This window comes from Lentibacillus populi (assembly GCA_014642895.1).
Lineage (GTDB): Bacteria > Bacillota > Bacilli > Bacillales > Amphibacillaceae > Lentibacillus_C > Lentibacillus_C populi.
In genome coordinates this window covers 67103-124773 of the sequence record BMJD01000006.1, presented here as the reverse complement: position 1 = coordinate 124773, position 57671 = coordinate 67103, and the positions used below count along the sequence as shown (strand labels likewise).

The 57671-nt window shown below is 40.4% G+C and carries 57 protein-coding genes, 1 pseudogene and 2 riboswitches (1 of these 60 cut by a window edge); of the genes and pseudogenes, 21 read left to right on the top strand and 37 right to left on the bottom strand.

Annotated features, from left to right (window positions below):
• Positions 1–177: 177 nt before the first annotated feature.
• Genes menH through IEX12_RS06475 form a run of 3 tightly spaced genes read right to left on the bottom strand, consistent with a single transcriptional unit; the run spans position 178 to position 4143 of the window.
• Positions 178–1005, bottom strand: a complete 828-nt coding sequence (gene menH, locus IEX12_RS06485; RefSeq protein ID WP_088053141.1) for a 2-succinyl-6-hydroxy-2,4-cyclohexadiene-1-carboxylate synthase — start codon at positions 1003–1005, stop codon at positions 178–180.
• Between the two features lies 1 nt (position 1006).
• Positions 1007–2755, bottom strand: a complete 1749-nt coding sequence (gene menD / locus IEX12_RS06480; protein WP_088053140.1) for a 2-succinyl-5-enolpyruvyl-6-hydroxy-3-cyclohexene-1-carboxylic-acid synthase — start codon at positions 2753–2755, stop codon at positions 1007–1009.
• Positions 2756–2757: 2 nt separating this feature from the next.
• Complete coding sequence (locus tag IEX12_RS06475; RefSeq protein ID WP_088053139.1) at positions 2758–4143, bottom strand: isochorismate synthase; 1386 nt, start codon at positions 4141–4143, stop codon at positions 2758–2760.
• Between the two features lie 228 nt (positions 4144–4371).
• On the opposite strand from IEX12_RS06475, the gene IEX12_RS06470 reads away from it, so the two are divergent.
• The 4 genes from IEX12_RS06470 (at position 4372) to IEX12_RS06455 (ending at position 7234) form a co-directional block, all read left to right on the top strand.
• On the top strand, positions 4372–5307 hold the full coding sequence (locus tag IEX12_RS06470) for a 1,4-dihydroxy-2-naphthoate polyprenyltransferase (protein WP_088053138.1): 936 nt from the start codon (positions 4372–4374) through the stop codon (positions 5305–5307).
• Positions 5308–5325: 18 nt separating this feature from the next.
• Positions 5326–5712: a hotdog fold thioesterase gene (locus IEX12_RS06465; protein WP_088053137.1), complete on the top strand. Its 387-nt coding sequence runs from the start codon at positions 5326–5328 to the stop codon at positions 5710–5712.
• 17 nt (positions 5713–5729) lie between these two features.
• Positions 5730–6077 (top strand): TraR/DksA C4-type zinc finger protein, encoded by a 348-nt coding sequence (locus IEX12_RS06460; RefSeq protein WP_230856007.1) that lies wholly within the window; start codon positions 5730–5732, stop codon positions 6075–6077.
• 258 nt (positions 6078–6335) lie between these two features.
• Positions 6336–6482, top strand: a riboswitch (FMN riboswitch).
• Between the two features lie 164 nt (positions 6483–6646).
• The gene (locus tag IEX12_RS06455) at positions 6647–7234 is read left to right on the top strand and encodes an ECF transporter S component (protein WP_188724803.1); all 588 of its coding nucleotides are present in this window, start codon (positions 6647–6649) and stop codon (positions 7232–7234) included.
• Between the two features lie 341 nt (positions 7235–7575).
• Here IEX12_RS06455 and IEX12_RS06450 read toward each other — a convergent pair whose 3' ends face one another.
• Complete coding sequence (locus IEX12_RS06450; protein ID WP_371871278.1) at positions 7576–11943, bottom strand: S8 family serine peptidase; 4368 nt, start codon at positions 11941–11943, stop codon at positions 7576–7578.
• A gap of 833 nt (positions 11944–12776) precedes the next feature.
• Positions 12777–13865 (bottom strand): M20/M25/M40 family metallo-hydrolase, encoded by a 1089-nt coding sequence (locus IEX12_RS06445; RefSeq protein WP_371871277.1) that lies wholly within the window; start codon positions 13863–13865, stop codon positions 12777–12779.
• Between the two features lie 102 nt (positions 13866–13967).
• On the opposite strand from IEX12_RS06445, the gene IEX12_RS06440 reads away from it, so the two are divergent.
• The 5 genes from IEX12_RS06440 to IEX12_RS06420 all read left to right on the top strand — a co-directional run bounded on the left by IEX12_RS06440 (position 13968) and on the right by IEX12_RS06420 (position 19122).
• A complete protein-coding gene (locus IEX12_RS06440; protein ID WP_088053131.1) occupies positions 13968–14534 on the top strand; it encodes a thioredoxin family protein in 567 nt (188 codons plus the stop codon).
• A gap of 205 nt (positions 14535–14739) precedes the next feature.
• Positions 14740–15741: a potassium channel family protein gene (locus IEX12_RS06435; RefSeq protein WP_088053130.1), complete on the top strand. Its 1002-nt coding sequence runs from the start codon at positions 14740–14742 to the stop codon at positions 15739–15741.
• Positions 15742–15833: 92 nt separating this feature from the next.
• On the top strand, positions 15834–16220 hold the full coding sequence (yugI, locus tag IEX12_RS06430; RefSeq protein ID WP_088053129.1) for a S1 domain-containing post-transcriptional regulator GSP13: 387 nt from the start codon (positions 15834–15836) through the stop codon (positions 16218–16220).
• 173 nt (positions 16221–16393) lie between these two features.
• Positions 16394–17740, top strand: coding sequence for a glucose-6-phosphate isomerase (locus tag IEX12_RS06425; protein WP_088053128.1), 1347 nt, complete (start codon positions 16394–16396; stop codon positions 17738–17740).
• A gap of 212 nt (positions 17741–17952) precedes the next feature.
• On the top strand, positions 17953–19122 hold the full coding sequence (locus IEX12_RS06420; protein ID WP_088053127.1) for a MalY/PatB family protein: 1170 nt from the start codon (positions 17953–17955) through the stop codon (positions 19120–19122).
• Between the two features lie 71 nt (positions 19123–19193).
• On the opposite strand, the gene IEX12_RS06415 is transcribed toward IEX12_RS06420, so the two are convergent.
• Complete coding sequence (locus tag IEX12_RS06415; protein ID WP_088053126.1) at positions 19194–19379, bottom strand: hypothetical protein; 186 nt, start codon at positions 19377–19379, stop codon at positions 19194–19196.
• A 224-nt stretch (positions 19380–19603) separates the two neighbouring features.
• Between IEX12_RS06415 and kapB the strand changes: the two genes are divergently transcribed.
• Positions 19604–19999: a kinase-associated lipoprotein KapB gene (kapB, locus tag IEX12_RS06410; RefSeq protein WP_235000484.1), complete on the top strand. Its 396-nt coding sequence runs from the start codon at positions 19604–19606 to the stop codon at positions 19997–19999.
• A 134-nt stretch (positions 20000–20133) separates the two neighbouring features.
• On the opposite strand, the gene IEX12_RS06405 is transcribed toward kapB, so the two are convergent.
• The 3 genes from IEX12_RS06405 to IEX12_RS06395 all read right to left on the bottom strand — a co-directional run bounded on the left by IEX12_RS06405 (position 20134) and on the right by IEX12_RS06395 (position 22186).
• Positions 20134–21309: a cation:proton antiporter gene (locus IEX12_RS06405; RefSeq protein ID WP_088053124.1), complete on the bottom strand. Its 1176-nt coding sequence runs from the start codon at positions 21307–21309 to the stop codon at positions 20134–20136.
• Between the two features lie 6 nt (positions 21310–21315).
• Positions 21316–21804, bottom strand: a complete 489-nt coding sequence (locus IEX12_RS06400; RefSeq protein ID WP_088053576.1) for a cation:proton antiporter regulatory subunit — start codon at positions 21802–21804, stop codon at positions 21316–21318.
• A gap of 118 nt (positions 21805–21922) precedes the next feature.
• Positions 21923–22186: a phosphocarrier protein HPr gene (locus tag IEX12_RS06395; RefSeq protein ID WP_088053123.1), complete on the bottom strand. Its 264-nt coding sequence runs from the start codon at positions 22184–22186 to the stop codon at positions 21923–21925.
• A gap of 545 nt (positions 22187–22731) precedes the next feature.
• On the opposite strand from IEX12_RS06395, the gene deoD reads away from it, so the two are divergent.
• The 3 genes from deoD (at position 22732) to IEX12_RS06380 (ending at position 24809) form a co-directional block, all read left to right on the top strand.
• Positions 22732–23439: a purine-nucleoside phosphorylase gene (gene deoD, locus IEX12_RS06390; RefSeq protein ID WP_088053122.1), complete on the top strand. Its 708-nt coding sequence runs from the start codon at positions 22732–22734 to the stop codon at positions 23437–23439.
• Positions 23440–23567: 128 nt separating this feature from the next.
• Entirely contained in the window at positions 23568–24164 is a 597-nt protein-coding gene (locus IEX12_RS06385) for a biotin transporter BioY (protein WP_102415010.1), read from the top strand.
• A 171-nt stretch (positions 24165–24335) separates the two neighbouring features.
• Positions 24336–24809 carry a divergent PAP2 family protein gene (locus IEX12_RS06380; RefSeq protein WP_088053120.1) on the top strand — a complete coding sequence of 158 codons (474 nt, stop codon included), beginning with the start codon at positions 24336–24338 and terminating at the stop codon, positions 24807–24809.
• A 154-nt stretch (positions 24810–24963) separates the two neighbouring features.
• On the opposite strand, the gene spsC is transcribed toward IEX12_RS06380, so the two are convergent.
• From spsC to IEX12_RS06365, 3 genes are all read right to left on the bottom strand, one after another.
• Positions 24964–25620, bottom strand: a complete 657-nt coding sequence (spsC, locus tag IEX12_RS06375) for a stationary phase survival protein SpsC (RefSeq protein WP_155554328.1) — start codon at positions 25618–25620, stop codon at positions 24964–24966.
• 164 nt (positions 25621–25784) lie between these two features.
• On the bottom strand, positions 25785–26096 hold the full coding sequence (locus IEX12_RS06370) for a YuiB family protein (protein WP_088053119.1): 312 nt from the start codon (positions 26094–26096) through the stop codon (positions 25785–25787).
• Positions 26097–26201: 105 nt separating this feature from the next.
• Positions 26202–27422, bottom strand: a complete 1221-nt coding sequence (locus tag IEX12_RS06365; RefSeq protein WP_088053118.1) for an NAD(P)/FAD-dependent oxidoreductase — start codon at positions 27420–27422, stop codon at positions 26202–26204.
• A 552-nt stretch (positions 27423–27974) separates the two neighbouring features.
• Between IEX12_RS06365 and IEX12_RS06360 the strand changes: the two genes are divergently transcribed.
• Positions 27975–28967 (top strand): NAD(P)/FAD-dependent oxidoreductase, encoded by a 993-nt coding sequence (locus tag IEX12_RS06360; RefSeq protein WP_088053117.1) that lies wholly within the window; start codon positions 27975–27977, stop codon positions 28965–28967.
• Between the two features lie 134 nt (positions 28968–29101).
• On the opposite strand, the gene IEX12_RS06355 is transcribed toward IEX12_RS06360, so the two are convergent.
• The 7 genes from IEX12_RS06355 to IEX12_RS06325 form a co-directional block, all read right to left on the bottom strand.
• A complete protein-coding gene (locus tag IEX12_RS06355) occupies positions 29102–30544 on the bottom strand; it encodes a glycoside hydrolase family 1 protein (RefSeq protein ID WP_088053116.1) in 1443 nt (480 codons plus the stop codon).
• A gap of 41 nt (positions 30545–30585) precedes the next feature.
• On the bottom strand, positions 30586–31500 hold the full coding sequence (locus IEX12_RS06350) for an ROK family protein (protein WP_088053115.1): 915 nt from the start codon (positions 31498–31500) through the stop codon (positions 30586–30588).
• Positions 31501–31643: 143 nt separating this feature from the next.
• Positions 31644–32666 carry a LacI family DNA-binding transcriptional regulator gene (locus IEX12_RS06345; protein ID WP_088053114.1) on the bottom strand — a complete coding sequence of 341 codons (1023 nt, stop codon included), beginning with the start codon at positions 32664–32666 and terminating at the stop codon, positions 31644–31646.
• A 34-nt stretch (positions 32667–32700) separates the two neighbouring features.
• Positions 32701–33528, bottom strand: a complete 828-nt coding sequence (locus IEX12_RS06340; RefSeq protein ID WP_102415006.1) for a carbohydrate ABC transporter permease — start codon at positions 33526–33528, stop codon at positions 32701–32703.
• Positions 33525–34454 carry a carbohydrate ABC transporter permease gene (locus IEX12_RS06335; RefSeq protein ID WP_188724802.1) on the bottom strand — a complete coding sequence of 310 codons (930 nt, stop codon included), beginning with the start codon at positions 34452–34454 and terminating at the stop codon, positions 33525–33527. The genes IEX12_RS06340 and IEX12_RS06335 overlap by 4 nt, the downstream gene beginning before the upstream one ends.
• Positions 34455–34612: 158 nt before the next feature.
• Positions 34613–35896 (bottom strand): ABC transporter substrate-binding protein, encoded by a 1284-nt coding sequence (locus IEX12_RS06330; protein WP_188724801.1) that lies wholly within the window; start codon positions 35894–35896, stop codon positions 34613–34615.
• Positions 35897–36440: 544 nt separating this feature from the next.
• A complete protein-coding gene (locus IEX12_RS06325) occupies positions 36441–37127 on the bottom strand; it encodes a Crp/Fnr family transcriptional regulator (protein WP_286170956.1) in 687 nt (228 codons plus the stop codon).
• Positions 37128–37458: 331 nt separating this feature from the next.
• Here IEX12_RS06325 and IEX12_RS06320 point away from each other — a divergent pair, with 331 nt between their 5' ends.
• Positions 37459–38445, top strand: coding sequence for a nuclease-related domain-containing protein (locus IEX12_RS06320; RefSeq protein WP_188724799.1), 987 nt, complete (start codon positions 37459–37461; stop codon positions 38443–38445).
• 188 nt (positions 38446–38633) lie between these two features.
• Here the strand turns inward: IEX12_RS06320 and IEX12_RS06315 are convergent, their stop codons facing one another.
• From IEX12_RS06315 to IEX12_RS06305, 3 genes are all read right to left on the bottom strand, one after another.
• Positions 38634–38990, bottom strand: a complete 357-nt coding sequence (locus IEX12_RS06315; protein ID WP_102415002.1) for a HesB/IscA family protein — start codon at positions 38988–38990, stop codon at positions 38634–38636.
• An 87-nt stretch (positions 38991–39077) separates the two neighbouring features.
• Positions 39078–39938: a diaminopimelate epimerase gene (gene dapF / locus IEX12_RS06310; RefSeq protein ID WP_371871276.1), complete on the bottom strand. Its 861-nt coding sequence runs from the start codon at positions 39936–39938 to the stop codon at positions 39078–39080.
• 14 nt (positions 39939–39952) lie between these two features.
• Positions 39953–40282: a YuzD family protein gene (locus IEX12_RS06305; protein ID WP_102415000.1), complete on the bottom strand. Its 330-nt coding sequence runs from the start codon at positions 40280–40282 to the stop codon at positions 39953–39955.
• Positions 40283–40435: 153 nt separating this feature from the next.
• Here IEX12_RS06305 and IEX12_RS06300 point away from each other — a divergent pair, with 153 nt between their 5' ends.
• Positions 40436–40660, top strand: coding sequence for a NifU family protein (locus IEX12_RS06300; protein ID WP_088053104.1), 225 nt, complete (start codon positions 40436–40438; stop codon positions 40658–40660).
• A gap of 46 nt (positions 40661–40706) precedes the next feature.
• Here IEX12_RS06300 and IEX12_RS06295 read toward each other — a convergent pair whose 3' ends face one another.
• Together IEX12_RS06295 and IEX12_RS06290 are read right to left on the bottom strand one after the other, a co-directional pair.
• On the bottom strand, positions 40707–41669 hold the full coding sequence (locus IEX12_RS06295) for a 2-hydroxyacid dehydrogenase (RefSeq protein WP_102414999.1): 963 nt from the start codon (positions 41667–41669) through the stop codon (positions 40707–40709).
• 27 nt (positions 41670–41696) lie between these two features.
• On the bottom strand, positions 41697–42668 hold the full coding sequence (locus IEX12_RS06290) for a YutH/CotS family kinase-like spore coat protein (protein WP_102414998.1): 972 nt from the start codon (positions 42666–42668) through the stop codon (positions 41697–41699).
• A gap of 99 nt (positions 42669–42767) precedes the next feature.
• Here IEX12_RS06290 and IEX12_RS06285 point away from each other — a divergent pair, with 99 nt between their 5' ends.
• Entirely contained in the window at positions 42768–43280 is a 513-nt protein-coding gene (locus tag IEX12_RS06285) for a phosphatidylglycerophosphatase A family protein (protein ID WP_088053101.1), read from the top strand.
• Between the two features lie 33 nt (positions 43281–43313).
• Here the strand turns inward: IEX12_RS06285 and nucF are convergent, their stop codons facing one another.
• Entirely contained in the window at positions 43314–44084 is a 771-nt protein-coding gene (gene nucF, locus IEX12_RS06280; protein ID WP_088053100.1) for a 5' nucleotidase NucF, read from the bottom strand.
• A gap of 23 nt (positions 44085–44107) precedes the next feature.
• On the bottom strand, positions 44108–44545 hold the full coding sequence (locus IEX12_RS06275) for a DUF86 domain-containing protein (RefSeq protein WP_088053099.1): 438 nt from the start codon (positions 44543–44545) through the stop codon (positions 44108–44110).
• 111 nt (positions 44546–44656) lie between these two features.
• On the opposite strand from IEX12_RS06275, the gene IEX12_RS06270 reads away from it, so the two are divergent.
• Complete coding sequence (locus IEX12_RS06270) at positions 44657–44932, top strand: SAV0927 family protein (protein WP_088053098.1); 276 nt, start codon at positions 44657–44659, stop codon at positions 44930–44932.
• 119 nt (positions 44933–45051) lie between these two features.
• A complete protein-coding gene (locus IEX12_RS06265; RefSeq protein WP_088053097.1) occupies positions 45052–45336 on the top strand; it encodes a hypothetical protein in 285 nt (94 codons plus the stop codon).
• A 50-nt stretch (positions 45337–45386) separates the two neighbouring features.
• Here the strand turns inward: IEX12_RS06265 and IEX12_RS06260 are convergent, their stop codons facing one another.
• Complete coding sequence (locus tag IEX12_RS06260; RefSeq protein ID WP_088053096.1) at positions 45387–45662, bottom strand: YutD family protein; 276 nt, start codon at positions 45660–45662, stop codon at positions 45387–45389.
• A 301-nt stretch (positions 45663–45963) separates the two neighbouring features.
• Between IEX12_RS06260 and IEX12_RS06255 the strand changes: the two are divergent.
• Positions 45964–46389: pseudogene (locus IEX12_RS06255) on the top strand (YhcN/YlaJ family sporulation lipoprotein); the annotation flags it as partial.
• A 110-nt stretch (positions 46390–46499) separates the two neighbouring features.
• Positions 46500–47465 (top strand): M23 family metallopeptidase, encoded by a 966-nt coding sequence (locus IEX12_RS06250; RefSeq protein WP_088053094.1) that lies wholly within the window; start codon positions 46500–46502, stop codon positions 47463–47465.
• A gap of 142 nt (positions 47466–47607) precedes the next feature.
• On the opposite strand, the gene IEX12_RS06245 is transcribed toward IEX12_RS06250, so the two are convergent.
• The 10 genes from IEX12_RS06245 to sufB form a co-directional block, all read right to left on the bottom strand.
• Positions 47608–47721, bottom strand: a complete 114-nt coding sequence (locus IEX12_RS06245; protein ID WP_088053093.1) for a methionine/alanine import family NSS transporter small subunit — start codon at positions 47719–47721, stop codon at positions 47608–47610.
• Positions 47721–49250 carry a sodium-dependent transporter gene (locus tag IEX12_RS06240; protein WP_188724797.1) on the bottom strand — a complete coding sequence of 510 codons (1530 nt, stop codon included), beginning with the start codon at positions 49248–49250 and terminating at the stop codon, positions 47721–47723. Before IEX12_RS06240 ends, IEX12_RS06245 begins: the two co-directional genes overlap by 1 nt.
• A 179-nt stretch (positions 49251–49429) precedes the next feature.
• Entirely contained in the window at positions 49430–50980 is a 1551-nt protein-coding gene (locus IEX12_RS06235) for a Na+/H+ antiporter NhaC family protein (RefSeq protein WP_088053091.1), read from the bottom strand.
• 154 nt (positions 50981–51134) lie between these two features.
• Positions 51135–51311, bottom strand: a riboswitch (Lysine riboswitch).
• Positions 51312–51355: 44 nt separating this feature from the next.
• Positions 51356–52144, bottom strand: a complete 789-nt coding sequence (gene yunB, locus IEX12_RS06225) for a sporulation protein YunB (protein ID WP_230856010.1) — start codon at positions 52142–52144, stop codon at positions 51356–51358.
• A 445-nt stretch (positions 52145–52589) separates the two neighbouring features.
• Positions 52590–52892 carry a YunC family protein gene (locus IEX12_RS06220; protein WP_088053089.1) on the bottom strand — a complete coding sequence of 101 codons (303 nt, stop codon included), beginning with the start codon at positions 52890–52892 and terminating at the stop codon, positions 52590–52592.
• 63 nt (positions 52893–52955) lie between these two features.
• Positions 52956–53150, bottom strand: coding sequence for a hypothetical protein (locus IEX12_RS06215; protein WP_140392760.1), 195 nt, complete (start codon positions 53148–53150; stop codon positions 52956–52958).
• Between the two features lie 71 nt (positions 53151–53221).
• Complete coding sequence (locus tag IEX12_RS06210) at positions 53222–54628, bottom strand: bifunctional metallophosphatase/5'-nucleotidase (protein WP_088053088.1); 1407 nt, start codon at positions 54626–54628, stop codon at positions 53222–53224.
• A gap of 13 nt (positions 54629–54641) precedes the next feature.
• Positions 54642–55454 (bottom strand): sulfite exporter TauE/SafE family protein, encoded by an 813-nt coding sequence (locus IEX12_RS06205; RefSeq protein WP_088053087.1) that lies wholly within the window; start codon positions 55452–55454, stop codon positions 54642–54644.
• A 199-nt stretch (positions 55455–55653) separates the two neighbouring features.
• Entirely contained in the window at positions 55654–56655 is a 1002-nt protein-coding gene (locus tag IEX12_RS06200) for a DUF3231 family protein (RefSeq protein ID WP_188724796.1), read from the bottom strand.
• A 575-nt stretch (positions 56656–57230) separates the two neighbouring features.
• A protein-coding gene (sufB, locus tag IEX12_RS06195) for a Fe-S cluster assembly protein SufB (RefSeq protein ID WP_088053085.1) crosses the window boundary here: on the bottom strand, positions 57231–57671 show its 3' end. The gene runs 960 nt beyond the window's last position; only the last 441 of its 1401 coding nucleotides appear in the window; its start codon lies beyond the right edge, outside the window; the stop codon is at positions 57231–57233.

The window sequence follows — 57671 nt, the reverse complement described above, 5'->3', positions numbered from 1 at the left end:
AAAACCACCCATCTCAATAGCCAACTGCGGAAGTCAGCTCGTCCTCCGAAAGCCGACTTCTTGGTAACTATTAATACTTCCCAAGGTGTAATGGAAACTTTCCTCGGTACGCTCCACGCTGTCTCGAACCGGGTGCCCGGGATGTACAAGTTTCAGCGATGCAACAGGATTGCGGTGTCAGCCTACCCCTGATCCTCCTTTTGAACACACTTTTAAAATGAACTCCGTTACTATTTTACCAAAAAAAGTTGGCTGTTCCACGTGAATTGCATGACCGACATCTTCAACAATGATTAAATCACCTGATTGCAAGCGATTTTTCAGCCTTTGATTAAGCTTCACAAATTTTTCATCCAATGCACCAGCAACCAGTAATACGGGCACAGATAATTCCCGAACCTGCTCCCACCATGATGGCTGTTTTCCCGTCCCCATATACCTTAAAGACTGTACTAAACCTGGTGCAGATTGCGAAAGCCGTTCATCCCGAATTTCCCGCCTTTTTTTAGGAGGCAGTTTTCTTTGCGTTTGAAAAAGCGGAATATCTTCCCAGAAATTCACAAAAGCGCTTATCCCCTCTTGCTCTATTTTTTGTGCAAGATTTTCATCGTGAGCCATTCTTGCTCTCCGTTCATTCTCTGTTTCCAGCCCTGGAGATGCACTTTCCAATATTAGTGAGGCAACCATTTCCGGGTACATCATGGCAAATGATAACCCCGTTCGCCCGCCCATCGAATAGCCAAGAAGATGTACCTTGTCAAACTCTAAATAGGTTAACAATTGCATTAAATCGTCACAGCATGTCTGCATCGTCCTTGGTGTCTGCGTTCGTGTTTTACCATGGCCAGGCAAATCAATCCTAATAAACCGAAATTCCTTATACCATGTGTCAACAACTGTGTTCCACGTTGCTGAACTTCCGGTAAAACCATGCAGTAGTACAACAGGGGGCCCTTGTCCGGTAACTTCATACCAATAAGAAGCATCGTTGATCGTTACATACATGTTAGTCTTCCTCACCATTCAATAACTCATGTTCAATTGCTTGCCATTTTGCACGATGCCACTGCATGTTTTGCTCGCGATCTGTTTTCACCTCAATTACCGATAAGCCCCCTTTTTTGTAGCTAGTTTCAAAGGCATGTTGTAATTCGGGTTGGCTGTTTGCCTGATAGTAATCACCGCCATACATCTGTACCGCATGTTGAAATTCGATATCAATTGGCGTACCGAATAATGCTTCAAAATGATCCTCCTTGTCATTTGCTTGCGGTAAAAAGGAAAAAATCCCGCCTCCATTGTTGTTGATTAAGAGAATTGTTAGGTTAAGCTTATAGTGTTTGGCCGCAAGCAATCCATTCAAATCATGGAAAAAAGACAAATCACCAAGCAATAAAGTAATATGTGACCCGCCAGCGGCAGCACCAAGACCGCTTGATACCATTCCGTCGATCCCGTTTGCCCCACGATTGGCAAGAACCGTCATATCTTTCGAGGTTGTCATAAAGAACGTATCCACATCCCTGATTGCCATACTATTTCCGACATACAGACTGCTTTTCTCCGGTAAACAATCAAGCATACACCGAACAGCATCACCCTCGGTAAGCAACTGAGCCTCACTTTGTGCAAGTAAATGTTTTTTTGCAATTGAATTTATTCGCTGCCACATTTCAAGCCATGTTGATTTAGCGTTTACCTCCGCAGCAGACCGGGTGAGATCCTCACAGAGCAGCTTTGCATCTGCATATACAAACTCAGTTTTATTTCCTGCCGGTTCCCTATAACCAGCGTGTTCCTCAACAATAAATTGTGGCACATTTTTATGTTCTTTTACATAAAATAAATAAGGTTTTGAGACAGGCATTGCACCAAATCGGATAATGTAATCCGGTTTTAACTGTGTACGGATTGTTACATCACGGAAAAAAGCGTCATACCCTTCGATCACATGATCTTTATTATGTTCTCCTGCCCGCATCCCTGACAATGGATCTGCCAGCACCGGTAATTGCAGTGCAGCTGCTAGATTAGTTAAAGCTTCAGGAAGGTCATCGCGATATTGCGGACCGCAGACGATGACTCCTTTTTCATTGCGCTGAAGCTTGCTGATTAGAGTTTTTAGCTGGCTCGGGTGTAATCGTTTGACACCGTCAATTGTTGGATGAAAGTGTTGAGCTTTCTTCTCCCCCCATAAGTTTACTATGGTGAAGTCCGGGATAAGAGGTTCCCGTAATGGAAAATTCAAATGAACCGGTCCACTGTTGCCTTCCATCGCCATATGAACGGCCCGCGCAGCTTTGCTTCTTACATAGTCGAGCATCACATCATTTGCTTCTGGCAGTGCCATCTCATTAAACCATTTTACATAATCACCGTACAATTTAATTTGCTCAATTGCCTGCGGGGCGCCTACATCGCGTAGTTCATGCGGGCGGTCAGCCGTTAACACAACTAACGGTACCCTGCTGTAGTTCGCTTCGACAAGCGCCGGAAAATAATTTGCTGCAGCCGTTCCTGAAGTACAAACGAGCGCAACCGGCCGCTTAATTTTTTTGGCCATCCCTAATGCAAAAAAAGCGGCAGATCGTTCATCAATAATAACCCACTGCTTTAGCTTTGGATGCGCCCGGATTGTCATCGCTAGTGGTGTTGATCGTGAACCGGGTGAAATCACAGCTTCTGTTAGGCCACTTTTAACTAATTCATCAACAAAATTGGCAATATATCGTGTTAATGTTTCCGTATGTTCCATGTTTATCCTCCTAAAACGGACAGCATTGGCGCAAATTTAATTAACGTTTCTTCATATTCCGCTTCTGGATCGGAATCTTTTACGACTCCGCACCCTGCGAATAATGACGCTTCATCTCCCTGAATAAGCCCGGATCTGATCGCGACCGCAAACTCGCCGTTTTGGTTACTGTCGAGCCAGCCGACCGGTGCCCCATACCAGCCTCTATCCAATAATTCATATTCCCGGATAAAGGTAAGAGACGCTTCTCTCGGAACACCACCGAGTGCTGGTGTCGGGTGTAATTCCTTAATGATATCAAAAATACTATACCCGTTTTTGAGTGTAGCCCGAACAGGTGTATATAAATGCTGTAAATTTTTTAATGGATAAATAACGGGTTTATCGGGAATTTGGATATCCAAGCAATAGTGCTTAATTGCATTTTTTATCATCTGCACAACATAATCATGTTCCCCCCGATTTTTCGGATCGTGTAATAACGTTTTACTGATTTCTTTATCCTCAGCAGTTGTTTTTCCTCTAGGGGCAGTTCCTGCTAAACAGGTAGAAAGCAGTTGATTTTGCTCCAATTTCACCAGTCTTTCCGGTGTTGCTCCAACAAAACAATCGTCATCATGCTCAAAGGCAAAAATATAGCTATTCGTTTGAGAAGTTAAAAGTTTTTTTAAGACAGTAGTGATCGCTGGTTGTTTTGAGAGCTTTAAACGCATTTCACGTGCAAGTACTATTTTTTCAGCCTTGTTTTGGTTAATTTTATCCGTTGCCTGTTTAACTAATCCTTTCCATTGTTCCGGTGCAATTTCTTCCTTTTGCTTCAGCCTTACAGCAACTGGATGACTATTTGTATATCCCAAAAAGCAGCCAGCTGTTTTTCTTAATTGATGTGCAAGCTGGCCAGTATGGTCATCCTTGGTTACCTCTGTATTAATCGTCAAATAAAAGGCAGATTTCTGTTTGGTTAACGTCAAACGCGGCACCCGGAATTCACTGTTTTTAAATTTCTTCCACAGATCCGTATTGTCCTTTTTCGGATCAAACCTCATTCCACCAAGCGCAACCAATCCAGTGCCAGGTGTTTGATAGGGATTATGAATCAACGCATTGCTGACGAGATTTTCCCATTGTTTTTCTGTTTCCTGAAAACGATTTTCGTCCGCTATGAGATGGCAAACTGTACCAGCCCCAACTAAACAGAATTCATCTGCTGTACTTGTCCAAAAAGTACGATTCATCCCCTGATCTTTGGCCGCTTCAAAAAATTGGAGCGGATCTATTTCATCTATTTTTTTTGTAAAACTAACCAGTTGTGCAGAATCCGTGTTATTCGCAAGCACAATTGCTTGATCGAGCAACGATTCCAGCAATGCCTTCTTTGTTTCAATCATTCATGCTACCTCCGTTATACACTAACAGTCATAAAACTTCCTTCTCTATTTTATGCTCTTTTACATGGTTTCTCAAGGAATGGGGCATATTCCCCCTATTAAATACTATATTAGGTTCTTTTCCCACTCATTGTCTATTGGTTACGAATTTATCTCATCTGCTTATTGACACCCTATAACGAATTGCCTAAACTTAATATGATATTGATGTTCAGGGGGAACACATTTATGCATTCAACAGATAAAACAAATATAAAACATGTCTTAAATGAAAAAGAAGGCTTTCAAATATGGTGGCGTCTACTGCGGCCACATACATTAACCGCGTCATTTGTTCCCGTTTTTGTCGGAACGATGCTTGCTTATATCGATGGTTCCATAAACATCCCATTATTTTTAGCAATGCTTGTTGCATCCATGTTAATTCAGTCGGCAACAAATATGTTTAATGAATATTACGATTTTGTACGTGGACTAGACAATGAGCAATCTGTTGGGATCGGTGGCACAATCGTCCGTGATGGAATTCCGGCAAAAACGGTACTAAATTTAGCCATCGCCTTTTTCGGTATCGCGATGCTGCTCGGTATTTATATTTGCGCCGTATCCAGCTGGTGGATTGCAGTCATTGGTTTAGTTTGTATGCTTTTCGGCTATTTATATACAGGCGGGCCATTACCGATTGCCTATACACCACTTGGCGAATTGTTTTCCGGTTTTCTCATGGGAACCGTAATCATTGGGATCAGTTATTACATTCAGACCTTGGCGATTACAGCCACTGTCGTTTTAGTATCCATTCCGGTTGCGATCTTTATTGGAAGTATTATGATGTCCAATAATATTCGTGATCTGGACGGTGATAAAGAAAACGGACGAAAAACAATTGCAATTCTGCTCGGCAGGAAAAATGCCGTCCGCTTTTTAGGGATATTGTTTTTCATTGCATTCGGGCTGACTGCTTATTACATTATTGATGGATTATTACCAGTTTGGTCGATCATTGTGTTTATCAGTGCAGTTAAAGCAGTGGACGTAGTAAAAAAATTCCAGGGAAAAACCAAACCGCTGGAAATGGTGCCTGCCATGATTGCCACTGGTAAAACAAATACAATCTACGGATTTTTATTAGGCGTTTCATTATTACTCAGTAAGTTATTTTAAGCAGGGGAGTTGTTTTCGATGGATTTTGGCCATACACTAATGGAATCACTTGGAATCGAAGTACAAACACTTGAGGAAAATCTCGTAGTTATGACAATGCCTGTTGATCATCGGACACACCAGCCTGCTGGTTTTCTGCATGGCGGAGCAAATGTCGCGCTTGCAGAGAGTGCTGCAAGTATAGGGGCATTTGTCCATATTGATCCGGATAAGTTTAATGTATTTGGTATCGAAATTAATGCTAATCATGTGAAAAGTAAACGTGAAGGTACAGTAACCGCTAAAGCCGTTCCCCGACATATTGGAAAAACGACCATGGTTTGGGAAATTAATATTGTCGATGAAACGGAAGATCTCATCTGCATCTCACGCTGTACAATCGGAATTGTTCCTAAGAAAAAATAACAGGAAAGGAGATCACGATGAACCTCAGCAGCGAAAAAATAGCTTATTTTAAAAATCGGTTAAGAACCATGAAACAAGAACTGATCGTTGACATGAAGAAACATGAAGGTACTAGCCCCAATGATTCCATTAACGAACTTGCTGATTATGACAACCATCCGGCAGACATGGGTACAGAGCAATTTGAACAGGAACGCAATACCGGATTTGATCAAATGCGCCGTGACCGGTTACGGGAGATCGATGACGCATTGGCAAGAATCGAGAACGGCACATATGGAGTAAGTGAAAAATCAGGAAAACCTATACCGGAAGAACGATTGGAAGCAGAACCGACTGCACGATACTTAGTTGAAGAGGAATGATAGTTGATAGGCTGTCTCATTTTGAAGGAGGCAGCCTATTTTTGGCTGAAGGTTGACACTAGGTCGAGGATTTAATCGGTGGGTTCAGCGAATTTCCGGCTTGGTTCAGCAACTTTCAAAAAATTTTTGGCAATTTTTAAGGATAAATAAAGATTAATTCCTTGATGGAGGGATCGTTTTAGTTTGAAAAAATAAATGCATTCCCCTTTTCAAATCTGCAAAATGATTGTATACTAATATACAACAATAGAATATCGATTCCATCTTCGGGGCAGGGTGAAATTCCCGACCGACGGTAATGAGCAGTATTGTTCTAAGTCCGTGACCCGCCTGAGCAAAGTCTCGGCGGTTGACCTGGTGTAAGTCCAGGACCGACAGTTACAGTCTGGATGGGAGAAGATGTCGAGCCGTTTTCTGGTGCATTGTATGATGTGCTATTTATTTCCTGTATATTAAACTTACCCTAAAGCCCCGATTAGGCAGGCTTTAGGGTTTTTATTTTGCGCGGGAAATGGCTTATCCTTCATCACGAGATGTGAATCGATAAACCGATGAAGGAGGAATTGATGATGCGATCGACAAAACTGCAATCATCACGATTACTAAAGCTTATTATTCTTGCATTACTAGGAACAATTTCGCTTTTATTATTTTTCTTAAATTTCCCGGTGTTACCAGGTTTCGGGTATTTAAAAATCGATTTCAGTGATATACCGGCGTTAATTGCTGGATTCATTTTTTCACCACTTGCCGGGGTAATCGTTGAGGCTATTAAAAATATCCTTTATGCGGCTATCGGTGGTGGAGAGCCTGTAGGAATAGCTTCGAATTTCCTGGCTGGCGTAATGTTTGTCGTTCCTGCAGCTTATTTGTATCATAAATTTAAAGGTGTCAAAAGTGTCGTATCAGGTTTAATCGCTGGTACAATTATGATGGCAATTGGCATGAGCATCTTAAATTATCTCGTTTTTTTACCAATCTATGCATTGTTTATGGGAATGGAAGAGATGAGTATAGAAAGTGTAAAGTGGTATACCATAATCGCTGGAATTCTGCCGTTCAATATAATAAAAGGAATTATCATCGGAATATTATTTGTTCCATTATTCGTTAAAATGCGCAGCTGGATTGAGCAGAAGCAAGCAAATATTGTATAACCATAAAAAAGCTAACCCTGGATATCGGGGTTGGCTTTTTATGTTCTAGGAAATTATAAAATTTATACGCTGGGGTAACTGGATAGTCGAGAGGGGCCACGTCCAGCTCCAGCGCCCAGCGGCTAGTGTGCAACACCCGCCTTCGTACGATAAGTCAACATCGGTCGGTGTAGTTGTTCGGAAAGTTGCTGATGTTCGGCCAAAATTGCTGAACCAAAGTCAAAAATCTTGAACATACTAGCAATAGCCGCCGAACATGACCTGAAATTTGCTGAACCTCACAACAGCAACACATTAAGAAGGTACAGAAGAGATATCTCTTCTGTACCCTCAACGCCAGATTACTCACTATCAACATTGATAAATAATTTACCATCTGCTTCCTTACGGGTTTCGTTGCCATAATCATCAACCACTTTTACTTCAATAACAGCTCCATCAGCTTTCACATTATTCGTCGCCGTCCAATAGCCTACATAATGACCGTCAGAGGTTTCCCGCATAGGTAATTCTGTTGCATTACTGACACTTGCCTTTGCATTTGTTAGTGGCATGTGGATAAAGAATGTAGCATCAAATCCAGGCTCACTGTCAAATTCAATTTTCACGCTTTCCCCTGCCTGCAGATTTTTATCTTCTGCAGGTGTTACATTTTCAATGGCAGGAGCGTTATATTTAGCATCGATCGTAACGGTTTCTTTTGCCTTATTACCTGCTTGATCTTTGGCAACCACCTTTATTTGATTTTCACCGTTATCAAGCAAAATACGTTTGGAATACTTACCATCCGAAACCTCTGCTTTTTGACCATTAACTTTTACCCAGTCAAGGTTGGCATCATCGACCGTTCCTTCAACAGTAACCGTTTCACGATTTGTCTTGTCACCGTCTTTTGGACTGTCGATGGTCAGCTCCGGTTTAGTGGTGTCTAATGTCACCGGAACAGGTTCTGATTCGCCGGTTACCGCACCATCCAGCATTGACACAGCAGTAAACTCATTTTCACCCTCTGACAGTTCCGCTGGTATAGCAAATTTTCCATCGTCGCCTACCTCAGCCGTACCAACTTCTTCCCCATTATTCTTCAATTGAATCGTTGTCGTCGGTGATGCTGTACCTTCTACCGTGATATCCGCTTCATTCGTAATTAGATCTGCATCCGGTGATGTAATAACCGGTGCCGTTACTTCATAGCTTACACGGGCACGGATCATATAATTTCCTTCAATGGCCGGGGACGGTGACCAAGCCCCACCAACAAGCTGATAGCTGCGTTCAGCATTCGGTCCATCCTCATCTGTAGCCAGACCCGGTGTATTCGGATTAGCATGGGTTTGAATATAAACCATATAGAAATCGCCATCAACGACAATGTTATGCTCACTTAAATCGACCACAGTCCACTCACCATTACGTAGTGCTTCCGCGTCAATTGGACCGGCTAATTTCTTGCCAGGTGCTCCATCTTCACCTGATGCATCCCAAACTTCGACAGCAAATTCGGTACCACCTGGGACAGGAAATTCCGTATCCCAGAAGCGGAACACACCATCTGTGACAATCGCGGAATCTTTGCCTTCAGGTAAGGACATCTTCACTGCCCAGCCATTTCCAGCATCATAGAATGCTCGGGCATTTTCAGCGGTACCATCATCATAGCCGATTTCTCCGCCCGGATAGCTGAAAAATGGTTCTAATTCTACATCTACATTAAGATTCTCATCGTCAACCGTAATTTCTACTTCCTTACTGTGATAATCACGGGCCATCACTTTAAGGGTGTAAGAACCTTCATAAGCAGTTAGTGAATAATTACCGTCACCATCTGACTTTACCGGTGTAACATTTGCGTCTTCTATTAGAAGAATGGTTGCACCCTCGATTGGTTCACCCGTTTGTTCATTTGTGATTGTACCACTGACAGTGCCTTGCGAGAGTTCCGTTAATGTGAAATCTGCTTCAGTGACACTATCATTTTCGATTGTAACTGTTTGCTGTTCTGAACTAAAACCATAGGCTTCCGCTTGTACGGTAAATGTTCCCGCTGGATGTGCTAAGGAATACGATCCATTTGCTGGATTTGTATTAACCGAACGTCCACTTTCCAGAACACTTACTTGCGCACCTAATGGCAATAGTGTAGGATTAATTACGTCCTCTTCCACAGGAGGGTTTTGTTTTTTAGGTAATTCCGGCTTGATTTTGGCTGGATTTACCTTTTCTTTTAATGCTGCTTTTCCATCGCTGTTAATTACGCCAAGACCAATGTTACTCTTGCCTTTATTTGCCTCGGTATTTGAAGCTGGGACATTTCCTAATCCTATTCCATGTCCATTATTTATGCCTAATCCCTTGTCAGCTCCATGATTTTTTCCAAGTGAAACATTACTGCTTTGTGGTGAAGCTGTAAGCGCAACGTCATCAATATACCACCCAGCCTTGGTAATACTGGAATCAGATGTTACATTGAAACCAATATAAATACGCTGTCCGCTATATTCGGAAAGATCAATCTCTGCATCCTCCCAACCATCTGTTGTACCTTGCATTCTAGTTAACTGTATCCATTCCTCTTGATCGGTAGAAACAAATACATGACCAAAATCATAAGCACTCCCTGAGTCATATTGTTCCAGTTCATGCCATTGTTTAAACTGCAAGTATGCATCTCCTTCAGGCAGATCAATTGGCGGCATCACAAGAGTTGCATTCATATTACTTTCATAATCTCCGTCAAGATTTGTTGCATAGACTTTTTCACCTGATGCTGCACTTTCGGGACCTGACGTTGGTGCTCCCCATTCCCAGCTGTTCTTTTCGCCAAATGATGTCCAGCCTGTTGGTTCTGCTTCAAAGTCTTCCGAATAACCAACGGAAATCCCAGGTTTAACATTAATCGTATATTCTTCGGTAACGACTTCATTGTTTCCGAAATCATCGATTGTCCACTTATAAACAAGTGAATCTCCATCAATTTGGTCTCCAGGAATGGTTGCGCGATATTCACCTGCTTTAAAATCACCAGAAGTACGGGTAGCTTCAACCGATTGCCATTCGCCATTTTTATCCTGATACTGCAAAACTACCGATGAAACACTGATATTATCATTAACCTCAATCGTTACATTAAGATCCATTCCTGCATACGTTTCTGCAGGTGCGTTATGTTCGAATGTAGGGGCTTCATTATCTTCCCCTTCTTTCGTAACCTGACCTTGCAATGTTCCAATTCCGCTTTCAACCGAAGATACTGCATTATATGCATTGACCAACCCATACCCATATCCGTTATTTGGCGATTCCGGATACTCATCATCGGTCAATGGCGTTGCTGTATTTATTAAAATCTCTTCTATTTCGTCAACTGATAAACTCGCATCAACTTGACGTAATAAGGCAACAACCCCTGTTACGGCTGGGCTAGCCATGGATGTACCATTATTTCCGGCATAACCATTTCCTGGCACAGATGAACGAATGCCAGCCCCTGGAGCCGAAATATCAGGTTTTATTTCGTCATATGGGGATGGTCCACGTAACGAAAAACCAGCAATCTTATCGTTTTTATCCGTCGCACCAGTTGCAAAAGATTCTGGATAATTCCCAGGGTTTGCAACCGATCCTGGTCCCCCTGGATTTCCATCATCAACGTTACCTGCAGCAAATTGCGGAAAAATACCGGCAGCACGCCAGTTAATAACAACATCACGATACCACTCATCAAGTCCTGCTCCGCCACCCCAAGAGTTATTGACCACATCTGGAGCCATATCGACTCTGGCATTTCCGTCTGCATCTGTAGGGGCTAAAATCCATTCACCTGCTGCTAGTATATCGGCATCTGTTCCGGTTCGTCCCGAGAATGCTCTAGCAGCAATAAACTTAGCACCCGGGGCAACACCGATCTGGTTTGTCCCGTCTGCCTCACCACCAACCATTGTTCCGGTAACATGTGTCCCATGACCGAGATCATCTATTGGCTCCGCCTCGCCAGCGGTTGCATCAAACCAGTTAAAGTCGTGATCTACTTCTCCGGTTGCCGCATCGTATCCACGATATTTTTCTTTCAATGCTGGATGATCCCATTGAACGCCACTATCAATGGTGGCTACAACTGTCCCGGATCCATCAATACCCATTTCCCAAGCTTGCGGGGCACCGATACGATCCACGTTCCATTCCACATTTTCTGTTTCGGCTTTCGGTGTTTTCGTTTCAGCTACTTTCGACTTGAATAATTGCCGTGTTTCATTAGGCAATATTTTTTCAACTTCATTAAATGTGGCAATCTTTTGAGCAACTTCTTTTGTTGCTGTAACCGCCATTCCATTAACAATATAATAGGATTTTATATCCTTGGCATTGCCTTTTTCAGCCTGTTTTTCAAGGTATTGTGTTACATTTTGCTGTGATTCGAGCGATGTTGTTTTAAGCTCGGAAACAACAGCGGAGCGCTGGGCAAGTTCTGTCTTTTGTGCCGTTAACTTTGCCTTGCTCGCACTATCCTTGGCTTCCTTTGCGATCTTTTTGGTATCTGCTTTTTCTTTGAATTTGACTAAAAAGGTAACATTATCATTTTTATCAAATTCATCAAGCAGACTTTTACTTACTTTTGCTTTTGCAGCAGTTTGTGAATCATGTAATGACTGAAACAGCTTGTCATTCTTCTCAGCACTAGCCATTCCCGGTGCCAGTAAAGAAAATGTCATGAGTAACGAACTCACAATACTAAAGAGCCGTATTTGCCGTTTTCTTCTCAATTCCTTTCCTCCTCCCGATTTTTAAAACTGTGCTTTTTGTAAAAATTGTCACTGATTTACGACTGCTCCAACTGGTTTAAGAGAAGCAACCCGAAACCCATGACAATAGAAAAAAGACACCCCTTTCCCCCTTTCTTTACTACACAATAGTTAGTGAGGATCTAAGCTGTCCATTGTACCGTTTGTATAATTCTGGCTGTTATTAAAAATTATAATGGATTCTGTATAAAAAAGATGTCGAATGGTGTCGTTTTAAATCAGAATTTTCATAATTGATAAATAAGAACTGTTTGCCCAAGTTTTATAGCCAGTCCATAGACCTAGTCATGACTTGCCATACCTTCCTTGTCTCCCTCTACCTTTGCTGTAACGCTATTTCAAAGGTAATGAGACTATTAAACTATTTTTCAAAATTTTTTATAATAGACAAAAAATGCGGAGATTCACCTAGAAAACATTTCCATATTCGAGTATTTACGTGGTATAAAACGGTAAATAGACCCTTTTCATCTATTTTTGGATGAAAATTGTCCTTAAGCACATCTTAAGTCGCATTAATGAATCATTTCAAGGGTGTCCAAAGACTCATATTTTCTCATATGCAAAAAGCCTTAATCCATTAATGGATTAAGGCTTGGACATAAAGTGAAACTCACCTGAATGCTTGCTAAGCGAATCGGACCAGAACGGGCTGTTTACCACACCCTTCCCGTTTTTGGTTTACCCATGCCTAGAGGTGAGGGTTTTAAAGCCCGTTAAGGCGTGATAAAAATTATTTTTTATCAGTCTTCAAGCGGATTTAAGCTTTCCTCTCCGGTTAGAGACGCAATCATGGTGACCAGTAACTCGATTTCTTCATCCATATCCTTCAAGCTTGATGTTTCAACAGGTGAGTGCATGTAACGCAATGGCAGTGATACGAGGGACACTGGTACACCGCGACCAGTTAACCGCATTTTATCTGCGTCTGTCCCGGTCATTCTTGGTGTCAATTCATATTGAACATTGATATTTAATTTTCGAGCTGTTTTTTCCAATAATTTGTTGATTTTAATATTAATCGGTGCACCTTTGGCAAGGACAGGTCCTTTATCTAACCGGACATCACCATGTTTGTTTTTATTTACGCCAGGGTAGTCCGTTGCAAACGTGACATCACAAGCAATCGCCATTGCAGGTTCAATACCAGCTGCAGCAAAATATGCTCCGCCCATATTTGTTTCCTCGTTGACGGTACTAGCTGCATAAACACCAACCTGGCATCCTTGTTCGGAAAGACGGCGCAGTACTTCCGCTACAATAAATGATCCAGTGCGATTATCCAAGCCGCGACCAGATACATATCGTTCCATCAAGATTTCCGGGTCAGTTTGATAAACAGCAAGATCACCAATTTGCACATATTTTTCGGCTTCCTCTTTCGTCTTCCACCCACAGTCGATGAACAAATCCGCTAAGCCAAAGTCATCCTTCAAACCGCCATGATGCTGGGCATTCACCCCGATCACGCCGGTAACGGTCTTGCCCGATCCTAATACAGTTGTTTTCATTCCAACCGCCGCTTTCGGATTGATCCCTCCCATTTTGTCAAAGTGCAAAAAACCTTCTTTGTCAATTCGATTAATCACGAGCGCTATTTCATCACAATGTCCGGCAAGCAACACTTTAAACGGTGCATCCGGATTTAACACGCCGATCGCATTCCCCGCGTTATCGGTTTTAATCTCATCAGCGAAATCTTTTACATAGTTGATCCATTTTTTTTGAATTTCCATTTCACTACTTGATGGTGAAGGTGTATGTAATAGGGTTAATAAAAAGTCCCGATTTGCTTGTTCCACGTCATATTCCTCCCTTGATATTTTATACATTACAATCATAGCAAATTTTTAAAAAGGAAGCACTTTTGTTTACGAATGAAGTCCTTCGGGTTAGAATTTAGTCAACTATCCACTAAAGGGAGCTGTTTGCCAATGAACTTGAACGAATGGTATGAAAAAGGAATGTTACCTGATACATATATCGAATCCATGCAAGAACACAAGGAAAACCTGCTCTATATTTATGATCATTTCACTGTGCCTGACGATCAGGCATTTGTCAACTCTCTTAAAGACAGGAATTTACGGGTGATCGTTTTAACGGAGGATTGGTGTGGGGACGCCATGCTTAATGTCCCGATTCTGTTAAGACTTGCTGAGCAAACAAGCATGTCCGTAAAAATGCTGCTTCGTGATCAGAATTTGGAATTAATGGATCAGTATTTAACAAATGGGAAATCTCGTTCCATTCCGATCTTTATTTTTATAAATGAAAACGGGAATGAAATTACCAAATGGGGTCCGCGTGCTGATAAATTACAACGCTTTGTCAACGCATCCCAAAAAGAATTACCGCCAAAGGTTGCCGATGATTACAAGGAAAAATTTAACGAAATGCTGCTTTTCATGACAAAATCCTTTCGCGATAATACCGATTTTTGGAATGAAGTATACAATAGCCTAAAACATACATTGCAATCTGCCAAGAACTCACGCTAACTAGGGTGAGTTTTTATTTAGTTATAGGAAGTATAAAAATGTAGGCTGCGTTAATGTACTTTCTGCGACAGCCACGTCCTGATCCGGCGCCCAGAAGCTAGAGTGCATCACACCCCCTCTGCTTTTCTTATTTGCCTCGTATAACCCGTAATGTCCTTTGTCTATACTGAAAATAGGGTATTATCTTAAGATATAAGGTGAAAATATGAGTATCGAAATATTTAAACATATCTATTACCGGCTTCCGGTCTTTGTCCGGCTGCTTTTAACCATTTTTTTAGTCATGATTCTTTTCGGGATCATCATTCATTTTGTTGAACCCGAACAATTTCCTACTATTTTTATCGGTGTCTGGTGGGCATTTGTTACAGGGGCGACAGTAGGGTATGGTGATGTAGTTCCACTAACCACAACTGGAAGAGTAATCGGTATTTTGCTAATATTATCTGGTGGTGGTTTACTAACCTTCTATATTACCCATATTTCCGCGGCAACTATTCAGCATGAGCAGGACCTCTCCAAAGGAAAAGTTGCCTTCAAAGCAAGTAATCATGTCATTTTTGTCGGCTGGAATGAGCGAACAAGACAATTAGTCAATCTAACGACAAAGCATGACCCTAACATCGAAATAGTGCTAATCGACCGGACCCTGACGCATTTACCATACAAACAATTTCCGGTTCATTTTATTCATGGTGATGCAACCGAGGATGCCACACTTCACCAAGCCAATATCAAATTGGCAAAAAGTGTTGTTATCACAGCTGATCATATAAAAAAGGAACGGCAGGCTGACCATAACACGATTTTAACAACGGTCGCCGTACGTGGAAACAACCAGCACGTCCCGATCGTTGCTGAGATTCTGTCTAAAAGTCAAATTGAAAATGCGATTAGAGCCGGTGCGACAACGATAATTCGCTCCAATGATTTTATGAGCGTTTTACTCTACCATGAGCTGTTTAATCGAAAAGAGACAGAACCATATGAAACAATCCTGCATCTTTTATCCAGTCAGCATTTTGACCAGGTCAAGCTTCCAGACGAATTGGCCGGAAAAACGTTTCAGCAGGCCATTGTTTATTTTTTCGACAAAAAAAGTTTACTGCTTGGCATCATTCGAAACCAGGAATGGCAGATCAATCCTCCTATTAATAGCAAAATGAAAGAAGGTGACACACTGTTAACTATGTCTGGACAGCAATAATCTCCTCCCTTAATTTTTGCCTGGCAACACAATATATGCTAAAATGTTTTATTGTGTAAAAAGAAACGAATAAGGTATAGGAGTTGTTCAGCATGACAGACAAGTTTGAAACTGGTCAAGTTTTACAAGGAAAAGTTACAGGAATTCAACCATACGGTGCGTTTGTTGCTTTAGATGATGAAACACAAGGACTCGTTCATATCTCAGAAGTAACGCACGGTTATGTGAAAGATATTCATGATCATTTAGCTATTGGCGACGAAGTAAATGTGAAGGTATTAAATGTTGATTTAGAAAATAATAAAGTGTCCTTATCCATTCGTGCAACTGAAGAAGCACCAAAGAAAAACATCAAGACACCGAAAAACCAGGCAGCAAAACAGCAAGATGATTCAACAGGCGGATTCAATACATTAAAAGACAAATTGGCAGAATGGATTGAGCAATCAGAAGAACGTGAAGGAACATTTAAAAAGTAGAATCAAAAGCGGAAGCACCCGGTTAGCGGCGCTGGAGCTGGACGAGGACTCAGAGTTACACGCAGTTTTTGACGATAGAAACCGCGTGTGCTTTTTCTTTTAGATGCACTTTCTTGATTTACTTCCCCTCTTTCGATAAAGTTAAATTAAATGTACATTGGGAGGAATAAAAATTGGCACATATCACATTTTCATATGAAAAAGCTCTTGCATTTATGAAAAAAAGCGAACTGCAGAGCCTCGATTCATTCGTAACGTCCGCACATAATGCCATACATAATAAAACAGGTGCCGGCAATGACTTTTTAGGGTGGGTTGATCTACCAAAAAACCATGATAAAAAGGAATTTGACCGGATCAAGTCAGCTGCTGAAAAAATTAAACAGGACTCAGATATTTTGCTTGTTATTGGTATTGGAGGATCTTATCTAGGAGCGCGGGCAGCGATTGAAATGCTAAATCACTCGTTCCGTCATCAGCTTACCAATGACAAAAATGGCCATCCCCAAGTAATTTTTGTCGGCCATCACCTAAGCTCTACATATATGAAGGAATTGCTGGATGTTCTTGAAAATAAGGATATATCCATTAACGTTATTTCGAAGAGTGGGACGACGACCGAACCAGCAATCGCATTTCGCATTTTCCGCAAGTGGCTGGAAAACAAATATGGCAAAGAGGAAGCTAAAAAACGGATTTACGCAACAACCGATAAGGAAAAAGGTGCATTAAAAACACTTGCCGAAAATGAAGGTTATGAAACCTTTGTCATACCAGATGATGTTGGAGGACGCTACTCCGTATTAACCGCTGTAGGGCTATTGCCAATTGCAGTCAGCGGAATTTCAATTGATGATATGATGGATGGTGCAACAGATGCGATGAACGATTATGCAGAACCATCGCTTGCTAAGAACCCGGCATACCAATATGCAGCCATTCGCAATATCTTCTATAATAAAGGGAAAACAATTGAAATGCTCATTAATTACGAACCTCAGCTGCAATATTTTGCCGAATGGTGGAAGCAATTATTTGGGGAAAGTGAAGGAAAAGATCAGAAAGGAATCTTCCCGTCATCCGCAAACTTTACCACCGATCTTCACTCCCTGGGGCAATATATTCAGGATGGACGGCGCGATCTCTTTGAAACCGTCTTATATGTTACTAACGCAAAACAAGATATAACATTAGCAGAAGATGAACAGAATTTGGATGGGCTTAATTATTTAGCAGGAAAAACGGTTAGTGAAGTTAATGAGAAGGCTTTTCAAGGCACTTTGCTGGCGCATACCGATGGAAACGTTCCGAATCTCGTAATCAAGATTCCTGCACTTAATGCCTATACATTCGGTTACCTCGTCTACTTTTTTGAAAAGGCTTGTGCTATCAGCGGTTATTTACTAGGTGTCAATCCATTTGATCAGCCAGGTGTTGAGGCATATAAGAAAAACATGTTTGCCTTACTTGGAAAAAAAGGATTTGAGGAAGAAAAGGCGAAATTGGAAAAACGATTGTAAACTTCCTATTGTACTCGAAAAATTTGCAGCAGAAAATTTTGGTGGTTTTTTTGCCAAAAAGTGTTTAGCTTTTGTTTGATGGGGTAATACTATAAACGTAAGACTTTCTCGTATTCCCCCTGTAAGCAAGGCGTAAAAAGCGCTTTGCTTTTTTTTATCTGTTTTTATAGGCTATAATGGTATTTATATTTGACTATCAGGAGGGTTTAATAATGGGGAATTTCGATTTCATACATAATCGCAAAAACACACGATCCGTCAAATGGGATCTAGTAGAATCAATGTTTCAATCGCCCGATGTTTTGCCAATGTGGGTTGCGGACATGGATTTTAAAGCACCACAGGAAGTAATCGATGCAATTGTACAACGGGCAGAACACGGAATTTTTGGCTATACGGTTATTGATGATGACGTAAAACGTGCAATAGTGGATTGGGTTGAAAGAAGGCATCATTGGAAATTTTCGCCTGATCATCTTTCTTTCAGTCCCGGTGTCGTAACAAGCCTCTATATGGCAATCCAGGCGTTTACAGAACCGAATGATAAGGTGTTAATCCAAACTCCGGTTTACACACCTTTTTATAAAGTTATTGAACAGCATGATCGCGTAGTTGTTAAAAATCCGCTTATGTTACAAGACAACTATTACAAAATAGATTTTACCGACTTTGAAGAAAAATTAAAAACAGGTGTCAAGGTATTTATCCTCTGCTCACCGCATAACCCTGTTGGACGCGTATGGCGGGAAGAAGAATTACGGGAAATGGCACGGCTTTGTCTTGCCCATGACGTATTAATCTTGTCTGATGAAATCCATGCTGACCTTCTTTATCCCGGGTATCACCATATTCCAATTGCATCCTTGTCAGAGGAAATTGCTGAACAAACGATTACCTGCATGTCCCCGTCAAAAACATTCAATTTGGCTGGATTACAGGCATCCTATATTATTACAACGGATAAGGAAAAACGGGCAAAGCTCGAAAATCAGCTTATTATTCAGGGGCATGGGGCATTAAATACATTAGGCAATACGGCAATGGAAGCAGCCTACAATTATGGTGAAACCTGGCTGGAAGAACTAAGAGATGTACTAAAAGAAAATCGGGATTATGTTACAGACATGTTCGAACGTCATGCAAAAGAATTAACGGTGATCCGTTCAGAAGGTACTTATCTGCTATGGATTGATTGTAGTACATTGCAATTGGACAGTACAGCACTGAAAAAATTCATGGTTGAGCAAGCAAAAGTAGGGCTTAATGAAGGTGTCTCATATGGTGATGAAGGCAAGCTGTTTATGCGGATGAATATTGCCTGTCCAAAAGCTACACTGGAAGAAGGAGTTAAACGAATTATTGATGCAGTAAAAAATCGATAATAATAGCGGAAGTTCCCGGAAAGGGAGCTTCCGCTTTCGTTTAATCTTCTTTCTGTTTCTCATTATAATCGTTACGCTTCATCATCATTTTCTATATCCTGTTGCTTATACTGCTGGTCAATTTGCTTTGCTTCTTTTTTTGAATGCTTTAAAAAAAAGTGCATTGTAATACCGGCTAATATCATAAATATTACTAATTCAATTACGGCTGGAATGTATTCCGTTTTATCTTCCGGAAAATAAAGAAACTCCATCATTGTTTCTCACGTCCTTCGCTTAAATTATAGCAGACATCCAGTAAACGCTAAAGGATTAGTGACAATTGTCAGAGATTGTTCAAAAAATTAGCCAAATAAATTAACTGCAAACCAAAACATTTACTTAACGTCCAATTTGGCAAATTTTTAAACTCACATTATTAGCCAACGCAAGCTTTTTTTGGCACAATGGAGGTGTATCTATCAAAAAGGAGATGATTACTGTGGCTGTTGCCGTTGGGGATATTGTTCGCGCCCATTACAATTCCGGAGTTTACATAGGAAAAGTAGAAGAAGACCGTGATGATCGATTTTTGGTTAAAGTACTTGCCGTGATCAAGCATCCTATGCAGGGTGATCTGCATCATCCCGGTGTTGTTGACGATGGGGTCTTTTTTCATGAACGGAAAGCGTTAGCCCATTATGAAAAAATGAATGTCGCCAAGGCTGTGGTTTATCCATACGATGATGTGGTACCCGAATACCGTGAATCATTACAATCTGCTCTATCCACAATGAAAGCGAAATTGCACGAAAAAGATACAGAATTCAGCAAGGAAGCTTTAAAAAGGCTAATTAATTTGGAAGAAACGTACTACCACAAAAGCTATTATAAGTAAAAAGGCTAGATAGCTGATAAACCGCTCTGTTTTTTTATCGTAAAAAAGCAGCAGCTTTATTTATGCTTTATTCAAAAGACCACGTCCAGCTTCGGCCTAGCGGTAGTGGTCTTCCTTCATCTTGTCCTTTTCGTTTACGTCGGTACTTTCAAATTTCGTTTTTTCTTTTCTGGTTTGCCATAAATCCTTGTTGTAATTTTAGGTGCATAGTTAAATAGCAGCATCCCGAGAAACGCAGAAACTACGATATAAATTCCACCGAAAACCTTTATCGACCCTGCCGCAACGCTGGCAATAACGACAGAAAACTCTCCACGGGCACATAATGACAATCCTGCTCGTAATGATACACGTTTTGTAAGTCCATACAATTTCCCGCCAATTGTACCAACCAGAATTTTAGCCAGCATTGACCAGACAAGCAGAATGATTAACAGTACCGGCATCGGCACACCTGAACCCATGTCAATGGTTGTTCCAAAATAAACAAAGAATGTAGGCAACAGCAGATTTTTTATCGGTGTAACTGTTCCTTCCACCCGTTCAATTTTGCCAATCTCCGCTAGCATGACACCGGCCAAAAATGCCCCAAGCACTTCTGATAACCCTAAAGATACAGCTAATCCTCCATATGTAACAGCAATTCCAACTAACAGAACAATTTTAAAATCTTCATCTTCAATTTTAAGTAAAAACTGCTCAAACCGTTTAAACAATGTCTTACTCAAAATAATAGCAACTACTGCCAGACCAACTATTTTCCCTAATAACATAGCTAAATCCAATCCGGAAAATGCCTCCCCGGTGCTTAATGCAATTAATATGGCGACAATAATTGGTGCAATCAAATCTTCAAATATCAATATGCCCAAAATATATTCTGTTTCCGCATTGGCCATTCTTCCTTTGTCATCAAGTAATTTAGCTGTAATGGATGAGCTGGTAGCATATGCCAAACCACCAATTAAAAACGAGGAGAACCAGTCCATGCCAAAGCCAAACGCAATAATCATCGTTACGCCTAGACTGAGTCCCACATCAAGGAAACCTGAGCTCCATATTTTTTTGGCGATTCCACCGAGTCGTCTTGTATTGAATTCCAATCCAAGCAAAAAGAACAGCAGGACAATCGCAACTTCGCTTGAAAAATGCAGGATGGAATTATGATGCATCAGACCAGCTAACGCAATTCCAAATAAAATATACAAAATAACATTAGGGAAATTTGTTTTTAACCCAATATATCCAAGCAGAAAAATTCCAATTAATATAATACCTGCATCTAATAACGTCGGAAGTTCACTAACCAAACATCATCATTCCTCACCCTTACATAGCTCTGTTAAAGCAGCTATTTGCTCATCTTTTCCGACAGACATTAATACGTCACCAGGCTTTAAGGTCGTGTCAGCCTCAGGAATGGCAATAACATCCTCCCCGTGAACAATCCCAATGATGGTTGCGCCGGTTTTGTTACGGATATCTGATTCCTCTATCGTTTTAAACGCAAGGGTTGATTTCTCTTTCAGTGTTATATAATCAACGATAATCTGGCTTTTAAATATACGCATTTTTTCAACGTCTACTGGCTGATATGTTGCACCTAATAGTTGTGCCGCAAGCTCCCTTGTTTCGTCAGGCGTCAGATCCATTGCAAAATCTGCCTCGTCCCCATCCGCGTCCTCGAAAAAGTACAGCTCCCGTTTTCCAGTATGATGGACAATAATCACAAGCAAATTTTCCTCAGACGTTTTAAACGAGATTTTCTGTCCGATTCCCGGTAGCTTAGATACAGATATTTTCATTACTTCACCCCATACTCCAAATGTCTGTTTATTATAGACTTTACCTGTTAGTAAAATAAATGTAAACAAAAAAATAAAAAAGCTAGAGGGTTTTATTTCTCCAGCTTCATCACTTACATTATTCACCTAAATGTTCTTTAATAACTTCTTCAATACCGTTTATTGCTTCTTCTTCATCACTGCCGTTTGCAATGATTTTAATTTCAGCACCTTTTGGAACACCAAGTGACATAACACCCATGATTGATTTTAAGTTAACGGTTTTACCATTGTAGGCTACCTCAACTTCTGATTTAAACTGACCAGCTTTATTTACAAGTAGTGTAGCAGGACGTGCATGAACTCCTGTATCAGCTGTAATGGTAAACGTTTTTTCTTTCATTATATCTCATCCTTCCAATTGTGATAATTATTCGTATGTACACTATGTTAACATACATTTTTGCAGATCATTAACTCATTAAAAATTCGTGAATAAATGAACTATCCTTATTATATACAATAATAAACTTTTATGAAACAAAAAAACCTGTCATTTACTTAGAAATTTGTCTTTGCCTTAGGGTTATGATAACGTTATCTTGTAAAGAACAAAGGCGCAAGCGCCCGTTTAGCGGCGTATGGACTGCGCCCTGCCATGCAGGGTGGTTCGGTGTTGCTGCGCAAAGCAGCGGTCTTAACCGAACATTCCTGCCGTAGGAGATAAAGGAAACATGCCCCTGCAAAAGGGGTATGCCGACGTTGGACGCAAAGTCCGCCTTTAGTCGGCCTTCCTTTACACCAACCGATGTTGACTTATCGTACGGAGGCGGGTGTTGCACACTAGCCGCTGGGCGCTGGAGCTGGACGTGGCCTACTCTGCTGAGAGCAGAATAGAGCCTAAATTTATATACTTTCTTATCTTAAGAAAAAGTTGGAGGTTGTGAAATGAGTGTACATATTGGGGCAGAAAAAGGTGAAATCGCTGATAAAATTCTATTACCAGGAGATCCGTTACGGGCAAAATTTATTGCGGAAACATTTTTAAATGATGTTCAACAATATAACAATGTACGTGGTATGTACGGATTTACTGGTACATATAAAGGAGAAAAAATATCTGTCCAAGGAACCGGAATGGGGGTTCCTTCGATTTCGATATACGTAAATGAACTTATCCAAAGCTACGATGTCCAAAAATTAATTCGTGTTGGCACATGCGGTGCAATCCAGAAAGATGTAAAAGTTCGTGATGTTATTTTAGCGCAAGGGGCTACAACCGACTCCCAAATCAATCGCATGGTATTCGATGGAATTGACTATGCACCGCTAGCTGATTTTCAATTACTTAAAAACGCATATGACGTTGGAATGGAAAAAGGGTTACGCCTGCGCGTTGGCAATGTGTTTACAAGTGACACCTTCTATCGTGATAATGCAAAGGAACTGAATGAATTACTTGCAGCATATAAAGTATTAGCAATTGAAATGGAAACATCTGCATTATACACATTGGCAGCAAAATTCGATCGTCAGGCATTGTCGGTATTAACTGTTTCCGATCACATCCTGACGGGTGAAGAAACAACGGCACAAGAACGGCAAACAACCTTCCATGACATGATGGAAATTGCGTTGGAGGCAGCGATCAAATAAGTGCCCTTAACCTGTTAAGCATAACAGGTCAAAGATAGAGCCCTCAGCTATTTTGTCAACCTTATTATTATTTGGTTGACAATAAACGTTCGCTCCCTTATTATTTTATTAGAAGGGAGAGAATACATATGAAAGAGTTACGTCCTATCGATTTAACATTTGGTGCAGTATTTGTCTGTTTAATGGCAATTGGCGCCAATATAGCAGTATGGTTTCCAATGTTAACTGTTCCGATTGGTGGTGCATCTGTGCCATTGTCATTACAAACCTTTTTTGCAATACTGGCTGGGCTGATGCTCGGCAAAAAACTCGGTACTATTTCAATCATTACCTATATCCTTGTCGGTATTGCCGGTGTACCCGTATTTGCCGAAATGTCTGGAGGTCCTTTTGTTCTTGTCAGTCCAACAGGCGGATTCATTATATCGTTTATTTTTATCGCATTTTTTGTCGGACTCATAGCAGAACAAAGTAAAAAACCGTCCATACCTTTATACACTTTTGCAGCACTAATCGGATTGTTGTTAAATTACGGAATAGGTGTGACCTATATGTATGCAGCCATGAATACTTGGCTGGAACTAAACATTTCTTACTCAGTTGCATGGACGAGCATGGTTCCATTTTTGATCAAGGATGCTGCATTGGCCTTTCTTTCAGGAGTGTTTATGGTTAATTTGGCTAAGCGAATTCCCGCAAGATGGTTAAGCATAAAAGCACATTAACATAATCGTTCTGTATTTGGAGGATATTCCGATAATGGATATCCTCTTTTTTTCTCACTTAAAAATTTGTTTACCCAGAGTCAGATAAATGAATAAAAGTTTTCATCCTTTACCGATACTAGAGTTATTAGTCCAACAGGTGCTTGTAACAGAAAGGATGTTCTTCTTTTCATGCATGTTTTCATGAATTTCCCATTATGGGCTGCACTGATTGCAATTGTTTTTTCACAGGTCATCAAAATACCGATTAATCTGATTGTAACAAAAACGTTTAAACCGGGTCTGGCATTTAGTAATGGAGGGATGCCTAGCAGTCATTCGGCAGCTGTTGCCGCATTAACAACCAGTATCGGAATTGTCGAAGGGATATCCTCAACAATGTTTGCAGTTTCTTGTGTTTTCAGCATTATCGTTATGTTTGATGCATCTGGGGTACGCAAACAGGCCGGAGAACAAGCAATATTGCTCAATCAGTTACGTAAAGACCTTCTTTATCTTATCGAGGGAGCGAAGGATTGGGGAAAAAAGGCGGAATACGAAAAACGCCAGGAGCTGAAGGAATTACTGGGACATGAGCCAATCGAAGTATTTTTTGGCGGATTAACAGGGATTTGCCTTGCACTCCTTCTTTATATGCTATACTAATTTTCATAGCGCATCTCCATTGCTCGGAGTCTTTGACTGTCTTGCAGCGAAATTTTCACAAGTATTCCCCAGCATTCAACTGCTAGCAAACACATTACCGAACAGCGCCAAAACAGGCTCACCCTTATACCTGGGTAAGCCTGTTTAATTTGCTTTAACTTGTTGTAATCTGCTCCCGGAAGACTTGCAATGCTTCATTTTCATTCCATTCCATAAGCTGTTCTTCGCTAAGGCTGCCATCACCCATCTCGATGATATAAACCTTTACTTCCTTCTTTCCCCATTTTTTATAAACATCTTCTACAGTTGGATAATACAGATCAATTTCATTTCCGTTAATTGCTCCCCCCTTGTCAGCAACGACGCCATACCCATAATCAGGAATATACAGAATAGTTCCGATTGGATAAATACTTAAATCAGCTGCAATAGTAGAGTATAAGTCTCGCTTAACCTTTACCCCAGAATACGTAATTCCATATTCCGGATGATCAGGCGTTTTACCTGTCGACTCTGCACCTGCCGTATAGCCTGTTGCCATAACAGTTGAGCTTGGATATTGTTCTAAATTAACATATTCCTCCAGTGTCTTTGGTCCTTCAATTTGTTCACTGGAAATATACCGTTGGGACTCATTTTTGTAATTTAATGTTTTCTTCTCAAGTGTAATCCGTTTATTCGTCAGAGCATCCTCTGCCATTGTTGGTTTATTCGCTGCTTCCTGTTCTGCCCACGCATGAACATCTTGTAAGGTGACGTTCGAAATACTGGTGAGCGTAGTGTAAAATGCGCCTAAAAATAACAGTAACATCCCGGTTCTTCGGAAAAATTTAATTTTTTTCAATGATAACACCTCTCTGGATGTCATCATTTCCAATCTAGTAACTTTTTATTCATGAAAGTTAAAATGAAACCAAAAAATACTGACAAATGAATAGATTACAAAAACAATCACGCCCGGCGGTGCTATTGCTTTTAAAACATTTGATAGCCACTTTTCCGGAGAAATTTAATGACAAATCCAGATACAATTGTTCCAACGAGGCCAGCTGCCAGAATCGTTATGTCTACAGGTGTGATATGTACTAAATTAGTAAAAGCAGTCTGGAACGATGCACCTGGATCTTTAAAATAATTTGTTGTTGGTATATCATCAACTATAATCAGGACAATGATTGGATAAATAAATGACATTAACCATGTACGCCTTAGTAGCATATTTAAAATAAATGCAATGCCAAAAAATATAACAAAAAACAATAAAATTGATACAACAAATTGAATCAAGGTTGTGTCCTCCTATTTAACAATCTTTCATACAGACTCCATTTTAGCTGAAAACATATAAAAAGCAAAGGCGGAGAGACCCACCCTTGCTTAAATTGTCATTTCCTAATAAAAAATATTAAATTTACCTTTCCGCATTAATAGACTAAAACCGCCTAATTTTAATAAGTAACGGTTATCGATTATTTTTTTCATCACCGTTGCCTTAAAGCCGAATAGCTTACGATTATTTAAGATAACACCAATTGCATCATTGGCTCCGAGGGAGGCGACTGTTCCAAGAATTTTTGCTTCAAAGCTTTCCAATTCATCGTTTCCCTGAATGAGGGCTTTTACATTATGTGCAACGGTTTGCGATTCCTGAATAGCGATTTGTGCGGTTGGTGGAAATGGACAGCCGGTATCCGGATTCATAATTAGTGCACAATCACCAAGTACGAACACATCATCATATTCTGGAACACGCATATCTTTCCTTACTTCAACTTTTCCTCGATTTGTCGTAAAACCAGATGTCTCTACAATTGAATTGGCGCGAACTCCTGCAGCCCAAATGGTCGTTAATGTCGGGATCTCCACTTCTTTGTTATCTTTTTCATAAACAATACTTGCCGGCTTGCATTCCTTTAACAATGCCCCTGTTATAAATTCAACGCCACGTGCCTCCAGTGAATTCATTGCATATTCGACAAGCTGCGGGTCAAAACCCGGCAATACTGCAGGAGATCCTTCTATATTAATAATCCGCACTAAATTCTTATCAATATCATATTCTTTGCAAAGCTCTGGGATCCGATTTGCCAGCTCGCCGACAAACTCGATACCGGTAAATCCGCCACCACCAATAACAATATTTAAACGTGCTTGATTTTTTTTCGAATCATTATGATACATGGCAAAATTGTATTCAATATGTTCCCTAATTAGCCGTGCACTATTTATATTCCCAATTGTAAAGGCGTTTTCTGTTAATCCCGGAATCCCGAATGTTGCTGCTTCAAATCCTAGCGCTACAACTAAAATATCATAGGAAAGCTCACCATTTTTTAGCTTCACTTTTTTCTCTTCCGGTTTTATCGCAACAACGGTATCCAGAACAAAGTTAACCTTGTTCATGTTGACAACTTCCTTAATTGGGATCCGTGTACGATCATGATGTAATGTGCCGGCAGCATTTTCATGTAACCACGTGGTCTGGTAATGGTAATCATTATTATTCACAAGTGTTAGCACGGCTTCATTTAATCCGAGTGACTTTTGCAGTTTGACAGTCGTCATCATCCCACCATAGCCAGCACCAAGAATCACAATATTTGGCTTATTCATTTTATCATCACTTCCATCTGTAAAATTTCTGTTTCCCCTATGTGACATATTTCACGAAATAATAAACGCTAAAGCGCTAAGACTGGTCGAGCTTATCTTATTATCCAAAACACAGAATATTAATATCAAAGCATTAAAAAACTTGACTGAAAGCCAAGTATGTAACAATTGAAATACTTTTGTTATAAAACTGTAATATAACATTCAAACAATATCTTAGCCTTTTTCATTACAATTTTCAACCCTAAATAATACATTCTTAAAATTTAAATTTCTCCCAGTTATAATTCCAGTGTTATTGAAATAAAAATATTTCTGTTATAACCGTTAGTAGAATCTCCATAAAAAAATATAGAAGGTGCCCGATTCGTCTAATTAAAATTCAGTTACGGATAAAGGTAGGCCAAGTATGCCACGTCCGCATGTCTTTGTCTGCACCACGACATTCGGTGCGTTAATCCCCCCACTGATAAAGCTTCACATTATTGCATATTTCTTTATGATTAAATCAATTTATCGTAGTATAGAGGCAGAGAGAATGGAGGAGTAATAATGGCAGAACAAATATATGATGTAACGATTATCGGAGCAGGGCCAACTGGTTTGTTCACAGCCTTTTACGGTGGGATGCGCGATGCAAGTGTTAAAATAATTGAAAGCTTGCCACATACCGGTGGACAATTAACAGCCTTGTATCCGGAGAAAGATATATACGACGTCGCTGGTTTCCCCAAAGTTCGTGCACAGGACTTGGTCGATAACCTGGAGGAGCAGGCCAACCTGTTTAGCCCGGCGATTGTATTGGGGCAGGCAGTTGAAAAAGTAGAACGTTTGGATGATCAGTCATTTAAACTTACTACCAATAAAGAAACGCATTATACGAAGACCATTATCATCACAGCCGGAAATGGCGCATTCCAGCCACGCCGGTTGAATGTTGGCGATTTTGAAAGGTTTGAGGGTGTTAATTTACATTACCATGTAAAAGACATGAATCACTATAAAGACCAGCATGTGATGCTGCTGGGCGGCGGTGATTCAGCAGTAGACTGGGCCTTGATGCTGGAACCGATTGCAGAAAAAGTAACATTGGTACACCGCCGCGATAAATTCCGTGCCCATGAGTACAGTGTCGAAAAATTAATGAACTCAAGTGTGGAAATCATTACTCCTTTTACGCCTGGCGATATTAGTGGAAATGATAAAATTGAACGCGTATTGCTGCAGGAAGTAAAAGGTGACCGGCAACTAGAGCTGGAGGTTGATTCCATATTGTGCAATTATGGCTTTGTCTCTACATTAGGGCCACTAAAAGATTGGGGCTTGGAAATTGAGAAGAACAGCATTGTCGTGAATACGAAAATGGAAACCAATATTCCAGGAATTTATGCTGCTGGGGATATTTGTACATACCCAGGCAAAATAAACCTAATTGCCACCGGATTTGGTGAAGGACCGACTGCTGTCAATAATGCCAAGCAATATATTGATCCAAAAGCAAGGGTACAGCCAAAGCATTCGACGAGTTTGGACTTAGTAAAGTAATCATTGACAAATAAAAAAAACATATCCGGATCATGTTCGTGTCGTCCCGGATATGTTTTTTATTTCTGTAATTGGTATATTTTGGAGTATTAACTAACCGGGTGCTTGCGCCTTTGTTCTCCCGCTGGCACTTTTTACAATTCTTTCCCATTTGTTGCAATTACCTTTTTATACCAATGAAAGCTCTTTTTCTTCATCCGCCTCATGTCCTTCTCAGCCAATTCATCACGGTTCACATAAACAAACCCATAACGCTTTTGGTAGCCGTTCAGCCAGCTGAGCAAATCGGTAAATGACCATGTACAATATCCAAGCAAATCCACACCATCGGTAACGGCTGCCTGTAATTGCTCGATATGCTTGCGAATAAAAGCAATTCGGTAGTCATCATTGACAGCATCATTTTCTTCCAGCTTGTCAAACTCCCCCAAACCATTCTCTGTCACTAAGATTGGAAGCCCATAACGGCTCGTGATCCGGCGCAAGCCAATTCTTAGTCCAACAGGGTCGATTTCCCAATCCCAATTGGTCGTTTCTAACGCCGCATTCCGTTTTCGTTTGAACAAACCAGCATTTCCACTTTCAACGAAATTACCTTTTTTTCCATCATGGTTTTCCTTATTAGAAGCACTGAACTGTTCGCCCAGCGGACTGGCAGTAAACGTTGCGGTCTGATAATAATTGACACCGATAAAATCTGGTTTACCTGCTTTTAACAGCTCGTCGTCCCCGTCTTCAATTATTGGCGCCAGTCCGTGCTTTTCAAGATATTTCCATGCAACTTTTGGATACACCCCCCAGCTATACACATCCATCCACCAATAACTTTGGAATTCCTCCGCATTTTCCGCTGCCAAAATGTTATTCGGTTCGCTGGAAAATGGATAGGCTGGTCCATACGCAAAGCTAGGACCAATTTTTCCATCAGTGATAATTCGTCTAAAAGATTGGATAGCCTTCGCATTGGCCAGATTGGCAATATGATTGGCGTTGTACATCCGCTTGCGATCGCTGACACCCGGGGGATGCGCAGCCTGTTCATATCCTAGTCCGATAAAAACATTTTGTTCATTCAATGTTACCCAGTAATTCACCTTATTTTTAAACCGTTCGAACAATGTAACACAATAATCATTAAAATCATTGATGATTTGTCGAGACTCCCAGCCACCATATTCATCCTGAAGTGCTTGTGGAAGATCCCAGTGATACAGCGTGACGATTGGCTCAATACCATGATGTAGCAGCTCATCAATCAGATTTTCATAGAACTGTATTCCTGCTTCACTTAGCTTACCTTTACCCATTGGAAAAATACGGCTCCACGATACGGAAAAGCGATATGCCTTCAACCCCATTTCTGCCATCAATGCTACGTCTTCTTTGTATCGATGATAATGATCGACTGCGACATCACCATTCGTACCTTGATAAGTTTTTCCGGGGATCTTTGTGAAGTTATCCCAAATAGAAGGACCTTTTCCATCTTCATTGAAAGCACCTTCCACTTGGTAAGCTGCCGAAGCAGATCCCCATAAAAAATTTCTAGGAAACTCATCTAAATTTGGATGATCCATTCATATCAGCTCCATTTACATCATTCTCTTATTTATAATTTTCATTTGATGACCGAGGCAGAAGAACCAGCCAAGTTCCACCAATTAATAAAACCATATACAGCCCCAAGCATGTTGGCGTATTGTCCGAATTCGCATGTATCGATGACTGGTTTTATTTTTGAGGCCTTCAGACGATTAAGAATATCGTCCAATTTCGCATTTATATGATCGATTAGGTCGTTTCTGGCACTAATGCCGCCACCTATTAAAATAATCTCTGGATCATAGATATATTGCAAATTGTAAATTCCCAAAGCTAAATATTGATGAAACTGATCGATGGCTTGTTTACAATCCACATCTCCGTCGTTCGCCATTTCAAATACAGCTTCCCCCGTTAATTCCTTCTCGTTCATATGTTTTAAGTTGGCCACATTTTTCACTAATGCACCGGTGGCACCGGTTGCGCTCCACGTGTCATAGTCAACCCCTGAGCCAGTAGGGATCACCATATAGCCAAACTCACCACCATGCAAATTGGCACCCTTATGCACCAATCCATTTTTGATGAGAGCTCCACCAATACCTGTTCCGATTACAACAACGATCGCGTCTTTTTTTCCCTGTGCTTTTCCTTTCCATACCTCGGCATAACCCGCACAATTCGCATCATTTTCCATAAATATCGGCAAGTCAATCCGATCACGAATCAACCGTTTGATATTTGGCCCATGAAGATAGGATAAAGCACTAGAGCCGTATATGATTCCCGTATCCGAGACAGCACCAGGGCAACTGATTGCTACGCCAGCAACATCTTGATTTTTATGGTAAAGATCTACCACTAGATCTAGTAGTCCATCCAATGTTTCCGGTGTTTTTGTTTTATCCATTTTCAATATGGTTGCCCCTTCATCAACAATGCCGAATTTGATATAGGTGCCACCAATATCAACTGCCAAATAACGTTTCATTACGTCCACCTCATACTTTTCGTCAATTTCTTGTTGTTAGCAATGTTTCTTTCCTGTCAACCTATCATCACCATCCCCTTACATTGTTCTGATTTTTATCTGTGTTTTATTAATCGGCTTATTTTATCGAATCATTCCACTAGTTAATGAATTGAGTCAAAAGAACACGAACCGCGTACAACTAACTGAGGATCGACCATTACTGAATTCGGTTGAACCTCCTCATTGATTAAATCATGGAGCATATGTGCCGCAAGCTTCCCCATCTTGTCTTTATCCTGTCTTACTGTTGCCAGCGGTGGGTCGCTGTAACGGCAAGCTTCAATATCATCACAACCAATTAACTTGATATCCTCAGGGACACGAATCCTCTTTTCCTTCAAGGCACGTAAAGCACCTAATGCCATCATGTCAGAAACAGCATAAACAACTTGTGGGCGTTTTGAAGCTGCCAATATCCGCTTCATCGCAGCATACCCACTATCTTCAAAATAATCTCCGTATTGGATCCACTCGTCCTTAACCTTCATGCCAAAAAGCTCCATATTACGAATGAAACTGTCTTTACGAATACTTGAGACAAATGAGTCTTCTGGGCCTCCGATAAAGGCAACTTCCTTCATCCTGTTTAAATAAAGATAGGTCACAACCGCTTCGGAAACTTTCCGGTTATCTGTTGTAACATAGCTTGAATTTGGGCCTTTCAGTGCAATATCAATTCCGACACATGGAAAATCACTTTGGTCCAGCTCATTTGTGGCTTCTTCAATTCGATCCCCCGCTATAATCAAACAACCATCCAATTGAAAATGAATACACCGAGCCAAATAATCCCGCCCGTCCTTGCTAAATTTGTTATTTGAAAAAACCAGCATATCATAGCCAAGATTTCCGATTGCATTTTTAAATGAATTAACAACATCATTGAAAAATGGGTGGTTCATTTCCGCATTGATATCTCCCGCATAGATTAACCCGATAAGATTGGATTTTTTTGTTGCCAGCGCTTTTGCTGAAAACGTCGGCTGGTAACCGGTTTCCTCGATTATTTTTTTTACTTTTTCTATCGTTTGCCGGCTAAGATTCCCCGATTGATTGATTACTTTTGAAACAGTGCCTGGAGAAACATTTGCCAGCTTTGCAATATCTTTAATAGTAAGTTTCATTGTCATACCTCATGTCCTTCGTGATCTACTCGTATTATTTAACGGAACCCTCTGTAATACTGGAGATAAACAACTTATTAAACATCAAGAACACAATAACGAGTGGAATTGTTGCCCAAAACACACCAGACAGCAACATCCCAAAATCAACATTGCTTGTTGTATTCATTGAAGAGAGGGCTACTTGTATTGTATACATATCCGGGTCGCGAAGAACAGTGAATTGCCACAAAAATTCTCCCCACGTTGCCGTAAATACAATAATTCCTAATGTGGCAAAGGCCGGTAATATGATTGGAAGAACAATACTCCGGAAAATACGGAAGTTTGAACAGCCGTCCAGTTTAGCCGCTTCAATTAATTCATCCGGAATGGATTGCGCTATATACTGCCTCATTAAGAAAATTCCTAACGGATTCAGGAAAAAGATAATCATTGCACCAAACAGGGTATCCAGCAATCCAAACTTGGCAACTAAAAAATATTGTGGAATTAAACCAAGTTGCGGTGGGATGACCATCGTTAGCAATATAGAAATAAAAAAAATATTTTTCCCCGGGAACCTGAATTTTGCAAAAGCAAACCCAGCCAATGAACTAATTAATAGAACGACAAGTGTAACAACTAAACAAACAATTAGTGTATTGAACATCGCACCAAAAAAAGGTATTTTTTCCAATACTGCTTGAAAGTTTTCGACTAATTTATCACCCGGTGTTATTGTTGGAGGAATCGAATTATATGCTGCACTTGGCCTTGTTGCCATCACAAACATCCAGTAAAAAGGAAAGATGGATAAGAAAGATGCAACAATCAGAAATAAATACACGAAAAATCGCCCAAATTTAAATTTTTTATTCATGATTTTATCCCCTTGTTCTTTTTTCTAATCCCGGATGTCAAATAGGTATTAATGGCGGAAGCAACAACAATAATACCGAGCAAAATAACTGCCGTTGCAGAGCCTGTTCCAAAGGATTGTAAACTAAATGCATCACGATACAAATACATTACAACCGTCATTGCTTCTGTCCTGCTAAATGCCGATCCTCCCAAAAACACAGTTGGTTCTGTGAATAGTTGCAGTGCACCAACAGTAGAAAAGAACACCGTTAAAACAATGAAAGGTTTTAATAATGGAATCGTAATATAGCGTAATTGCTGGAAAATAGTTGCACCATCAATTCGAGCCGCTTCATATAAGTCTTTTGGAATACTTTGCAGTCCCGCCAAGTAGATGATCGTGTTATAGCCGATCCATCGCCAAAAAACCATAATGGAAATAGCTATTTTCGAACCCCATTCACTTGTTTTCCATGCAACGGAGTCCATGCCAAAAAGGTTTAAAATGTAATTAGCCAACGCTGTATCGTTATTGCTGAAAAATACTCCAAATACAAGCGCTACAGCTACCATGGAGGTAATGTAAGGCAAAAAAATCATGGCGCGAAAGGCATTTTTAAATTTCAGATATGCCTGGTTCAGGATAAATGCTAAAATAATACCAAAAATGAGCTGCGGTGCTGTTCCCATAATGCCCATGATAATTGTGTTGTAAAGTGCCTTCCAAAACGTTGAATCATGCAGGACAACACTGAAGTTCTGGAGACCAACAAAGGTCATTTCACCCAATCCGTTCCAATTTTGAAATGCCAGATAGAGACTGAATATAGCAGGATATAAGCCAATTACGGCAAAAATAATAAAGAAAGGTGAAATGTACAAATAGGCACTAATTTTGTCTTTGGTTGCTTCTGATCGGTATTTTCTTTTGCGTGTAAAAGCCATTTTCTCTCCTTCCCTTCTTAAAAGACATTGATATGGCAGGAAAGACTGCCATATCAATGAATATGCAATATTTTCAGAAACCCAAGGATGAAACAAGCAAGTATTCTATGCTTTGGTTTTTTCTCATAAGTTGAAAAAAAGCTGATTCTTATCCATCTCTATTTGTTATTAAGATCTTTCATTCGTTTAACAGCCGCAGCCCATTCCTTATCCGGATCTGCCCCTTGTTGGACATTTTTTAATGCATTGAGTACTTCGTCCTGAGTCGGCGTGTATTTGTCACCTTTATAGATAAAACTGATATCTTGAGCTGCTTCCGCAAAATATTTCGATGTACTTTGACCGCCAAAAAATTCATCTTTTATGTTTTTGAATTCGTCCATCTCGTAAACTTCTGGCGATGATGGGAAAAGACCTGCATCACTTTTGAATGATTTCAACTGATTATCAGGCGACACTAACCATTTTGCAAATTCATACGCCTCATCATCATGTTTGGTCTCTTTTGGGATAGTGATATAAGAACCGCCCCAGTTACCAGCAAATTCCTTCGGCAAGGTTGCAATACGGAATTTGCCTGATGCATCCGGTGCATTATCCAACATCCAGCCTTTTAGCCATGCCGCGCCCATTTCAATTGCAAAATCGCCATTATTTACGGCATTTCCCCATTCTGGTGTCCACATATCATATTCACCGACTAGCCCATGCTCGTTTAATTCTACAGCTAAATCATATGCTTTTTTAACAGCATTTCCATCTTTTTCAACTAATAGATTTCCATCTTGATCATAGAAGCTTTCTTCTGCTCCATCGATAACCGCACGGTATGCCATTTCCATACTATCTAGTAAAGGCTTGCCAGTTTTCTCCTTGATCTGTTCTCCGACTTTAATAAGGTCTTCTTTTGACTGAATCAATTTCTGCACTTCATCCGGTTCAGTTGGCAAACCAGCCTCTTCAAACAAATCTGTACGATAGAACATAGCCTTTGGCCCAATATCAGTTGGTAAACCAAATAGGAAATCACCCTCCATGCTTTCGCCTATTTTCCATTTCCAATCCAAATATTTATCTTGAATTTTTTCGGCACCTAAATCATACAAGTTTACGAATCTATCTTTTGCTTCCTTGAATCGATCAAATTGATCTATCTCTACCATGGCCAGATCCGGTGCACCACTTCCTGCAGATAATGCTGTGAATAAGCTGTTATGATGATCAGCGTTTTCGGAAGTTTTTACTTTAATTTTGACCCCAGGATGTTCCTTTTCATATTCCTTAGCCAATTCGTCATAATTCGTTGCACCAAATACCCAAAAATCCAACGTGACATTTCCATCTTCGTCTTTATCACTTGAGGCTTTATCGCCGCACGCTGCAAGTGAAAAGACAAGTGTCACCATGATACCAATCATTAACAGTAATTTGCTTCTTTTCATTAAAATTACCCCCTGCGAGTTATAAATTTATAAATAGCTAACTTTCATACTTGATTTTATTAAATTAGGTTTATACACCTCCTTCATTATAGTGGCTTGCACGTAAAAGGTATCCATAACCGGAAACCGGTTTCCTTAACAGCAAAATTTACCTGTCTTCCCTATCCAAGAAACCGCTTTCTTTGTTTATTATATTATCTAATTTTATAAAAATCAATACTAATATGCTGAATTTCAGAAACCGATTTCCTAAGCAAGTGTATTTTTTCATGTATTCGAGAGTTTTATGTTATCGGGGAATTTGTGAATCCCTTTGTAAAATAGATTTAATTGCCATTAGATTCTGGGAAGAGCTGACCCACAATCAACAATTCTAAACAATATATTGATCCGGAAGCAAGCGTATAGCCAAAGCATTCGACGAGTTTGGACTTGATAAGGAAATCACAAGTGGAAAACATACCCGGATGTTGTATTGGATACAGCCGGATATGTTTTCCACGATCAAGATTATCCGCAGCCCATCGTAATATTTGAAATCCAATTATATATTAACTGCACAATCGGTTAATGCATCAATATCGGTAATTTTAATCCTTCGATGGCCGGTCTGTGCTATCCAGCTGTTTGTCTGAAAACTGGACAGTCTCCTGCTGATTGTTTCCTGGGTAGTCCCGAGGTAGGAGGCCAAATCCTTTTTGCTCATCGGCAGCATAATATCCATTGAATTCTTTTGCTGTGCAAGCTCAACCAAATAACCGGCAAGGCGCGTTTCCACATCCTTCGTACTCAACTGTCCAACAAGTTTTTCCGTTTGATCCAGGCGGTTACTGAATTGCTCCAAAATTTTAATCGCTATAGTAGGATATGTCTGCATCAGCTCTTGCATATCCTTCCGATGAATCGCACATATCTCGGTTTTCTCCATTGCCTCTGCATAGCTGTCCAGCATTTTTTCCGAAAAAAGGGCAAGTTCTCCCATAAATTCACCTGTCTCCAGAATCCGCAGTAATTGTTCCTTACCCGATTCAAACAGCTGATAAATTTTCACCCGGCCTTTATGGACAATATATAAATATTCCAACGGGTCACCTTCCTGATAAATAAACTCTCCCTTTTGGAATGTAATGCTTCTGCTCTTTTTAACAATTTCGAGCATTTCATGATTTGCTAAATGATTGAAAAAGGGTACCTTGGAAATGCATAATTGTTTTCCACGACGATCAGGCATCTTGTTTTTTATTCCTCCCATGATTTTTATAAGTGCGTGTTCAAAGTCGCCGAATCGGGTCTAGAAGGTCGAGGCGGCGCAGCTTTGAGCACCGGAGTGTACATAAAAAGGCACATGAGGAGCGGAAAAGCAAGCGAGCGACACGATTCGTCGCTTATCATTTGGTGACTTTTTGAACATCCTCTATAAGTACTATTATACATTATTTAGTTCGTAGCAAAGTAAAAACTACCTTGCTCTTACAAACGTTCATCAATTTGACGATTTTTAATGAAGGAAATGGGGTTTAATTATAGAATATCTACTATATGCAAAAATAAGGAGTGATTTTTTGGCGTATAACAATAGAAGAACACCAATAGAGATTCTAAAACTTGAAGCGGCTTTACGACGACTTGCTGACGGACATCTGCTAAGGCCTCGAATTGAAGAAGATCTACGCAAACGACATGCAGGGTTTCATGGTGAAAAATCAATTGACTATCATTTATCCTTCTTCGAGCATGAACATCATTTATTTCATCATGGACTACGGCTCCCCTGGAAAGATACTCATTTTCAAATTGATTCCCTTATCACCACACCGTCTATGATTATCCCATTAGAAGTAAAAAATATGATTGGAAGACTATTCTTTGATGAACCAGCACAACAGTTAATTCAAACAACTCCAGATGGAACAGTAAAGTCCTATCCATATCCATTAACCCAAGCCAACCGACACGTCCTGCAGCTACAATCATGGCTGCAACAACACCATTTTCCGGTCCCACCGATCATACCATTTGTCGTTATCAGCAATTCATCAACTATAATAGATACAAATTCCAAGGACAAATTATTTTATGACAAAGTGGTGCATGCGATGAATTTACCGTTTAAACTAAAGACCCTTCCCAAACGCTATCCAGATAAATTACTGTCGCCTCTTCAACAGAGAAATTTATCTGAGCAGCTTATCAAAAAGCATGTCACTGCCAACCCGGACATCCTTCAGTGGTATGGAATTGACAAACATGAAATTCGAAACGGATTATATTGTGAAAATTGCAAGGACCTCACTATGGAGCGAATACGAGGTAACTGGAAGTGTAACAGATGTGGACTTCTAAATAAAAAAGCGCATATTAGAGGATTGCTTGATCATTACCTATTAATTGGGTCCACCATTACAAACCGCCAATATAAATCATTTGTACGATTGAACTCAATCTCAATAGCCACAAAGCAGCTGCAATCGTTAGGGTTGCAATCGACAGGAACTTTTAAGGATCGTAAATACCTACTCGAATTGGATGCATTGCTTAACCTGTTATGACTCGGATAGTATTTCCGCTCGTTTGGATAGTATTTGGTCTGATTCGGATAGTATTTTCCTTTTTCGGATAGTATTTTACTCATTTTGGATAGTATTTGACCCTTTTCGGACAGTAAATCGGTCAAGTTCAGGCTCAACCCCAAATCCAAGCAAAAGCCAGGACGCCACAAAAGCGCCCTGGCCAATCATTAGCATTTCTCTGGTGTACCTTCGCGATTTTTCGCTTTGAACGATGAACCACAGCCACATGATACGATAGCATTCGGATTATCGATCGCAAACCCGCCGCCCATCATATTTTCTTTAAAGTCAATTGTCGTACCTTCTATAATCGGAATATCCTGTTTAAATATGACAACGGGAATGCCGTTAATTTCGTCAACCATATCCAGTTCTTCATTTACATCATAATCGAAACCTAAAGAATAGGATAATCCACTGCAGCCGCCACCCTTGATACCAAACCTGAGGCGAACATTTTCTTCTTCGTCTTTCATCATTTCCTTTACTTGACCAGCAGCGTTCTCTGTCAATGTAATAACCATTTCATGTCCTCCTTTTCATTTTCCGATGGCCCACCAACGATCTGTTACTCTTTAGTATACTAACAGTTCTATCCTGATTCAAACGATTTAACTCAAGTAAAACACACCCGTGGCAATGACTTCTGCTCCGCCTGTCATCCAAACCTGGCCTTGTTTATCCCAATGTATAAACAAATCTCCACCACTTAAGTGGACACATATTCGTTCGCCCTTTTTCATAAAACCATTCAAAATTGCTGCTACCACTGCCGCACATGCCCCAGTACCGCACGCCTCTGTTACGCCCGATCCGCGTTCCCAGACACGAAAATTCATTTCACGGTCAGATAGTATTTCGACAAACTCGACGTTAACGCCTTCGGGAAAACGGGCATCTTTTTCAATAACCGGCCCTAGTTCGTGTAACGGTGCGTCTTCAATCGAATCCACAAAAAATACAGCATGTGGGTTCCCCATAGAAATAGCTGTTACCTGTAATTGCTGCCCGTCAACTGCAAATGGTTCAGCAATAATCTTACTTGCAGGTCCCCCAAGCATCGGGATTTGCTCACGCTTTAATCGTGGTTCACCCATATTAATTGTAATTTCTTTTATATCATCATTTTCATCCAGTTCTACCGCTGCCTCAACAACATTTGCTTTTGTTTCAATCCAAAACTTTCTAAAAGAAACAATGTTATTCTCTGAAACGTACTTCGCCACACAACGCAAGCCATTCCCGCACGTATTTCCTTCCGAACCGTCTTTGTTAAAAATCCGCATGCCAACATCAGCTACTTCACTCGGCTGAATTAAAATTAACCCATCCGATCCGATCCCGGTGTGCACATCAGAAACCGCTCTTGCTAATCGAGGCAGCATCTCCTCCTTGATTTCAAAACGAAATAAATCGAGATAAATATAATTATTGCCTAGCCCATGCATTTTTGTAAAAGGTATTTCCATCAATAGTCCTCATTTCCTTATGCTAAAAGTTTCACACCATGTTGATCCAAAGCCTGATAAATTGTTTTTAATCTGGGAATTCCCTCTGCAACCATTTCATCATTGACAAAAATGATTGGGAAAAACATATCCTCCTCCAATACACGTTTCGCAAATTGCTTATGCTTTCCTGCTTCTGGTGGCTTGTTTATATCAATATATTCATATTCTACAACATCAGCATTATATTTTCTGGCGATTGCTGCCTGGAGCCACTCATACGTATCCTTTGAACCTGGTGCACCTACACAGCTTGCACAAATTTGCTCTGCCCCGTAAATTGTAATCGTTACCTTCTTCCTCCCCATTAGCAAAACCTCCACCATTGTAGTTACTTTTATTTTACAAAAACTTTAATAAAAGATAAAATAATACTATCTGGATTACTAAGCATATAAATTCCCAATAGATTTTTTTCGTTATTCAGCTTATAATAGTACCAAGAAAGGAGAAGATGGATAATGCGAGAACAAGTTCGCGAAGTACTGGAAAAATTACGTCCATTCTTACTGCGTGATGGCGGCGATGTGGAGTTAATTGATGTTGATGAAGATGGTATTGTACTTATTCGTCTTATGGGAGCATGTGGCAATTGCCCGAGCTCAACCATCACTTTGAAAGCCGGAATCGAGCGTGCGTTAATGGCCGAGGTTCCAGGTGTAACGGAGATTGAACAGGTATTCTAAATCGATAATATGGCAGACACTTCCTAAGTGTCTGCCTTTTTCCTTCTTAAACCGGGGTCATCGGTTCCTCTCCATTTAATACATTTCGGATATTTTCCAAGCATAAACGAGCCATTTCCATACGTGTTTCTACACTAGCCGATCCAATATGCGGGAGGCAAACGACATTCTCCAATTGCAAAAGCGGATGGTCTTTTCTGATCGGTTCCTTTTCGAAAACATCCAGCCCGGCAGCACGTATTTCCTTTTTTACCAATGCCTTATAAAGCGCGCATTCATCCACTACTCCACCGCGTGACACATTGATAAAAATCCCCGATTGCTTCATCTTTTCAAATGCCTGCTGATCAAACATCCGCTCTGTTTCCTTTGTCAGCGGGATCACCGACACGACAAAATCGGATTTTCCAAGGATTGTATCAAAATCAGCATATACTGCATGCAGCTGTTCTTCCGCACGAGGATGCCGCGATCGGTTATGATACAAAATGTCCATGCCAAAACCGCTGGCACGTCTCGCAATCGCCGTACCAATCCGCCCCATTCCAACAATCCCGATTGTTTTATGATGTATATCTGATCCAGCAAGTAAAAGGGGTGACCAATACTGCCAGTGGTCTGCTTTGATATAATCACTTGCTTCCATCATTCTTCTTGCGGTGGTCATTAGCAAAGCGAACGCCAAATCAGCTGTTGTTTCCGTCAGCACGTCTGGTGTATTCGTAACAGTAATGCCTAATTTTGCTGCAGCTTTCACATCGATATTGTCATAGCCAACTGCCATGTTGGCGACAATTTTTAAATGGGAGGCATGCTCCAGCACTTCCTGATCTATTTTCTCCGTTAACAGACAAAATAGCCCATCTGCATCTTTTACTTCCTTTATTAGCAAATCTCTTGGAACCGGTACATCCTCCCTTTCCCACATGCGAATATGGAATAATTTCCGGTATGGTTCAATCACTTCTTCTGGAAGTTTTCTTGTGATATAAATACTGCTTTTTGTCATCATGCCTCACCTCATGTATAATCCTTCTTATACCCAGTGTAACACAGGAATCTGTAGACCTTGATGATCAATTCCTAAATCGTCAAAAAACTCTCCCAGCCGTTTTTCATAGACGGTTTGTTTCGCTAATAAATGAGTTAATTCCTGATCAAGCAGATCTGAATCCTCTTGGTTAAACCCCCTCTCCAACACGTCAAACAGATGGATAGGAAAAATTAATCTGGCATACAATAGTCTCCAGCTGAATACTGATAATGGTCGAATCGATTGGTAGTCATGGAGAAATAAATTCAGATCGTTTTTTTTGTTTCCATCCTGTAAAAATAAATAGCGAACATGTTCCGCCAAGTCTCTTACCGGATGATCATACACTAAACGATCGGTCCAAATAACGGGCTTCGTTATACTATCCTGATAACGTTTAAAGGCTATTGTACCTTGATCAGCATTGTCAAAACGATATTCCTGTTCTGTTTCCTGGACGTATTGAATTGCATTTTCACTTAATCCGATGATATAGGGAAATGCATCCTTGACCCGTCGATAATAATCACAAGGATGTTCTTCTGCCTCCTGACTCAACTTTTTTTCAAATCCGGTCAGTTTATTAATCCATAGCTGTTTCCATTGACCATAACTGGATATTTTCTGTGGTTCATAGCGATACGTTGCTCCGAGCTCGTGAAATTCAGCCAGCTGTCTGCCGGGAGAAGATGGATTACGCTCTCCCAATAAGTTCACCTGTAAAACGAGATAGTGTTTCCCCTGATATTCCAGAAACCAATCACCATGCCTCGTCTGAATCGGAAGCGCGGTGTGATGATAATTGTTTTCTGCTAAATAATATGCAAGTGCCGCTTGTTCCATATGAATAGCTTCCTTGTTGTCTGCCGAAATGATAAAATAGATATATTCACCATTTTTATTGCCATATCGGTTATCCAGCATTACGGTCCCTTCCGTTTGGATATCATAATATGTAGCAAGTAAGTCCTGCAAAAAGATCCCTCCTGTAAAAGCCTATTTATTATAGTCTATGTTGGTCAGCAGCACTTTTTTACTTGGGATCTCGAAATATATAAATGAAAGGTGATCATGATGGATAAAAATACAAAACAAAGTGAATTGGAATTAAAAGCAAGGGAATGGTTAACGGAAAGAGGCGTCACCCTTGATGATATCGCTGAACTTGTTTATTACTTACAAGTAAAGTACCATGATGATTTAAGTATGGAAGAATGTAGATTTAATGTTGATCGCGTCTTAACGAAAAGAGAAGTGCAAAATGCGATTCTCACCGGAATTCAGCTTGATAAACTTGCTGAGCAGAATAAATTGGATCATCCTCTCCAGCAAACCATTGAAACAGACGAAAGCTTATATGGTGTCGATGAAATCATTGCCCTGTCAATTGTCAATGTATATGGTTCGATTGGGTTCACAAATTATGGTTACATTGATAAACAAAAACCAGGAATTCTTGAACGGTTAAATGATAAATCAACCGGTGAGTGTCACACATTCCTTGATGATATTGTTGGGGCAATCGCCGCTGCTGCATCGAGCAGACTTGCACACGGCAGTGCTGATGTGAAACAGCTGGATGATTAGTGAGTAAGGGAGTGCCTAAAACAGCACTCCCTTTCATATGTAGTCCATCCACTCCGATAAATTTTGCACATGATATGTCGGTTTCTTTTCCATTTTAGGAAAATCTTCAAATGGTGTCACACCAGTAAACACCATTAACGTATCAATACCAGCACGTATACCGGCAAGGATGTCTGTATGATAATTATCTCCTACCATTAATGTCTGTTCTTTTGCAAAACCAAGTGCCGTTAATGCTTCATTCGTAATAATCTTCTCCGGTTTCCCGATAAAAATCGGCTCCTTACCAGTGCTGACAGTGATGACCGCGGTAAGTGCGCCGTTTCCCGGAACAAGTCCTCGTTCAGTCGGAATGGCAATATCACTGTTTGTCGAAATAAACGATGCCCCATTGCGAACAGCTAAAGTTGCCGCTGCCAGTTTTTCATAATTAATGTCACGATCAATACCGACAACAACAAAATCTGCATCATCATCGGTAATCAGCAAGTCTTCGCTTTGTATTGCATCAATTAACCCTTCTTCGCCAATTACAAAACAGCGAGCATCCTTTTTAAGCTGCTTGATGTACTTGGCAGTTGCCATACTTGAGGTAAACACACTATCCTGTGTTGATCTTATCCCCATTCCGGACAATTTTTCCGCTATTTGTGCCTGGGTTTTCGATGAATTATTCGTTAAAAATAAATACGGAATCCCTTTTCGATGTAATGCTTCTACAAATTCAGCAGCTGCTTCAACACGCTCATTGCCACGATACATTGTTCCGTCCAAATCAATTAAATATGCGCTGTATTTTTTCACGTTAGTGGCGCCTCTTTTCTTTATTACTCATTCGAAAATGCATTTGCCACACCTAACTCATTATCAAGGTAATAGCGTACATGCGTACTAAATTGATCGAGCACATCTTTGTTATCCAAAATAGTAGTACTTAAGTTTTGATGATCAATCGTTAAATAATCCTTTACAACCATTTTTCGCAGCTGAATCATTTCTTTGTAAACAGCTTCATCCTCTTTTGGTAAGACCTTCTCGTCAATTAAAATATCAATTATATCGTCAAATCCGCCTGGGTCCCGCATAATAAAACCGTCAATCATCATGTTGCCAACGTCAAGAATAGCTTCTGCAACCATTTGTGTAATTCGTTCCAAACCAAGCTTTTCCATAACCGAATTAACATATAACCCTTCTGCTTCTTGAAGCAAAAAGTCCATATATGCAAGTGTTTGTTCAATTTTTTCACGATCAACAAAATACATTTCCTTTACCCCCAGCTGTCCAAGTAGTTTTACTATACCACATTAAAAATGATCCATTAAGCAAAACGTGGTATAGTGAAACAAATATCATTATTGAGTGAGGAGAATTACATGCGCAGAACATTTGATTATTTAAAAGATGAAACGGTGACAAAAGAAGTTCGGTATGTCAGTTTTATGGGCAAATTTCACCGGTATGATTTTGCATTTATCAAAGATAAAGAAGATCCGCAAAAAAAGATTGTAATTGATTTGCGCAAGAACCACTTTGCCATATTGGGACCGGAAGATATTGCGGAAAAAGGAAGAATGGAACACGTATTTCAGGTTACGGAAATAGAAGCAGATGAGATACGCACCTTTTTGGGCGAAATATTTCAAGCTTAACAACCTGAATATACTGCCCGGACAGAAGCTTGGCTAATTAATACCAGCAATTGGCATGATATAACCTTTCTTTTTGCAAAAACTATTTAGAGGCTTGCTTATAAGAAAGGGTGTATGAAATGGGAAAAAAGGATAAAAAGCATTACTCGGATTTTTCCAACGTGAACCGGAGAGAAAATTTTTTAATCCCGGAAGAATTTCCGGAGGGTCCAGTTGGCTCACCAATCAACGAAGATAAGCCTATTACTTCAAGCAAGTCAACCCCTTGGACTGACCATCAGCGTCGTGACAGCGCTTTTGTATTTCCTTACCGGGAGCTACATGAAGATTTGCCACGACAAACTCCTGGCGCCCACCCGATCCACGACGAGCCTGACGATGTCCACCCGCAACAGGAAGAATAGGAACTGTCCCCCGGTACGTTAATTCATTAAAATAGCGGGGGACTGCCCTCCTACTTATCGATCTTTTTTAAAACAAAATAAGCACAGCCAAAATTACAATATTCATACAAATAATCATCAAGCGCACTAATTTTTGTATCAAACGATGCCTTTGCATTGTGATCAGCATAAAACCCTTTTAATCTAAGCTGATCATAACCCCAGTCGCCCACAATATAGTCATATTTCGATAATATATCCGAATACCGGTCATGCAGTGCTGTTTCCTTAAAAGCATTTTTAATGTTTTCAATAATTTCATAATATTTTCCTTGAATTTCAATCAACTCTTTCACCCCACTTACCTTGGTTATAGTTTATCACACTTATTCGAACGGTAACCAGAAATTACAAAGCTTAACCTTTTATATTATCCGTATGATTTTTTAGGAGCACTGCAAACTAACAGGTGAGGGGAATATCATCTTGCCTTTAGGAGGTCAATCGATGAAATGGAAGGTTTTTCTATCATCTGTCTTAAGCTTGGCAATTGTTGCTGGATGTAATGGGGGAAACAATGCAACAAGTGAACAAGAGCAAATATCCGATGAATTGGATCCAACATGAGAACATACACCAACAGACCAGGAGACGGATAATAAACTTGGTTATGTTCGCTACGATAAGGATCAATTAAATAGTGATACGGAGCGTAATCATTCCGTTCGAATCGACCGTACCAGAATGGCTGACATGATTACACGGCTGATTTTGCGTAATGAGGGATTTGATGAGGTTGCTACACTTGTTACCGACGAAGAAGTGCTGATTGCCTACCAAAAAAACGATAACCTGGATGACAGGACTGCAGCGGATATTGCCAGTAAAACAGCTAAATCAACGATGCCTGGATTTTTTGACGTTTACGTTTCCGACAACGGAACATTGATGAACGATATCCAAAGTCTGCATAATTCAAGTGCGACAAATAAAAATTATGACAACACAATAGAACAGATTATTAATGAGATGAACAAATCCCCGCAAGGAAGAGATGACAACAAGCAAAAATAAGATTAAATTTCAGGTTGACATGAATATCCCAAACTTTCCGATCCTCCACAAAGGGGGCGGCAAAAAAAGACCGCCCTCTTTGCCTATATAAAAATTTGAGGTGACATAAGATGTTCAACAAACGTACTTATATGTTCCTTTTTTTCCTGTTCCTTTCCTTTATACTGGGGGCTGAACAAACATCTGCGGACGATTCCATTTATAAAAAGCGAATGTCTCTATATAAAAAAACGGAAGCCGTAACGCAAATCCCGTGGTATTACATTGCTGCTATTGACCAATATGAACGGAATACGGAAAAAGACACATCTAATGAAAAAGTAATTTCCATATCTTTTCCTGACGAGCTGTGGTATGGACTCGGAAACAGTGCTATGATTACAGATCAGGACGTAATTGCCTTTTTCAGTGGTATTGGCAAGGATGGAAACGGAGATAAAAAAGCTGACCCCGGTAACCCAGAGGATGCTTTATTCACAATGGCTAACTGGCTCTTAAGCTACGGACCAACAAAAGATGATATAAAAATCGGACTGTGGCATTACTACAAACGTGATCTGACCGTACAAACCATTATGAGTACTGCCAAGGTGTTCCAACAGTTTCAAAAATTAAATCTGAAGGATCGGGACTTTCCGGTATCCATTAAGTATAATTACAGTTACCGGAGCACATGGGGGGATAGACGCGGTTTTGGCGGCGTACGTATCCATGAAGGAACAGATATTTTCGCAGGCTACGGCACCCCGGTAAAATCAACAACCTATGGGGTTATCGAAATGAAAGGCTGGAACTTATATGGCGGCTGGCGGCTTGGAATCCGGGATATTAATAACATTTATCATTATTACGGACATTTAAGCGGCTATGACGATAAGATTAAAGTTGGTCAGGTGGTCAAGCCTGGTGATGTGCTTGGCAGTGTCGGTTCAACTGGATACGGCCCTCCAGGAACATCGGGAAAATTCCCGCCACACCTGCATTATGGAATGTATAAAGATAATGGCTATAGTGAATGGTCCTTTGACCCATATCCATATTTACGAAAATGGGAACGAATGGCCAGACAGAAATAGGTAGTTGTTGTAAAGAAAAGCTTATCCTCGCGCTCGGGTTAATTGTCCAGCTCTGGGGTTGATATTTTCGCCCCGCTTGCTTGATCCAGACGCTGAAATGTGAAACGAGCGTCGTTATCAAAAGATAACGACGCTCGTATGTTTAATTTGAGTTTGATTGCTTCGACTTCTTCACTGCATTTGCAATACTTGCTGCCAAACCACCCCAGATAATAACAATACCAAGGATCGCAACAACGATAGCTCCAGTACTCATTATTTTGCCTCCTTAGCTCTAGATTCTTCTTCTCCTTGCACTGTTTTCCATTTGCTCAGTGACATGATCACACCAACAACAAGAGCTGCTATCGCAACAAACCAACCACTGTACACAATAAAGGAATCAGGATAGCCTTCATAGTTGCCGGTAGGTGTATCAAAAGCTCTTGTCAGATTATCCCTTAATAACCCGTACATCATGTACCCGAGTACAAGTGGTGTGATGAAACCTAAGCTAATCGTCCACCATGAACCTAGTCGAATATCAGAAATTTCATTCGCATGTGCTTTAAATTCACCAAGCTTACGCAATCCCCAAGCAACAAAGATAACCTCGACTAATCCAAGTAAAGCGACACCGAATTGATTAATAAAGTAGTCGGTTGCATCGAGGAAGTTAAGACCGCCTCTTGTTGCAAATAGCAAGGAAATGATTGCAGCTAATCCACCGCCAAACAATACTGCCTTCCCTCTGGAGATTTTAAATTTATCAACCAGTCCTGCGACATATGTCTCGGTAATCGACATTAACGAGGTTAATCCCGCGAGTACCAATGAAAGGAAGAATAAAACGCCAAACAATTCGTTCAATGCCGGGAACTGATTAATGATTTGTGGAAACACAACAAATGCTAATCCGACACCACCAGCTACAACTTCATCTACAGAAACACCTTGCTGGGCAGCCATAAATCCAAGTACGGAGAATACGCCAATCCCTGCCAGCAATTCAAAGCTTGAGTTACCGAAGCCAGTAATAAATGCATTGTTCGTAATATCCGATTTCTTCGGCAAATAACTGGAGTACGTAATCATGATCGCAAATGCAATTGACAAGCTAAAGAATATTTGCCCATATGCAGCCACCCAAACTCCTGGCTCAGCAATTTTTGAAAAGTCAGGTTCAAAAAATGCATTTAACCCGTCAATTGCTCCAGGTAATGTAATTGCTCGAATAACGATGATTAAGAAAATGATAACCAATGCCGGAATAAATATTCGGTTCGCAATTTCGATACCTTTTTTAACGCCTTTAAATAAAATTCCGAGTACAAGTATCCAAACAATAATCAACGGAATCAATACACCTGGTACTAAACCGCCAATCTGTCCAGGGTCTGCCAAATGCAGATAGTCGTTAAACAGAAATGATTCTGTGTCGGTTCCCCAGCTCAGCTTGAATGAAAAGACCGAAAAGGATATTGCCCAAGCAATAATAACGGAATAATACGTAGATATGACAAAAGCAACTGCTACTGCCCACCAGCCAATAAATTCCGACTTTTTATTCATTTTACTGTACGTTAATGGCGCTGACCCCCGATATTTATGCCCCATTGTGAATTCCATGATTAATATCGGAATTCCTGCTGTTAACAGTGCGAATAAATATGGGATAAAGAATGCTCCACCACCATTTTCATACGCTACCGATGGAAAACGCCAAATATTCCCGAGTCCGATTGCAGACCCTACAGCAGCCATGATAAAACCTGCTCGTGTTCCCCACTGTGAACGATTTTCCATTTTTTGACCTCCTCTTACCTGATTTCTTTCCCTATTTTAAATGTATTACAGGAAATAAAAATCTTTACTTTTTTCTGATATTTATGCTTGTATTATACCGGTACTTTTTGACTATGTCAAAGTAAATCATTTTACAGGAATAAAAATTCCCCCACACACATCGTGTATAGGGGAATTTCCTAGTTTTTCACCCTTGTCTTTGCCAAAAAGTGAATCAAGGAACCAATGATAATCAGGACAATAAGCGCAGCACATAATGCTAGTGCCATTTGATTCGTCCATCCAATTACTAAGTAACCTACACATGAGGCCAAAGCAACCAGCAGCGCATAAGGCAATTGGGTTAAAACATGATCAATGTGATTTACACCTGCACCAGTTGAGGATAAAATCGTTGTATCCGAAATTGGTGAGCAGTGATCGCCAAACACAGATCCTGCAAGTACTGCGGCAAGCGTTGGAAGCAGCATATTCACGTCTGTTAAAACGGTGACCTCTGCAGCAATTGGCAGCATAATGCCGAACGTTCCCCAGGAGGTACCGGTAGCCAATGCCATAAAACCGGCAATAATGAAAAATAGAAATGGTAACAATGCCGGATTGATGGATGCATCGTTAACTAATCGTGCCAAATAGTCTCCCGTTTCCAATGTGCTAATGATGGAACCAATCATCCATGCCAGTAGCAATATATAGATAGCCGGAAGCATTGCCTTGATTCCTTCCCAAATAATGTTTCCGACATTTGCTTTAGGCTTTCGTTGGCTTAAATGAAAAATAAATGCAGTCAAAACCGCTAACAGGCCACCAGTAAAAAGTGATACATTTACATTTGTATTTGCGAAAATCGTCAGGAGACTGGCATCTCCACCATCTTGATATCCAGTAACAATCATCGCCGTTACCGTTGCCACAACAAGCACCAGGATGGGTACAATCAAGTGATACACCTTGCCATTTTCATGGGGTTTAAACGTTTCCTGCAAATCTCCTGGTACTTTTTCGTTAGAATTTACTACTTCACCCGTTTCGATTGCGCGATTTTCATGTTTCAACATCGGCCCGAAGTCAATTTTCATACAAGCGACAAGAAATACGAGCAGCAATGCGCCGATTGCGTAAAAATTATACGGAATCATTTTTATAAAAGCTTCTAGCGGCTGGATATCTGTGATCCCATTTGCCGCAAATAAACTTCCCAGCAAACCGATGATGTATGCGCCCCAACTGGATATTGGGGAAATCACGGTCACGGGAGCGGATGTTGAATCGATAAAGTAGGCTAATTTTGCCCGTGAGACACGATGCCTATCCGTCAGCGGCCTGGCGATTTGTCCAACAGCTAAGGCATTAAAATAATCATCAATAAAAATAATAATTCCAAGAATTGCCGTCATCACCTGGGCTCCGACTCTTGTCTTGACCCGCTTCATCATCCAGTCTCCAAATTCCCGGCTGCCACCTGATGCCGTAATAAATGCCGTCATAATACCTAGAAATAATAAGAAACTTAATAACAGTATATTTCCGGTATTTAACCTCCCATTGCTAACAAAAATCGTATAAAATGTTTCCCAGATTTCGTTTAATGATCCTAAAATATTAAAATCATGAATAAATAATGCCCCAACAATAATTCCCGCTCCTAATGAAAGCAGAACTTTTCTCGTAAGCAACACTAATACAAGCATGAGTACTGCTGGGATTAATGAATAAATTGTTCCTTCCATCATGTCTACCTCCATTATTTTCTAATCAAGTGCATGAAGAAGACTGCAAAATAAGAGGAGACTGTTAGTGATGGAACTAATCCCGCCAAAAACACAAAAAAACAACGATAGAAAATAACCTACCATTGTTTATAAGTATACGTTATCCTCCATTTCGATCAGTAGTTCTCCATGCAGCGTCCAATGCATGACAGTACATCCCTTATTCAAAGACATACCAGCTATAATAAGCTTGACCCTTATTACACTTCGGCAAACAATCCTTTTGCCAATCATCATCGTTGTCATTCTCCGATTGGCTACTCCTATCATTTGCACCTCTACCTCACCGATCTGATAAGGTTCATGATTTAATTATAATTAAATTATACTGGATTATTCGTTATCTTTCAAGTCCTTGTTAAGGTCATCTTTAGGGACAGCTATTGATGGACCATTATTCCCACCTTCACCGTAAAACTCCGGAACACCCAGATTAACTACTCCAGAGTCTACATATACATCCGTACTTACTTCCCTTACATCAGTTGAAAATGGAATAACAACTCGGACTTCCGCTTCTACATGAATAAATACTTTAACCATCGCACTATTTATCCCAAACGCCTCCGCTTTATGAACAACATCGGTTTTTACATTTCCAATAAGCTCCATATTTACAGGAACTTTTGGACCCAAATTGGCCAGTACCGTATTCCCCGTTACCATGCCAAGCGGGATTTCCACTAGTGTGGGATCTTCTTTACGCATTTCTTCAATCGTATTGCCATACTCCAACTCCAAGCTCGAATCCTCGGGTACTTCCCCAGTATTCATCCATTGAAAAAATTCCTCCACCCGGTCTGTAGCATACCGATTTATTTCATTAACAGCTGCAGTATTAATTTTCCAGGAGGTAATCTCCCCTTCATTGTTCCTGGTAAATTCAGATACATCTTCAAAATCGTAGCCCTCCGCAAACCTAACTGCCGCGTTTATCCCACGAGTGGCAAATTCATTTGATTTTGATTTTGCAATATCCATTAACGCCGGTTCTATACCTTTATTCACAATAAAAATAGCAAACCAGATCATCAACAGGAATAAAATCATCGTAATGACCACAATATTTTTCACTGGAGGTGGTGTTCGTTTTTTTCGAAAAAATGGTTGTCGTCGCAGCAATATGAAAACCCCCCTAAAACAATCTATGCTTGTTTTAGGGGGGTTAGACTTGGCATTTTATATTATTTTTGACAAGCTGAATCTGTAATATTGACAGCAGACGTAAAGTCCACTTCATACGGTTCTTGCGGGATTATGTTCATCGGTATTCCAGTATGTTTAGCAACCTTCGGGTTTGGTTCAGGAACTTTTTGTCGAACTTCAGCAACTTTTCATGAAATTTCAGCATCTTCCATGTAAGAGGGCAATTTTCCAAACGTGTTGCCTCTATTTTCAGGTAGCAGTTCACAGCGTTTAGCTTGGGCAAAGTTTCTTCACTCGGTTTGATGTTCGTACCCTTGGATTTGATGCCTAGCGCTCGATCCGATGTTTAATGCTCATAAGTTGACCCTTACCACATGTTAAATTCTTGGGTTTAAAAAATGCCTCCCCTCTGGAAGACATTTTACGATATGTTTAATAATGCATCTCTCCCGATTATGCCAGGTTCCCAGCCATACGCCTTGGATGCATCAGTAATTTTTTCGAGTGGTGCATGCAGCAAATCATCAATTGTTTTAACACCAACCGCGCGACCCGCAATAACGTTACGATCTGCTAGTACCTCATTCAGCACATCCACATCCAAAGCTCCACACATGATGTAACCAATTTCATTTGTAATCATCAATAAATTTGTTTTTGGAAGTTCCACCGTAATAGCAGTAAAGAACATTCCGTCAACCTCGAGCGGATTCACCGTAATCATTCTCGTGCTCATGCCTCCTCCTTGACCTACACTACCATATGTATTCAAGGAGCTTGGACAATGTCACTTGGGGTTCTTATTGTGATTGATTGTTGTCATGCTGCTCGATCGACCTTCTACACTGCTCAATTGACTTTTGGCTGTTGCCCGATCGACTTTCCCCCACTCGATCGATTTCGCACGTAATTCGATCGACTTTCTATACCGCTCGATCGATTTCGCCCGTTGCTCGGTCGATTTTTCATCCGGCTCGATCAATTTTACCTGTGCTCGATCAATTTTGCCTAATCCTCGATCAATTCTGATGGGCCCCCGCTCGTGTCTCTATTCTAATCCGCTTTCCCATCAAAATCATTCCTCAATGTATAGGCTAGTAGATCGCGGAGGAATTCTGGTAAAAAGTATTGTTTAGTTTCGGATTTTGCTATTTCCGGGAGTAACCGTCCAAATGTAAATGTATCGGCCACAGCAACTGAATAAATGCGATCCGGATCAAGCGGTTCACCTTGAAAGAATACATTTTTTACCGACTCACGCCCATCCGTCAGGACTGTTGTAGCAATCGCCAATCCGGAAAATACCATACGGCCAATTACTTCTCCGCGAAACCCGAAGCCCTTCAACTTAAGCTCCATTAAATCCTTCGTAAACGATGCCCGGACAACTTCTGTTAATTCATCTCCGGTTAATTCCACAACACAAGGATTAATCGGATGTGGACATATCCGGTGAATGTCTTTATAGGTAACATCCCCTTTGGAAAGCTCATCAAGCAGTAACCCGGAATTTAACATGGCACAATCTGCTTTTGTCCACATTTTCATTGTGTCGGTCAGTTTCCGCATAATCGCCGTTTCCTGGAACCACTTAACTTCGATTGTCTGATGCAAATGAACAACAGTTTGACCTAATAGATTATTCGCCTTTTTATAAAGTTGCTGCAGCATTTTTTCCGTTTCCGAATCCTTCGCTAAGTGGGTAATATCGGTTGTATATGCCTCTTTATGAACAAGCTTTTTTGCCTGGTGATCCCATGTCAGAATAACCTCACCGACAAAAGTACAATGTTTCCCTGCAGCAGTAATAATCGTGTTATTGACATTTTCCCCTGTCCGCAATAAATGGTGGGTATGTCCGCCAATGATTACATCAATTTCCGAAAACCTTCTTGCAATCGCCTGATCTTCACTGATTCCTAAATGTGATAATAAAATAACGATATCAGCAGCTTCCTTGACTGATTTAATATATTTTTCTAATGCCTTAAACGGATTGGAAACATGCCATTGCAGCAATTCATAGTAGTTGTTAAAGGGGGCGGTTAGCCCTATCACACCAATACGCACTCCGTTTACCGACCGGAAATATACTACAGGCTTCAGCCAATCCGGTTCTTTCTCTGCCATATCATGCAAATTGGCGCAAACCACCTGAAAATCCGCGTCATCATAGAGGTGATAAAGATCCTCATGCCCAAGTGTAATCCCCTCATTATTCCCGAGTGTCACAACATCATAGCCAACATCGTTCATCAGTTGTACATTCGCCTTCCCCATAAACGCTTCCGCAATCGGGTGAACCCGGTCAACGTGATCCCCAACATCCATCAGCAAGCATGATGCTTGTTCACGTGCTTTACTTGCTTTGGCCTCTTTTAAATACCCGGCCACCCTTGGCCACTGGGAAAAGTTACTATGCAAATCGTTTGTATAATAAAGACATAATTTCTCCTGCATGGCTTCAAACTCCTCATGTTAAACCTTCAACAATTAATCGAATTCCAATCATAACAAGTAAAATCCGCAATATCCACTCCAGTGTATTTCCCTTAAGAAGCTGATTGGTTTTAGCCCCAATAACCCCGCCGATCCACGCACCTGGAATAAAGTAAAAAACATAATCCCAGGCAATATGTCCCAAATAAATATGCGAACTTACTGTAATGATACTAATAAAGAAAATCATAAACATGGATGTCGCCGTCGCAATATGGGCGGGAATACCGAACAAAAGGATCATGGCCGGAACCATAATGGATCCCCCGCCAATGCCAAATAACCCTGACAAAATACCGACGATTAAGGATAAAACAAATGCTGCCCAAAATGAAACGGAATAATGATAAACATGCCCGTCCACCCAAAATGTACGGACATGCTTTCTCAGGTTATCAGGAGACTTCGGCTTTCGTTTTACCAGAAACAGTAACGACAATACGACCATTAATAACCCAAAATAGAATGAGAAGTTATCTGCACCAATGTATTGGTTTAACCACGATCCAACGATGCCACCTGGAATGCTGCCAACCAAAAATAAAAGGCCCGTTTTATAATCGATACGACCTTTTTTAAAATAGGATATAGATGAAGCTAATGCCGTAACAACCATCACCATTAAGGAAATCCCAACAATCGTTTGCGGCGTTGCCCAAGCAAAACCTTCTGTATAATGATACAAAAATAACAGGCATGGAATTAAAATGACCCCGCCACCCAACCCAATTAAGCTTCCAACAAATGCGGTTAGCAAACCAATAAACACGCAAATTATGTAAACCAAATAAAATCCCTTCTATCTCTATGTCTGAATCTATGTATGTCTACCTTAATAGTAGCATTGATTTGGTGAGAATCCTATTTAAATACATTGGGGCAATTTTTCAGGGACTATTTGATCGCAAGAATCGAATGTAACAGGGCTTACATGCAAAGGGTTGCCCGATTACATCAACCATAGATTTTGGTAATGAGCCTAGATATTATATAAGTTTTTCTCGCTCTTCAATAGGAGGCTGTTGTTCCATCCATCCGTTCCTAATCATAATTTTCGCCCCCTCATGGGCATATTCGAAGACATCTTTCATGAAAGCAATAGTTTTGGTCGCTAAATCATTCCGCAAACTAAAGGCAGTGCCCAAAGAGTTTCCCCCTATTGCAAAGCTGCAAAAGAGGCTTGTACAATACATCATCAATTTATCAGAGAACGGAGCCACTGTTGAACGTGTGGGATTGCCACCCGATACAGCAGGTGCTTGTACACCATCTTCGAGAAAGACTTCGTTAAGTTCCTTGATTATGCTTTTGGCAATTTCGCCTCCTTTAGTAAAATATTTTTTTACTTTAGGTGTATTAGCACATTGAGCAAACCCAGTAATCATTTGTAACCCAGTAACATTTGTTTCAATCGCGTGGAACATATTTGCAACTTCTACTGTATTCATTGTTCGCTTTCTAGTTAGTGGATTAAGTCCTCCTCTTAAATATGAGGTATCTGAAATAAACTCAACCTTTTGAGGCATTGAGACATAAGGAGGCCGAGCATGCATACCTTTTTCAATCAAATATTGTGTACAAGCATTGTAATATTTTTGAGTAATAGCAGTGAGATCTTTAAAAATCATCACAATATCCTCGCGTGATGCCATGGTTATATTTAGTGTATGCAGGGCCATGCTAATTTCCTTTATCAAGCGAACGAACATGATATCAAAACCATTGTCGTATAGTTTAGGGGTACCTTTGTTGACATCCTCGGAAGTAAATCCGACTGGTATTACAGCTCCCTCATTTTGGAAAATAACCATTATTTTCTCTACATACGGGTCAATTTCATCGTATAAGCTAATCATTATATTTTTTGCTTTTTCGTCATCAGCTTTTTCTATGAAATATTCTAACACCCTTAAAATCATTGTTTTCTGTTGGTAAGTAAGCCATAATGTACCAAGTTCTGAAGAAGTAAGCCCGGGTTTCTCCGGCATGAAATATTCCTCCTTGTATGTTTTTAAAGTTATTAGGCTTTTAGTATTCCTTATATTATTTGCTTTATTAAACCATTTTCAGGGAATTAAATGATTGACATATCCATAAATGGGGCGGCTTATTTAGATTGTTTTTGTTAAATATATTTTCAGCAATATCCATCTTATGATTGCCCGATACCTAAACCAACCGGCAAGAATAACATCGGCAGCCACATTGGACCTATTAAGCATCCGAGAAGTATAAATTTAGGCGGGAATATTTGGAGGTGGCCATGAACTAATGTGGTGGGAGAATATATTTTATAGGAGTATGCCACAGTATTATTCCCACATGCACAAGGTCATTCATGCAGTACATTTATTAGAGCCTGGAGCAAATATAAAATATGTATCGAATCAATGAGGCACGCAAACATAAAAATAACTGCTGACATATACCTTCACGTCACAGAAAAAAATGAGGTCGACGCGATTAGCTTGTATTCAGCAGTATCCAGGATTAAAACAAATATATGGTTATCCGTGGGTGCAATCCACCCACGGACTTTTTTTTAAAACGTTGGAGGCAAAGGTTATCCAATACTACCTTCCATTTCCATTTTTATAAGTCGGTTCATTTCAACAGCATATTCCATTGGCAGTTCTTTTGTAAATGGCTCGATAAAGCCCATTACAATCATTTCAGTTGCTTCTTCCTCGCTAAGACCTCTACTCATCAGATAGAATAGCTGTTCTTCAGACACTTTTGATACTTTCGCTTCATGCTCCAATGAAATATTGTTATTATATACTTCATTATACGGAATGGTATCGGAAGTGGATTCGTTATCCATGATTAAAGTGTCACACTCAACGTTGGCACGTGCATTTTCTGCTTTGCGGCCAAAGTGAACAAGTCCGCGATAGTTAACTTTACCACCATGTTTCGAGATCGATTTGGAAACGATCGTCGATGACGTATTTGGTGCTAAATGATGCATTTTTGCACCAGCATCCTGACATTGACCGCGGCC

What these genes read in the sequence shown, in the direction of transcription:
- menH (WP_088053141.1), bottom strand. Translation starts at nt 1,005, where the DNA reads ATGTATGTAACGATCAACGATGCTTCTTATTGGTATGAAGTTACCGGA.
- menD (WP_088053140.1), bottom strand. Translation starts at nt 2,755, where the DNA reads ATGGAACATACGGAAACATTAACACGATATATTGCCAATTTTGTTGAT.
- IEX12_RS06475 (WP_088053139.1), bottom strand. Translation starts at nt 4,143, where the DNA reads ATGATTGAAACAAAGAAGGCATTGCTGGAATCGTTGCTCGATCAAGCA.
- IEX12_RS06470 (WP_088053138.1), top strand. Translation starts at nt 4,372, where the DNA reads ATGCATTCAACAGATAAAACAAATATAAAACATGTCTTAAATGAAAAA.
- IEX12_RS06465 (WP_088053137.1), top strand. Translation starts at nt 5,326, where the DNA reads ATGGATTTTGGCCATACACTAATGGAATCACTTGGAATCGAAGTACAA.
- IEX12_RS06460 (WP_230856007.1), top strand. Translation starts at nt 5,730, where the DNA reads ATGAACCTCAGCAGCGAAAAAATAGCTTATTTTAAAAATCGGTTAAGA.
- IEX12_RS06455 (WP_188724803.1), top strand. Translation starts at nt 6,647, where the DNA reads ATGCGATCGACAAAACTGCAATCATCACGATTACTAAAGCTTATTATT.
- IEX12_RS06450 (WP_371871278.1), bottom strand. Translation starts at nt 11,943, where the DNA reads ATGACATTTTCTTTACTGGCACCGGGAATGGCTAGTGCTGAGAAGAAT.
- IEX12_RS06445 (WP_371871277.1), bottom strand. Translation starts at nt 13,865, where the DNA reads ATGTATAAAATATCAAGGGAGGAATATGACGTGGAACAAGCAAATCGG.
- IEX12_RS06440 (WP_088053131.1), top strand. Translation starts at nt 13,968, where the DNA reads ATGAACTTGAACGAATGGTATGAAAAAGGAATGTTACCTGATACATAT.
- IEX12_RS06435 (WP_088053130.1), top strand. Translation starts at nt 14,740, where the DNA reads ATGAGTATCGAAATATTTAAACATATCTATTACCGGCTTCCGGTCTTT.
- yugI (WP_088053129.1), top strand. Translation starts at nt 15,834, where the DNA reads ATGACAGACAAGTTTGAAACTGGTCAAGTTTTACAAGGAAAAGTTACA.
- IEX12_RS06420 (WP_088053127.1), top strand. Translation starts at nt 17,953, where the DNA reads ATGGGGAATTTCGATTTCATACATAATCGCAAAAACACACGATCCGTC.
- IEX12_RS06415 (WP_088053126.1), bottom strand. Translation starts at nt 19,379, where the DNA reads ATGATGGAGTTTCTTTATTTTCCGGAAGATAAAACGGAATACATTCCA.
- IEX12_RS06400 (WP_088053576.1), bottom strand. Translation starts at nt 21,804, where the DNA reads ATGAAAATATCTGTATCTAAGCTACCGGGAATCGGACAGAAAATCTCG.
- IEX12_RS06395 (WP_088053123.1), bottom strand. Translation starts at nt 22,186, where the DNA reads ATGAAAGAAAAAACGTTTACCATTACAGCTGATACAGGAGTTCATGCA.
- deoD (WP_088053122.1), top strand. Translation starts at nt 22,732, where the DNA reads ATGAGTGTACATATTGGGGCAGAAAAAGGTGAAATCGCTGATAAAATT.
- IEX12_RS06385 (WP_102415010.1), top strand. Translation starts at nt 23,568, where the DNA reads ATGAAAGAGTTACGTCCTATCGATTTAACATTTGGTGCAGTATTTGTC.
- IEX12_RS06380 (WP_088053120.1), top strand. Translation starts at nt 24,336, where the DNA reads ATGCATGTTTTCATGAATTTCCCATTATGGGCTGCACTGATTGCAATT.
- spsC (WP_155554328.1), bottom strand. Translation starts at nt 25,620, where the DNA reads ATGTTACTGTTATTTTTAGGCGCATTTTACACTACGCTCACCAGTATT.
- IEX12_RS06365 (WP_088053118.1), bottom strand. Translation starts at nt 27,422, where the DNA reads ATGAATAAGCCAAATATTGTGATTCTTGGTGCTGGCTATGGTGGGATG.
- IEX12_RS06360 (WP_088053117.1), top strand. Translation starts at nt 27,975, where the DNA reads ATGGCAGAACAAATATATGATGTAACGATTATCGGAGCAGGGCCAACT.
- IEX12_RS06355 (WP_088053116.1), bottom strand. Translation starts at nt 30,544, where the DNA reads ATGGATCATCCAAATTTAGATGAGTTTCCTAGAAATTTTTTATGGGGA.
- IEX12_RS06350 (WP_088053115.1), bottom strand. Translation starts at nt 31,500, where the DNA reads ATGAAACGTTATTTGGCAGTTGATATTGGTGGCACCTATATCAAATTC.
- IEX12_RS06345 (WP_088053114.1), bottom strand. Translation starts at nt 32,666, where the DNA reads ATGAAACTTACTATTAAAGATATTGCAAAGCTGGCAAATGTTTCTCCA.
- IEX12_RS06340 (WP_102415006.1), bottom strand. Translation starts at nt 33,528, where the DNA reads ATGAATAAAAAATTTAAATTTGGGCGATTTTTCGTGTATTTATTTCTG.
- IEX12_RS06335 (WP_188724802.1), bottom strand. Translation starts at nt 34,454, where the DNA reads ATGGCTTTTACACGCAAAAGAAAATACCGATCAGAAGCAACCAAAGAC.
- IEX12_RS06330 (WP_188724801.1), bottom strand. Translation starts at nt 35,896, where the DNA reads ATGAAAAGAAGCAAATTACTGTTAATGATTGGTATCATGGTGACACTT.
- IEX12_RS06325 (WP_286170956.1), bottom strand. Translation starts at nt 37,127, where the DNA reads ATGCCTGATCGTCGTGGAAAACAATTATGCATTTCCAAGGTACCCTTT.
- IEX12_RS06315 (WP_102415002.1), bottom strand. Translation starts at nt 38,990, where the DNA reads ATGGTTATTACATTGACAGAGAACGCTGCTGGTCAAGTAAAGGAAATG.
- IEX12_RS06305 (WP_102415000.1), bottom strand. Translation starts at nt 40,282, where the DNA reads ATGGGGAGGAAGAAGGTAACGATTACAATTTACGGGGCAGAGCAAATT.
- IEX12_RS06300 (WP_088053104.1), top strand. Translation starts at nt 40,436, where the DNA reads ATGCGAGAACAAGTTCGCGAAGTACTGGAAAAATTACGTCCATTCTTA.
- IEX12_RS06295 (WP_102414999.1), bottom strand. Translation starts at nt 41,669, where the DNA reads ATGACAAAAAGCAGTATTTATATCACAAGAAAACTTCCAGAAGAAGTG.
- IEX12_RS06285 (WP_088053101.1), top strand. Translation starts at nt 42,768, where the DNA reads ATGGATAAAAATACAAAACAAAGTGAATTGGAATTAAAAGCAAGGGAA.
- IEX12_RS06275 (WP_088053099.1), bottom strand. Translation starts at nt 44,545, where the DNA reads ATGTATTTTGTTGATCGTGAAAAAATTGAACAAACACTTGCATATATG.
- IEX12_RS06270 (WP_088053098.1), top strand. Translation starts at nt 44,657, where the DNA reads ATGCGCAGAACATTTGATTATTTAAAAGATGAAACGGTGACAAAAGAA.
- IEX12_RS06265 (WP_088053097.1), top strand. Translation starts at nt 45,052, where the DNA reads ATGGGAAAAAAGGATAAAAAGCATTACTCGGATTTTTCCAACGTGAAC.
- IEX12_RS06250 (WP_088053094.1), top strand. Translation starts at nt 46,500, where the DNA reads ATGTTCAACAAACGTACTTATATGTTCCTTTTTTTCCTGTTCCTTTCC.
- IEX12_RS06245 (WP_088053093.1), bottom strand. Translation starts at nt 47,721, where the DNA reads ATGAGTACTGGAGCTATCGTTGTTGCGATCCTTGGTATTGTTATTATC.
- IEX12_RS06240 (WP_188724797.1), bottom strand. Translation starts at nt 49,250, where the DNA reads ATGGAAAATCGTTCACAGTGGGGAACACGAGCAGGTTTTATCATGGCT.
- IEX12_RS06235 (WP_088053091.1), bottom strand. Translation starts at nt 50,980, where the DNA reads ATGGAAGGAACAATTTATTCATTAATCCCAGCAGTACTCATGCTTGTA.
- IEX12_RS06220 (WP_088053089.1), bottom strand. Translation starts at nt 52,892, where the DNA reads ATGATTACGGTGAATCCGCTCGAGGTTGACGGAATGTTCTTTACTGCT.
- IEX12_RS06210 (WP_088053088.1), bottom strand. Translation starts at nt 54,628, where the DNA reads ATGCAGGAGAAATTATGTCTTTATTATACAAACGATTTGCATAGTAAC.
- IEX12_RS06200 (WP_188724796.1), bottom strand. Translation starts at nt 56,655, where the DNA reads ATGCCGGAGAAACCCGGGCTTACTTCTTCAGAACTTGGTACATTATGG.